This is a genomic window from Clostridium sp., from assembly GCF_036660475.1.
In the GTDB taxonomy this organism is placed as follows: domain Bacteria; phylum Bacillota; class Clostridia; order Clostridiales; family Clostridiaceae; genus Clostridium_J.
This window is the reverse complement of sequence record NZ_JAVXAO010000007.1, coordinates 173,014-219,126: the sequence shown is the minus strand read 5'-3', so window position 1 is coordinate 219,126 and position 46,113 is coordinate 173,014. Positions and strand designations below refer to the sequence as shown.

Annotated in this window: 48 protein-coding genes and 4 tRNA genes (1 of these 52 only partly in view); 7 read left to right on the top strand and 45 right to left on the bottom strand. The window is 31.5% G+C overall.

Translation table 11 applies throughout. The annotated features are described in order from the left end of the window. Window positions 1-88 precede the first annotated feature (88 nt). The 23 genes from RSA29_RS11605 to RSA29_RS11495 all read right to left on the bottom strand — a co-directional run bounded on the left by RSA29_RS11605 (window position 89) and on the right by RSA29_RS11495 (window position 20,170). Window positions 89-165 (bottom strand) — tRNA-Met (locus RSA29_RS11605). Between the two features lie 3 nt (window positions 166-168). Continuing rightward, window positions 169-244 (bottom strand) — tRNA-Met (locus RSA29_RS11600). Window positions 245-249: 5 nt separating this feature from the next. After that, window positions 250-338, bottom strand: a tRNA-Leu gene (locus tag RSA29_RS11595). A gap of 192 nt (window positions 339-530) precedes the next feature. Further along, window positions 531-947: a S1 domain-containing RNA-binding protein gene (locus tag RSA29_RS11590; protein ID WP_346933981.1), complete on the bottom strand. Its 417-nt coding sequence runs from the start codon at window positions 945-947 to the stop codon at window positions 531-533. Between the two features lie 86 nt (window positions 948-1,033). Beyond that, on the bottom strand, window positions 1,034-1,300 hold the full coding sequence (locus RSA29_RS11585; RefSeq protein WP_346933980.1) for a septum formation initiator family protein: 267 nt from the start codon (window positions 1,298-1,300) through the stop codon (window positions 1,034-1,036). A gap of 123 nt (window positions 1,301-1,423) precedes the next feature. Then, window positions 1,424-1,804 (bottom strand): spore cortex biosynthesis protein YabQ, encoded by a 381-nt coding sequence (yabQ, locus tag RSA29_RS11580; protein ID WP_346942838.1) that lies wholly within the window; start codon window positions 1,802-1,804, stop codon window positions 1,424-1,426. 19 nt (window positions 1,805-1,823) lie between these two features. Beyond that, entirely contained in the window at window positions 1,824-2,120 is a 297-nt protein-coding gene (yabP, locus tag RSA29_RS11575) for a sporulation protein YabP (RefSeq protein ID WP_346933978.1), read from the bottom strand. Window positions 2,121-2,197: 77 nt separating this feature from the next. Next, on the bottom strand, window positions 2,198-2,458 hold the full coding sequence (locus RSA29_RS11570) for an RNA-binding S4 domain-containing protein (protein ID WP_346942839.1): 261 nt from the start codon (window positions 2,456-2,458) through the stop codon (window positions 2,198-2,200). A gap of 262 nt (window positions 2,459-2,720) precedes the next feature. Next, window positions 2,721-2,996, bottom strand: a complete 276-nt coding sequence (locus RSA29_RS11565; RefSeq protein ID WP_346933976.1) for an HU family DNA-binding protein — start codon at window positions 2,994-2,996, stop codon at window positions 2,721-2,723. 117 nt (window positions 2,997-3,113) lie between these two features. After that, window positions 3,114-4,568 (bottom strand): nucleoside triphosphate pyrophosphohydrolase, encoded by a 1,455-nt coding sequence (gene mazG, locus RSA29_RS11560; protein WP_346942841.1) that lies wholly within the window; start codon window positions 4,566-4,568, stop codon window positions 3,114-3,116. Window positions 4,569-4,584: 16 nt separating this feature from the next. Beyond that, window positions 4,585-6,120 carry a polysaccharide biosynthesis protein gene (locus RSA29_RS11555; RefSeq protein ID WP_346942842.1) on the bottom strand — a complete coding sequence of 512 codons (1,536 nt, stop codon included), beginning with the start codon at window positions 6,118-6,120 and terminating at the stop codon, window positions 4,585-4,587. Between the two features lie 175 nt (window positions 6,121-6,295). Beyond that, entirely contained in the window at window positions 6,296-6,844 is a 549-nt protein-coding gene (gene spoVT, locus RSA29_RS11550) for a stage V sporulation protein T (protein WP_346933973.1), read from the bottom strand. A gap of 159 nt (window positions 6,845-7,003) precedes the next feature. Further along, complete coding sequence (locus tag RSA29_RS11545; protein ID WP_346942843.1) at window positions 7,004-8,008, bottom strand: peptidylprolyl isomerase; 1,005 nt, start codon at window positions 8,006-8,008, stop codon at window positions 7,004-7,006. 84 nt (window positions 8,009-8,092) lie between these two features. Then, the gene (mfd, locus tag RSA29_RS11540; RefSeq protein ID WP_346942844.1) at window positions 8,093-11,608 is read right to left on the bottom strand and encodes a transcription-repair coupling factor; all 3,516 of its coding nucleotides are present in this window, start codon (window positions 11,606-11,608) and stop codon (window positions 8,093-8,095) included. 23 nt (window positions 11,609-11,631) lie between these two features. Continuing rightward, entirely contained in the window at window positions 11,632-12,204 is a 573-nt protein-coding gene (gene pth / locus RSA29_RS11535; RefSeq protein WP_346942845.1) for an aminoacyl-tRNA hydrolase, read from the bottom strand. A gap of 119 nt (window positions 12,205-12,323) precedes the next feature. Next, window positions 12,324-13,469 (bottom strand): S1C family serine protease, encoded by a 1,146-nt coding sequence (locus RSA29_RS11530; protein ID WP_346942846.1) that lies wholly within the window; start codon window positions 13,467-13,469, stop codon window positions 12,324-12,326. A gap of 28 nt (window positions 13,470-13,497) precedes the next feature. Continuing rightward, entirely contained in the window at window positions 13,498-14,919 is a 1,422-nt protein-coding gene (locus RSA29_RS11525) for a HAMP domain-containing sensor histidine kinase (protein ID WP_346942847.1), read from the bottom strand. Continuing rightward, window positions 14,919-15,605, bottom strand: a complete 687-nt coding sequence (locus RSA29_RS11520; RefSeq protein WP_346933967.1) for a response regulator transcription factor — start codon at window positions 15,603-15,605, stop codon at window positions 14,919-14,921. Before RSA29_RS11520 ends, RSA29_RS11525 begins: the two co-directional genes overlap by 1 nt. A gap of 305 nt (window positions 15,606-15,910) precedes the next feature. Continuing rightward, window positions 15,911-16,867: a ribose-phosphate diphosphokinase gene (locus tag RSA29_RS11515; protein ID WP_346933966.1), complete on the bottom strand. Its 957-nt coding sequence runs from the start codon at window positions 16,865-16,867 to the stop codon at window positions 15,911-15,913. 21 nt (window positions 16,868-16,888) lie between these two features. After that, window positions 16,889-18,253: a bifunctional UDP-N-acetylglucosamine diphosphorylase/glucosamine-1-phosphate N-acetyltransferase GlmU gene (gene glmU / locus RSA29_RS11510; protein ID WP_346933982.1), complete on the bottom strand. Its 1,365-nt coding sequence runs from the start codon at window positions 18,251-18,253 to the stop codon at window positions 16,889-16,891. Window positions 18,254-18,506: 253 nt separating this feature from the next. Further along, window positions 18,507-18,791, bottom strand: coding sequence for a septation regulator SpoVG (gene spoVG / locus RSA29_RS11505; protein WP_346933965.1), 285 nt, complete (start codon window positions 18,789-18,791; stop codon window positions 18,507-18,509). Window positions 18,792-18,886: 95 nt separating this feature from the next. Continuing rightward, the gene (purR, locus tag RSA29_RS11500) at window positions 18,887-19,717 is read right to left on the bottom strand and encodes a pur operon repressor (RefSeq protein WP_346933964.1); all 831 of its coding nucleotides are present in this window, start codon (window positions 19,715-19,717) and stop codon (window positions 18,887-18,889) included. 222 nt (window positions 19,718-19,939) lie between these two features. Continuing rightward, window positions 19,940-20,170 (bottom strand): hypothetical protein, encoded by a 231-nt coding sequence (locus RSA29_RS11495; protein WP_346942848.1) that lies wholly within the window; start codon window positions 20,168-20,170, stop codon window positions 19,940-19,942. 178 nt (window positions 20,171-20,348) lie between these two features. On the opposite strand from RSA29_RS11495, the gene hutG reads away from it, so the two are divergent. After that, on the top strand, window positions 20,349-21,371 hold the full coding sequence (gene hutG, locus RSA29_RS11490; RefSeq protein ID WP_346933962.1) for a formimidoylglutamase: 1,023 nt from the start codon (window positions 20,349-20,351) through the stop codon (window positions 21,369-21,371). An 80-nt stretch (window positions 21,372-21,451) separates the two neighbouring features. On the opposite strand, the gene RSA29_RS11485 is transcribed toward hutG, so the two are convergent. Then, window positions 21,452-21,592, bottom strand: a complete 141-nt coding sequence (locus RSA29_RS11485) for a hypothetical protein (RefSeq protein ID WP_346933961.1) — start codon at window positions 21,590-21,592, stop codon at window positions 21,452-21,454. Window positions 21,593-22,108: 516 nt separating this feature from the next. Here RSA29_RS11485 and murC point away from each other — a divergent pair. Continuing rightward, window positions 22,109-23,485, top strand: a complete 1,377-nt coding sequence (gene murC, locus RSA29_RS11480; RefSeq protein ID WP_346942849.1) for a UDP-N-acetylmuramate--L-alanine ligase — start codon at window positions 22,109-22,111, stop codon at window positions 23,483-23,485. A 169-nt stretch (window positions 23,486-23,654) separates the two neighbouring features. Next, window positions 23,655-24,572 carry a PhzF family phenazine biosynthesis protein gene (locus RSA29_RS11475; RefSeq protein WP_346942850.1) on the top strand — a complete coding sequence of 306 codons (918 nt, stop codon included), beginning with the start codon at window positions 23,655-23,657 and terminating at the stop codon, window positions 24,570-24,572. Window positions 24,573-24,825: 253 nt separating this feature from the next. On the opposite strand, the gene RSA29_RS11470 is transcribed toward RSA29_RS11475, so the two are convergent. Beyond that, complete coding sequence (locus RSA29_RS11470; protein ID WP_346942851.1) at window positions 24,826-26,070, bottom strand: family 10 glycosylhydrolase; 1,245 nt, start codon at window positions 26,068-26,070, stop codon at window positions 24,826-24,828. A 175-nt stretch (window positions 26,071-26,245) separates the two neighbouring features. Next, on the bottom strand, window positions 26,246-27,616 hold the full coding sequence (locus RSA29_RS11465; RefSeq protein WP_346942852.1) for an aldehyde dehydrogenase: 1,371 nt from the start codon (window positions 27,614-27,616) through the stop codon (window positions 26,246-26,248). Between the two features lie 389 nt (window positions 27,617-28,005). On the opposite strand from RSA29_RS11465, the gene RSA29_RS11460 reads away from it, so the two are divergent. Next, window positions 28,006-28,081, top strand: a tRNA-Pro gene (locus tag RSA29_RS11460). Between the two features lie 194 nt (window positions 28,082-28,275). On the opposite strand, the gene RSA29_RS11455 is transcribed toward RSA29_RS11460, so the two are convergent. After that, window positions 28,276-28,689 (bottom strand): hypothetical protein, encoded by a 414-nt coding sequence (locus RSA29_RS11455; protein ID WP_346942853.1) that lies wholly within the window; start codon window positions 28,687-28,689, stop codon window positions 28,276-28,278. 122 nt (window positions 28,690-28,811) lie between these two features. On the opposite strand from RSA29_RS11455, the gene RSA29_RS11450 reads away from it, so the two are divergent. Continuing rightward, entirely contained in the window at window positions 28,812-29,465 is a 654-nt protein-coding gene (locus tag RSA29_RS11450) for an HAD family phosphatase (protein WP_346942854.1), read from the top strand. A gap of 124 nt (window positions 29,466-29,589) precedes the next feature. Here RSA29_RS11450 and ybaK read toward each other — a convergent pair whose 3' ends face one another. Beyond that, window positions 29,590-30,066, bottom strand: coding sequence for a Cys-tRNA(Pro) deacylase (gene ybaK, locus RSA29_RS11445; RefSeq protein ID WP_346942855.1), 477 nt, complete (start codon window positions 30,064-30,066; stop codon window positions 29,590-29,592). A 109-nt stretch (window positions 30,067-30,175) separates the two neighbouring features. Between ybaK and RSA29_RS11440 the strand changes: the two genes are divergently transcribed. Beyond that, on the top strand, window positions 30,176-30,628 hold the full coding sequence (locus RSA29_RS11440) for a hypothetical protein (protein ID WP_346933953.1): 453 nt from the start codon (window positions 30,176-30,178) through the stop codon (window positions 30,626-30,628). A 115-nt stretch (window positions 30,629-30,743) separates the two neighbouring features. On the opposite strand, the gene RSA29_RS11435 is transcribed toward RSA29_RS11440, so the two are convergent. The 9 genes from RSA29_RS11435 to RSA29_RS11395 form a co-directional block, all read right to left on the bottom strand. Further along, the gene (locus RSA29_RS11435; RefSeq protein ID WP_346942856.1) at window positions 30,744-31,133 is read right to left on the bottom strand and encodes a hypothetical protein; all 390 of its coding nucleotides are present in this window, start codon (window positions 31,131-31,133) and stop codon (window positions 30,744-30,746) included. Between the two features lie 83 nt (window positions 31,134-31,216). Further along, complete coding sequence (locus RSA29_RS11430; RefSeq protein WP_346942857.1) at window positions 31,217-32,833, bottom strand: GNAT family N-acetyltransferase; 1,617 nt, start codon at window positions 32,831-32,833, stop codon at window positions 31,217-31,219. A 57-nt stretch (window positions 32,834-32,890) separates the two neighbouring features. Continuing rightward, complete coding sequence (locus RSA29_RS11425) at window positions 32,891-33,373, bottom strand: NUDIX domain-containing protein (RefSeq protein WP_346942858.1); 483 nt, start codon at window positions 33,371-33,373, stop codon at window positions 32,891-32,893. Between the two features lie 144 nt (window positions 33,374-33,517). Then, window positions 33,518-34,066, bottom strand: coding sequence for a GNAT family N-acetyltransferase (locus tag RSA29_RS11420; RefSeq protein WP_346942859.1), 549 nt, complete (start codon window positions 34,064-34,066; stop codon window positions 33,518-33,520). A 247-nt stretch (window positions 34,067-34,313) separates the two neighbouring features. Continuing rightward, window positions 34,314-35,522, bottom strand: coding sequence for a M20 family metallopeptidase (locus RSA29_RS11415; protein WP_346942860.1), 1,209 nt, complete (start codon window positions 35,520-35,522; stop codon window positions 34,314-34,316). 22 nt (window positions 35,523-35,544) lie between these two features. Beyond that, on the bottom strand, window positions 35,545-36,963 hold the full coding sequence (locus tag RSA29_RS11410) for a Na+/H+ antiporter NhaC family protein (protein ID WP_346942861.1): 1,419 nt from the start codon (window positions 36,961-36,963) through the stop codon (window positions 35,545-35,547). Window positions 36,964-37,010: 47 nt separating this feature from the next. Beyond that, window positions 37,011-38,156 (bottom strand): amidohydrolase, encoded by a 1,146-nt coding sequence (locus RSA29_RS11405; protein WP_346942862.1) that lies wholly within the window; start codon window positions 38,154-38,156, stop codon window positions 37,011-37,013. Between the two features lie 65 nt (window positions 38,157-38,221). Beyond that, window positions 38,222-39,532: a betaine reductase selenoprotein B gene (gene grdH / locus RSA29_RS11400; RefSeq protein WP_346942863.1), complete on the bottom strand. Its 1,311-nt coding sequence runs from the start codon at window positions 39,530-39,532 to the stop codon at window positions 38,222-38,224. Between the two features lie 12 nt (window positions 39,533-39,544). After that, window positions 39,545-40,870 carry a glycine/sarcosine/betaine reductase component B subunit gene (locus RSA29_RS11395; protein WP_346942864.1) on the bottom strand — a complete coding sequence of 442 codons (1,326 nt, stop codon included), beginning with the start codon at window positions 40,868-40,870 and terminating at the stop codon, window positions 39,545-39,547. 480 nt (window positions 40,871-41,350) lie between these two features. Between RSA29_RS11395 and RSA29_RS11390 the strand changes: the two genes are divergently transcribed. Further along, window positions 41,351-42,007: a TetR/AcrR family transcriptional regulator gene (locus tag RSA29_RS11390; protein ID WP_346942865.1), complete on the top strand. Its 657-nt coding sequence runs from the start codon at window positions 41,351-41,353 to the stop codon at window positions 42,005-42,007. Window positions 42,008-42,219: 212 nt separating this feature from the next. Here RSA29_RS11390 and RSA29_RS11385 read toward each other — a convergent pair whose 3' ends face one another. The 8 genes from RSA29_RS11385 to RSA29_RS11350 all read right to left on the bottom strand — a co-directional run. Then, window positions 42,220-42,624, bottom strand: a complete 405-nt coding sequence (locus RSA29_RS11385) for a hypothetical protein (RefSeq protein ID WP_346942866.1) — start codon at window positions 42,622-42,624, stop codon at window positions 42,220-42,222. A gap of 263 nt (window positions 42,625-42,887) precedes the next feature. Further along, on the bottom strand, window positions 42,888-43,310 hold the full coding sequence (locus RSA29_RS11380) for a hypothetical protein (RefSeq protein WP_346942867.1): 423 nt from the start codon (window positions 43,308-43,310) through the stop codon (window positions 42,888-42,890). 22 nt (window positions 43,311-43,332) lie between these two features. Then, entirely contained in the window at window positions 43,333-43,998 is a 666-nt protein-coding gene (locus tag RSA29_RS11375) for a Type 1 glutamine amidotransferase-like domain-containing protein (RefSeq protein WP_346942868.1), read from the bottom strand. A 1-nt stretch (window position 43,999) separates the two neighbouring features. Next, entirely contained in the window at window positions 44,000-44,155 is a 156-nt protein-coding gene (locus tag RSA29_RS11370; RefSeq protein WP_346944430.1) for a hypothetical protein, read from the bottom strand. Then, the gene (locus RSA29_RS11365; protein ID WP_346942869.1) at window positions 44,136-44,657 is read right to left on the bottom strand and encodes a DUF6886 family protein; all 522 of its coding nucleotides are present in this window, start codon (window positions 44,655-44,657) and stop codon (window positions 44,136-44,138) included. Before RSA29_RS11365 ends, RSA29_RS11370 begins: the two co-directional genes overlap by 20 nt. 34 nt (window positions 44,658-44,691) lie before the next feature. Beyond that, window positions 44,692-45,189: a GNAT family N-acetyltransferase gene (locus tag RSA29_RS11360; protein WP_346942998.1), complete on the bottom strand. Its 498-nt coding sequence runs from the start codon at window positions 45,187-45,189 to the stop codon at window positions 44,692-44,694. A gap of 55 nt (window positions 45,190-45,244) precedes the next feature. Then, window positions 45,245-45,637: a hypothetical protein gene (locus tag RSA29_RS11355; RefSeq protein ID WP_346934539.1), complete on the bottom strand. Its 393-nt coding sequence runs from the start codon at window positions 45,635-45,637 to the stop codon at window positions 45,245-45,247. A 149-nt stretch (window positions 45,638-45,786) separates the two neighbouring features. Then, a protein-coding gene (locus tag RSA29_RS11350) for a Type 1 glutamine amidotransferase-like domain-containing protein (protein ID WP_346942870.1) crosses the window boundary here: on the bottom strand, window positions 45,787-46,113 show its 3' portion. 228 nt of this gene lie beyond the right edge of the window; only the last 327 of its 555 coding nucleotides appear in the window; its start codon lies beyond the right edge, outside the window; it ends in the stop codon at window positions 45,787-45,789.

Below are 46,113 nucleotides of genomic sequence, written 5' to 3'. Positions count from 1 at the left end.
TTTAACCACCGCAGGATTTTAAGTCCTGTGCGTCTGCCAGTTCCGCCACTCCAGCTTATTAATTGGCATTTTAATTTATTCAAGAATATGGTAGCGGAAATAGGACTTGAACCTACGACCCTTCGGGTATGAACCGAATGCTCTAGCCAGCTGAGCTATTCCGCCACATGGTTGCGGGGGCAGGACTTGAACCTACGACCTTCGGGTTATGAGCCCGACGAGCTGCCAACTGCTCCATCCCGCGATATTTGGTGCTGAAGACCGGAATCGAACCGGTACGGTGTTTAACCACCGCAGGATTTTAAGTCCTGTGCGTCTGCCAGTTCCGCCACTCCAGCTAATAGTCTGTCACATCTCAGCGACAATATTTATTATATGTTATATTCATTATTATGTCAACAGTATTTATGAACTTTTTTATTTATATTTCCCTAAGTCTACTTTTCATTTTCATCTAGCATCCTATTGATGTCAATTACAATTAAATAAGAGTGCTTAAATAAGCACTCTTTAACCTTTTGGTATAAACCTTAGTTAGCACCTTTCTTACTATATCCTCTGCCTTTTCCGCCATCTTGATGTCTCTTAAGATCTTGAAATCTTTCTTCACTATCCTTTAAGAATTTTGACATCCTGTCTTCAAAGCTCCCTGCTGTTGTTGTCTTAACTTTTTCTTTTTGCCAATCTACATCTACAGGTTTAAAAGATTTTTTAGGTACACCTGCTTGTTTTATGGATAAACTCATTTTACCATTATCATCCACAGATATGACTTTAACTTTTACTACGTCATTCTCTTTTAAATGATCATGTACATTCTTAACGAACACATCAGAAACTTCTGATATATGCACTAATCCTGTTTTTCCCTCCACTTCAACAAATGCACCAAAATTTGTGATATTAACTACTTTACCTTCGATAATGCTTCCAGCCTTTAAGGTCATATTAAAAAGACCCTCCTTAAATTCATAATTTAAATTTATATTATACCATATTTAATATAGAATTAAAATATAGTAACTTTCGAATTTCATTTGTTGTTTATTACAGGTGATTCGCCCTCTTTAACTAGGCCCAATCTTTCCCTTGCTAACTTTTCTATATATTTATTATCCTTTGATAGCTTAATCTCGTCTTGCAATTTTTGATTTTTTTCTTGTGCCTCTTCAAAATCAGAAGTATATTTTTCAATATCTCTATGCTGTCTAAACATAATAATTTGTTGATTTATAAAAACAAATCCTACATAGAAAGCTATCCCTAAAAGAATTATCTTTTTAAAGCTGAATTTCTTCATATTGAATTTTCCTTTCCAATCTTAAGTTGATGCTTATATACATCTTATTGCCCACACTTAATTAACTACATAAATATATTGTAAATTGTATTTTTACTTTCTTCAAGTATTAATCTCATTATTTTATATATTTTTTTTATTTTTATGAAAAATTATCCTTATAGGATAAGATAACCTATAGAATATTATTCTTACCGCAGCTAAAAAAAATTTCAAAATCTTCTCATAGCTAAATATGAACACCTTGCTAAATATTTTAGAATAAAAAAATAATCCAATCCCATTATATATAAATACATTAAAATTCATATATGCATAATTAGTGTACATCATAAAAATGAAAACTACAATACCAGTAAGTATCCAAAATAAGATATCCTGTATCACAGTCACAATCTTCCCTGGTTCTTCTAGTCCTCTTATAACTCTATACAAATCGTAAACAACACCAATTAGCATACCACTAAATAAGGAAAATATAAATAGTGTCACTTGTCTACTCATATCGAATACCATAATTTAATTACCTAAATATCCTTGCAATAATTCCATTTTGCTTTTTAGGACGTTTTTCTTCACTTGTATATGCTACATAGGATATTTTCCCGGTTATCACTACATCTCCATTTTGAACGTCCAATTTAGTCATCTTTAGTTCTTCACCTCTAATATCCATATCTCCTAATACTGTTACTATAATTATTTGATCTTCATTAAAGCTTATTATTTCTAGAACTCCATCTAGAGTCATTTTTTTTCTATTTTCTAACGTAAAGAAACTTTTTTTATTTTCTAATGTTATATCTTTATTTTGTTCCATAATATCCCCCTTATAACTAAAAAACATATTAACTTTCTATAAAGGTATATTCATTAGAACATATTTTATGCTTTTATTTATTCTTTATCTTCTACGCCACTTATTATCTCATACATACTCTTTGCTTGCTCTTTATTGACATGAGCTGCAATGTTTATAATCTTAGCTTTCATTAGCTGATTAGCAAACTGAATTTCTATAATATCATCTTCTTTAACCACGCTACTTGGTTTTGCTACCTTACCATTAATAGAAACCCTTCCATTTTCGCACACTTCTTTTGCAACTGTTCTTCTCTTAATTATTCTTGAAATCTTTAAATATTTATCTAATCTCATCTTTTACCCCCAAACTATAGATTCTTGCATCTCTATTAAATCTATACTTATACTTCCATTTTTATTACAACCTATTTTATATAACCTACTACTCTTGAACCCTTTGCTCGTATTAGCCTTGATTAATAATATTATCCTCACTTATCAGTATACAAAGCCTTTTTAACTTCATCTTATTTTAGAATTTACTTCACAACCATTATTTATTATCGTCTGCTATAGAAGAAAAAACCCAGAATATATCTAGGCTTTTTCAAAACAACTATTTATTTACGATATCTTTAAATTCTTTTCCAACTTTAAAAACTGGAACCTTAGATGCTGGTATTTGTATCTCTTCTTTTGTTCTTGGGTTTCTTCCAACTCTAGCAGCTCTTTCTCTAGTTTCGAAAGTTCCAAATCCAACTAATTGAACCTTTTCTCCACCTTCAAGAGTTTCTTCAACGCTTTCTATAAACGCTTTTAAAACTGCTTCGTTATCTTTTTTTGTTAATCCTGATTTCTCTGCCATTTTTGCTATTAATTCTGATTTGTTCATAATAGTGCCTCCTTAATGTTAAATCCATACAATTTATATTTTAACTGCATGAAACAATACTTACAATATTCTTGTAAATTATCTAGAATCCTTCTTTTTTTTTAGAAAATTTATCTTTTATAGTAAATCGTACTTTTTAGCCTCACTCCATAGATTTTCCATTTCCTCTAGCGACATTGATTTTATATCAATCCCTCTTTTAGTTCCAGATTCTTCAATAAATTCAAAGCGTCTTATAAATTTATCTATAGTATAATTTACTGCAAATTCTGGGTCAATGTCAAGAAGTCTAGCAATATTTACTGTTGCAAAGATTAAATCTCCTACTTCTTCCTGTATTTTTGACACATCAGAGCTTTTATATACATCTTTTATCTCTTGTAGCTCCTCTAAAACTTTTTCCATTGCTGGCTCTACATCTTTCCAATCAAACCCAACCTTACCAGCTTTCCTTTGCACTTTATCCGCTCTTATAAGTCCAGGCAGGCATTTTGGTATATGTTTTAATGTATCTGTATAACTATTAAATTTCTTTTCTTCGCTTTTAATAGTGTCCCAATTATCTAAAATTTCTGTAGTATCATTTACTTTCACATTAGAAAAAATATGAGGATGACGATTTATCATTTTATTTGTTATTGATGATATTATGTCATTTATATTAAAATACCCATCTTCTTTACCTATTTGAGCATGGAATATAACTTGTAAAAGTACATCTCCAAGTTCCTCAACAATTTTCTCATCATCTTGCTCATCTATAGCTTCGATAACTTCATAGCATTCTTCTATCAAATATCTTTTCAACGATTCATGAGTTTGTTCTAAATCCCACATACATCCATCTTCGCTTCTAAGCTTTGACATAACATTAATTAAATCTTGAAAATCCTTAGTTTCTTGAATCTTTTTAGGAATATAAATAGATGTTAAGTAATCTATATCTTCTTGTCTATCTAAATCATATAGCTTAATTTTTCTTATGCTTTCCTCACCTTCAACACCTGCTGCTCTAACAAAATATATTTCAGTATCATCCTTATAATATTCACATAGAGCCAACTTAGTTTCAGATGCAATAAATTTATTATATACCTGAGTTATTATAACCCCTAACCGTTTATCCATAACTTGTTCTTTTATATCAAAAGCATCTATTATCTTTATCCCTTCTATTGGATCTAATCTTAAACTTTCAATAACAGCATCTACAAAGCTCACTGATGGCATCAGCTTAGTTTCTATACCCTTTTCCTTACATAGGTCTAGCAATAACATTACTGATCTTTCTGCCACTAATGGATGCCCTGGTACTGCATATACTAAATCTCCAGATTCAGCATGCAATTTTATAAGATCTTCTGCAATAGCCTTATATATCTCATCAAAGTTGTTATATTTTTCATAAAACTTATCGCAGGTATTAAATTTCACTCCAATGGATTTTAAATAATCTACATTTGGATGTTTTTCTGTTCTAAAATAGATATTTTCACTACCCTTTAGGATTTCTAGTACCCCTATAGTTAATGCATCCTTCGACCCAGGCCCCAGACCAACTATTGTAATCATTTGAATCTACTCCCCTTTATTTTCCTGTAAATTTTCCTCTTATATCTTCAAAAGTAAACACTCTAAACACCATTGCTAATATACCATATATTGTAACACCAATGGCGATAGCAACTAAACAAGATATTCCGTTACTTATTGTATAATTATAGACATTATTATATATAAAGACAACAGCTATTATCATAATTAGCGAGATAAATAACGGTTTTATAAATACTTCATAAAACCCAATTTTCACTCTAAGCAGACGTTTAACTTCTATTATATTTAATATACTAGTAACCCCATATCCAACTATACTTCCAATCACTGCCCCATATATGTTCATTCCGGGCATCCCAACTAGTACGTAAGTTATTATCACCTTAAATATGCACCCTACCCCCAAGTAGTATACAGGCATCATATATCTCCCACAACTTTGCAGTAGCGAGGTCGTTGTTTGTGTAATAATGATTAATGGAATTGTTAATGATAATAACTTTAATATTTCATATCCCGCTATATCTCCCATAAACACTAATCCCATTATAGGTTTAGCCATGAAAAATAGCCCTAAACAACTTGGTATTCCAATTACAAACGATAGCTTAAATACCATATCTATTCGTCTGCTTAGCTCTCTCTGATTTCTCATAGAATACAGTTCTGAAACTATAGGTACTAATGCAGCACATAGTGCTATCGATAATGCTAGAGGTATATTCTGAAGTGTCATAGCCTTTCCCGAGAATTGACCATACAAGCCTGCACTCTCTTCAATGGTGTATCCTGCCACCAAAAGTCTCTGTGGAACTATTACTGAGTCTATAAGCGCCATAATTGTACCTACAGCAGCACCTACTGATATTGGTAGTGCCGCTTGCGTTAATGTTCCAAGAATCTCACTATCCTTCTTAGTTTTAATTCCACGCCCCCTTCCTTTAACCTTGAAATATTTAATTCCAAGATATACACTTCCAAACACTCCACCAATCACTGTTCCAAATACTGCTCCCGCAGCTGCATATTCAATTCCCCTTGGTAACAGTATGTACGCAAATAGCACTCCAAATATCACTCTTCCAAGCTGCTCTACAACTTGCGACACCGCTGTACTGTTCATATTTTGTAACCCTTGGAAATATCCCTTGAATGTGCACATAATGCACACGAATACCGGCCCACAAGAAATTACCATAAATGAATTATATGACTTTGGATCCCATTTTAAAAAACTTACGATACTTTTACCAAAATACATCATTAGGAACGATGCAATAAACCCTAAGGGAATCATTATTTTTAATGTTTGCTTTAAAACCTGTTCAATTGAATTTATATCATTTTTAGCATTAAATTCTGATATTAGCTTTGACATTGCAATAGGAACACCAGATGCTATTGCAACAAACGTCATATATATAGGGTAAGACATTTGATAATATCCCATACCTTGATCTCCTATTAGATTTTGTATCGGTATTCTAAAAAATAGACCTAAAAATCGCGCAAAAATTGTTGCTACTCCTAAAATTATAGTTCCTTTTAAAAGTGATTGTTTTCTCATACTTCCTCCTTAAATACTTTATATATTTAATAGGTATTTTAAAGAGGAACCTTTTATTACTTTATTACATATATTATGTTCATCACAATTTTATCATGCTGTAATATCACATGGTTAAAACAAAATAAAAACAGCGTTCAAATCTGCCGCTGTTTTTGTTCAATATTCATACTAACTATTGTTCCATTTGCTTACCCAAGAAAGATGCCGCAGCTTCAGCTAGTTTTGCCTCTACCTCACTAAATTTAACATTATCTTTTGATGCTATAATTACAGTTCCTACAGTATCACCTTCTGCTATTATAGGTACTATAACTTGAGCTGCATATTCTTCCGAACCTTCACCATCACATATCGGTATTAGATTTTGTGCGGTCTTGTCTAAACTCGTTGATTTACGTTCTTCCATTATTTTATCAACTTCATTACTAATTTTTTTATCTAAAAAATCCTTCTTGGTTCCTCCACTAACCGCTATCACTGAGTCTTTATCACATATTATTACTATGTTTCCTATCGTCTGATGTAGTGCTTCACAATACTCTTTCGCAAATTCGCTAAGCTCCTCAATTGGAGAATATTTTTTCAAAATTACTCCACCATCTCTATCTGTAAAAATTTCAAGTGGATCTCCTTCCCTAATCCTTAAAGTTCTTCTTATCTCTTTCGGTATTACAACACGACCTAAATCATCTATTCTTCTTACTATTCCAGTAGCTTTCATTAAATTTCATCCTCCTTGTTAACACTAAGTATATATTTAATGTTATTATTATCCTTCTTAACTCAAATTTTATACACTATAGAAATTTTTTCATAAAAAAAACTAACACCCATTTCAAAGTGTTAGTCATTCTAATGTTTAATTCAATTAAGTATTTCTCTATTGAGCTAATTTATCTTCATACAGTTTTATTCCAGCAGCATCTTGCCACTCTTTTACTGTTTTTACCCAAGTATTATATTGGTTTTCTTCTAATAATGAAGTTTTTATTTCTTCTTTAACATCATCTAAAGGTTTAACTGGATATTCTTCTTTATCTAAGCACTTTATAACATGGAAGCCAAACTTTGTAGCTATAGGGTTCTTAGTATATTCTCCTTTATTTACACTAATAGCAGCCATTAAAAATGTCTTATCATATTTATTACTAGTATACTCAATCCATCCTAAGTCTCCACCCACATCTTTAGTTCCATCAGTTCCTTTTTCAGCTGCAAGTGCTGCAAAGTCTTCACCTGCATCTAGTCTTTTTATTATATCTTTAGCTTCTTCCTCTGTTTTAACTAAGATATGTGCTGGTTGAACCTTATTTGGTTTTTCAGTAAATAAATTTTGATTACTATCATAGTAAGCTTTTGCTTCTTCATCTGTTACAGTAACATCTTTAATTGCTTCATCATAAACAATGTTCGATACTACTGCTGGTCTCAACTCTTGCAAGAATTCCTCTTCAGTAATCCCTGTTGCTTTAAGTGCTTCCGCATAAGCTTCTGGAGTATCGTATGAACTTTTAATCTCCTCAAGCTTTTCAGCTGCTAAAGTTTTCACTTCTTCATCTGAAGGAATTATTCCTTGCTCACTTCCATGTTTTCTTATTATAATATCATTTACTAGAGTGTCAAGAACTTGAAGACGTTGCTCTTTAAGATATTGCATCGCTTCTTCATTTTCCTTATAGTTCTCACCGTATTGAGCTTTGACTTTAGTAATTATCATTCCTAATCTACTATCAACATCACCCAACGTGATTTTTTCGTCATAAACTTTAGCCACCACGGTTTTATTTATTCCTTTTTCGGTTTTTTCCACCATACTACACCCTACAGCTGAGAGCATTAGGGTTGTTGCCATAATCCCTGCTAGAATTTTCTTTAATTTTATCACTTTATAATCCTCCATTCAGTTTTATTAAGTTAAAACGCATTTTAATTTTACCATAAAAAAACAATTAATTAAACACTCGTAAAATTATTTACTTATTGTTGATAAATCCTTAATAATTTCGATTAATTTATCAAGTAATTCCTTCTTATTAACATCCTTAATTTTATATATAAGCACAGGTGCATCCCCCATATTGAAAATGATTTGCTTTCTATAGTTCTCAAGAATATGCTTAACCATATTTGATGTTAAATAATCTTTATTTTGGAATGTTAACCTAGCTTGAACTCCAGTATCTTTTATCTCAAGAATTCCAATATCTCTGGCTATAGCCTTTAAGTATGCAATATTCATTAAATTATATACACTGTCTGGTATATTTGAATATCTATCTTCAATCTCTTCAATTACATCTAACATATGGTCATATGATTCTATAGCTGCAATTTTTTTATACACTTGTATCTTTTGAGTCTCATCCTTTATATAGTTACCAGGTATATATGCATCTATTTTCATATCTACAGTAGTTTCAATAGGTTCCTTATCTATGTCGCCTCTTACAATGCTTACTGCCTCTTCCAACATCCTACAATATAAATCATACCCTACTGAAGACATGTGACCACATTGAGATGCTCCCATTATATTCCCTGCGCCTCTTATTTCTAAATCCCGCATAGCAACCTTAAGCCCTGACCCTAGCTCTGTAAAATCCTTTATAGCCTTTAACCTTTTTTCTGCTACCTCTGTAAGTACCTTATCTTTAGTGTAAGTAAAATATGAATATGCAATTCTATTAGTTCTTCCTACTCTGCCCCTTAATTGATAGAGTTGTGATAACCCCATCTTATCTGCATCTGCTATAATCATAGTATTTGCATTTTGAATATCTATTCCGGTTTCTATTATTGTAGTTGAAAGTAATATATCATATTTTTTTTCTACAAAATCTAAAATTACCTTTTCTAATTCTCTTTCAGTCATTTGTCCATGCCCCACAGCAATTCGAGCTTCTGGAATCAATTTTTTTAGGTATGTTGCTGTATCATTTATTGTTTCAACTCTATTGTATACAAAAAATACTTGTCCTCCCCTATTCATTTCTCTAATAATCGCATCTCTTACGAGTTGATCATTAAATTCTACAACATAGGTTTGTATTGGGTACCTTTCTTCCGGCGGTGTCTCAATTATGCTTATATCTCTAACTCCCGTTAAAGACATATGCAAAGTCCTCGGTATCGGTGTTGCACTTAAAGTAAGTACATCTATACTCTTCTTCATATCTTTTATCTTTTCTTTATGGGTAACTCCGAATCGTTGTTCCTCATCTATAACCAATAATCCAAGATCTTTAAATATAACATCCTTTTGAAGTAGTTTGTGAGTTCCAACAATAATATCAAGATTTCCCTCTTTTAAAGATTTCAAAGTTCCTTTAATCTGAGCTGCCGTTCTAAATCTACTAATCATATCCACCTTTATTGGGAAATCTGAAAATCTTTTTGTCATATTCTTATAGTGTTGTTCTGCAAGAATCGTAGTAGGTACAAGAATAGCAACTTGTTTCCCATCCATGACACACTTAAATGCAGCCCTTAATGCGACCTCAGTTTTACCATACCCAACATCCCCGCATAGCAGTCTATCCATTGGTTTGTCACTTTCCATATCTCTCTTTATGTCTTCTATAGCCGTTAATTGATCTGGTGTCTCTTCAAATGGAAATTCACCTTCAAATTGACTTTGCCAAGGTGTATCCTCAGAATATCTATGACCTTTAAGTGTTGATCTTATTGCATAAAGCTTAACTAAGTCTTCTGCTATATCCTCTACCGATTTCTTAACCTTACTCCTAGCCTTCGCCCATTCACTTCCACCAAGTTTATTTATCTTTGGAGACTTACCTTCTCCTCCAATATATTTTTGTACTAAATCTAACTGTTCTACAGGGACATACAGCATATCTCCAGAGTTATATTCTAGTACAAGATAATCTTTTTTATTACCTTGTACATCTAATTGATTAATCCCCTTATATACCCCTACTCCATGGTTTACATGTACAACATAGTCACCTAATTTAAGCTCTGTAAAATTCTTAATCTTTCCCGGACCTTTTTTATTAGTCCGCTTTACTGATTTTCGTTTCGATTGTCCAAAAACTTCCGAATCTGATATAACACATATCTTCAACTTAGGATATTCAAACCCTTTAATAGAATTTCCAAAGGTTACTACTACTTGACCTTCTGAAACACTGGAAACTAAATCCTTATAAGTAGCCTCTATCCCTCTATCCCCTAAGGTGTCAATTAATCTTTCACCTCTAGTTCGCGTCCCCGATAAAATTAAAGTTCTATATCCTTTTTTCTTCTTTTCCTGTATATCTTCAATTAGCAAATCAAGTTGTCCATGATAATCATGAGTTGTTATTTGGGATAACACCACAGTTTTTTGAGGTTTTAACACCTTAGTTGATGATGACAAGCTTTGAAGTATTATGCTTCGCCCACCTTCTAGTTGACTCTCAATAACCTCTTTAGATATGAGTAGTTCACCCTGCTTTGGAAGAATATTACCACGACTTAAAAAGTTTTCATAGTTTTCTCCAAATTCAAAATAGATACTTTCAAGCTTACCCATTGACCTATTTACATCATCAATAATAACTACACTATCCTTAAAATAATCCATGAATGTAGTCTGCTTATTATAAAAATAAGGTATAAAACTATCAATAGTTTCAAAACTCCATAGCTCTTCTAAATTCTCAAGATTTGATTTTATAGTTGTCGTAATTCTCTCTAGAGCTTCCTTGTCTTTAGATTTTTTGAATCTAGCTACTGAAGTTTCCAACTCATTCTGTATCTGTGACTTACCTAATTGAATATTATTTTCTGTTAATATTATTTCTTTAGCTGGAAATATATCTATTTTGTCAACCTTATCAATACTTCTCTGAGTATCTTTGTTAAATGTTCTTATAGAATCCACTTCATCATCAAATAATTCAATCCTAAAAGGCATACCACTAATAGGAGGATAAATATCTATTATCCCCCCTCTAACAGAAAACTGCCCAATATTCTCTACAACACTGCATCGTTCATATCCACATTTTATAAGATTTTGGCTTAATTCTTTCACATCTATAACACTACCTACAGCCACTTCAAAAGTAAATTTTTTGAAAAGTTCCACAGGCGCATAAGATGCAGCCAATGATTCTATGGATGTAATAATAATATTTTTATCACCGCTTAAAATCTTATTTAAAACTTTTAACCGCTCCCACCTTAAATCTCCTGAAACGGCTTCTACATTGTAAAACGTTACTTCCCTAGTTGGAAAGTAATACACATCATTGCAATAGAAACTCAAATCCTCATATATATTTTTCGCTTCCATATCATTATGAGTTAATATCAGCATACTTTTATCTATTTCTTCATATACACCATATAGCATATAGCTTTTTCCTGATTCTGAAAGACCTTGAATCTCTATTGGATATTTCCCATCTTCTATAGACCTCTTTACATCATTAAACTCACTGCTTAGTTGCAAAGGTGTCATTATTCCCTTTAATCTCAAATTCTCACCTCTTACATAATCTATTAATCAATACTAGCTTTAAATGAATTAAACTTATTCATAGCATCTCCTGGTCCATTCATAACCATAACCTGAATAGCATCTGCAGCCGCCACGAAGGACCTTTCCATTATATTCCTATCTTCACTAGTAAATCTATCTGTTACAAACTTCACCAAATCATAGGTTGGTTCACCAACTCCTACTTTAATTCTCGGAAACTCATCAGTGCCTATGTGTGCAATAATATTTTTTATTCCATTATGACCACCCGCACTACCTTTAGTTTTAATTCTAAGTCTTCCAACCTCTAAACTAACGTCATCATATATGACTATTATATTTTCCGTTGGTATTTTATAAAAATCAATTATACTTCTAACACTTTCTCCACTTAAATTCATAAATGTTTGCGGTTTCAAAAATATAACCTTTTCACGCCCTATGGTTGTTTCCCCATATATACCTTTAAATTTTACCCTATTTAGAACTAAGTTATACTTATTTTCACATAAATCAACTATATCAAACCCTACATTGTGTCTGGTTTTATCATATCTATCACCTGGGTTCCCAAGTCCTACAACTAAATACATAATTACCTCCAAAGTCGTTTTAACATATTATTATATAATCATATCTTATTTTAAAAATTCTTATCAACTCTTATTATACTAAAAGTTTCATATAAAAACAAAAGTAGCATTTTGAAATGCTACTTTTTATTTTTACCATCTGAAATTTTTATATCTAAATTTACATATACTCCATTCTTAAACACCATACATTTTATTGTATCTCCACTTTTAAACTCGTCCATTATAGAATTTATATCACTTACACTATTCACCTTAACATCGTTAACCTCAACAATTATATCCGTAGGTCTAATGCCGGCTTCATATGCTATGCCATTTCTCGTAACTTCCTTAGCATATACACCTTCAACACCATTTTCTCTTGGCGAAACTGCTTCTTCCCCATATACACCCATATAGTTTAAAAGTGAATCCTGTTTATCCAAAATTCCATTTGTAATATTATACAAATCTTCGACAGCCATATAAAAGCTATTTTTGGAAAACTCACTGTGGTAAGCCATAGCCCTATTATTCACCCCTATTAATTCTCCCTCTAGGTTGAACAGTGCCGCACCAGTATTTATATATTTAGGTTTCACATTAGTTTTTATCATCTTCAATGACTCGCTGGCTTTGGCCTCAGGATTCTTAAATACTATACTCTCTCTAGTATTTATTATCATCCCACCTTCTATACTTTCATTAAACGAATTCCCTATAGGATTTCCTATACTTATAACTTTATCTCCAGTCTTAATCTTGCTCTTATTATCTATAACATTAATAGGCACCAATGTTTGCCCTTCTATTTTTAACATGGCTACATCATATACACTATCAAACCCTACCATATTAACATTATAAACAGCATCATCATATAATTTTATTTTCACACTGCTTGCATCCCTAATACCTGAATAGCTTGTTACTATATATTCGCCATTATCCACCACAATCCCTACCCCAATATTAGATTCCTTTGTACCAGTTCCATCATTAATAATTTTAATTACCGACACAACTGATTCAGATACTTTTTTAACCACTGATTGTATTTGCGTTTTATTTGTATTTGATATGTTTTCATCATCATCCTGAAGATAATATTCTTTACTTAAGTCAGCTTTCATCATAACTAATGCAGCTGCTACACCACTTGATGAGGCTATAAATAAACAAACTATAGTAATTAAAATAATTTTACCACTACGTCTTTTTTTAATTTTGTTAAATGTTATTCTCGCTCTAGCATCCTTATAATCATCATTAAAATTGCTCATAATAGCCTCCTTCCTACCTACCTAGGTATTACAGCTTCTTTGCAAGGGATAATGTAAACATAAACTCAACACCACCACTCTTGTTACTCACATATATTTCTTCATCGTGTAGATTTATAATCTTTTTCACTATAGAAAGTCCAAGCCCAGTACTTACTTTCTGAGTTCTCGACTTGTCACCCTTATAAAATCTATCCCATATATATTTTATATCTTCTTCAAGTATACCTGGTCCCTCATTAAAAATTGATATATGAACTTTGCGACCCTTAGCCTGGCAAGCTATCTTTATAAGCCCACCCTCATTTCCATATTTTATGGCATTGTCTAGAAGATTGGTTAACACCTGTATTATCTTATCCTCATCCCCTAGTACAAGCAATTCACTTTCATGGAAAAATACTTGTACATTAAAATTCTTATTTTTTATTCTACTCTCATTTCTTAAAATACATATACGCACAATTTCACTTATATCTATAGCCCTTTTCTCTAATTTATAAGTTCCTGATTCTACAGCTGACAAATCTAGCAAGTCATTAATTAATCTCGCAAGACGTTGAACTTCCTCATAAGCTATGTTTAGATAATATTTATGCTTCTCTTCAGGTATCACACCATCTAATATCCCACCTATAAAGCCTTTTATAGATGTCATCGGCGACCTTAATTCGTGTGATACATTTGATATAAATTCTTTTCTATTTTGCTCTACAGTTTCTAAAGAATCAGCCATAATATTAAAAGCATTAGCAAACTCTTCTATTTCATCATCTGAATGAATTTCAACACGCTTCTCAACATCTCCCTGAGCTATTTTTCTAGCAACTGCACTCATCTGAAGTAATGGATTAACTATAATCTTTTGAGAAAAATAGTATATTACAATACAAGATGCAATAACTGCAAAAACTGCTGATAACCATATAATTTGATATACATTGGATAATGACTTATCCAAGCTATCAGTAGCGATACTTATTAGTGCTGCGCCACTAAACTTTCCATCTTTACCCATTAATTGTTCAACCATAACATAAACCTTTTCATCTGCATAAATACCATAATCATTTACAGATTTTGAGTATTTATCATTTTTAAGATCATCTAAACCGTCATGAATTACTTGTTTTCCTATAAGTTGTATATATTTTATCGATGTAACAGAATAAACATATCCATTACTATCTACCAAAACTATATCATCACCAATATATGATGATATAAATTTCATAGATTCATTCAATTCTTCATAAGCGACTTCACCTTCAAGATACTCATTTACAACACTCTCAATTATTTCCACCTGGCTTGTAAGTTGTTCTTGCCTTGTTTTAATAAAATAATCTTGAAACCAAAATGAAAGAAAAGCTGCTAGAATAGTAAAGCTAACGGTAATTATGATTGTGTACGTTACAACCATTTTTGAAAATAAGCTATTCTTTACCATTATTTCACCTCAAATTTATACCCTACTCCCCAAACTGTCTCAAGTTGCCATGTTTCTCCGCCGGCCACCTTTTCTCTTAACCTTTTAACATGCACATCCACGGTTCTTGAATCTCCCGGATAATCATATCCCCATACTTCACAAAGTAATTGCTCTCTTGTAAATACCCTGTTTTTATTGCTTGATAAAAAATGTAGTAATTCAAATTCTTTAGGTGGCATTTTTACTTCCTGACCTTTGTATGTTACATTATATGAATTTATGTCTATAACCAAATTATCGAAAGTTAATGTTTCTTTACTATCACCATCTGATGTATATCTTCTTAGTACAGCCTTTACCCTAGCCATAAGCTCCTTAGGTTCAAAAGGCTTAACAATATAATCATCAGCTCCTAGCTCTAAACCTAAAACTTTATCAAAAGTCTCCCCCTTCGCTGTTATCATTATAACAGGCACTTCACTATCTCTTCTTATCCATTTAAGTACATCTATCCCATCCATGTAAGGTAGCATTACATCTAAAAGCACTAGATCCGGCTTATAATTTGAGAATGCTTCTTGAGCTTCTCTTCCATCATTTGCAACCTTAACACTGTATCCCGAATTCTCCAAATACATTTTAATAACTTCACATATATTTTTATCATCATCAACGACTAAAACTTTCCCTAAATTACCTTCCATTATTACCCCTCCAATATTTATTATCCAACTAAGTTTAATACTCTTTATTAGTATTATATAACAACAAGTAAATTTCTAAGCGTTTTCACATCAAAATTAATATTCTTAACAAATTATTTATAAAATAATTCGCAAGGTACTATATTATTCCACTATTCAAGGATTTGAACACTAAAAAATAGAATGAAGGAAAGAATTATTTTCTATCCCCCATTCTATTAATTATATTTTATTAAAAAATAAATTATTTTTATACCATTACCATACACTTATTTAAATCTATGCAATGACTATATGATTAAATCTTAATCAAAAAGCTTACTTACAGATACTTCTTCATATATTCTCTTTATTGCTTCTGCAAATAAAGGTGCTATAGATAATATTTTTATCTTATCTATCATTTTTTCTTCCGGTAAGTGAATGCTATCTAACATAACTAATTCTTTTATCGCTGATGCTTCTAATCTCTCTATTGCAGGTCCTGAAAGCACTGCATGTGAACAACAAGCATAAACCTCTGTAGCGCCCATTTCAACTAAAGCATTTGCTCCATTACAAATAGTTCCTGCTGTATCTATCATATCATCTATTAAAATAACTCTCTTGCCTTTTACTTCTCCGATTATATTCATAATCTCAGCAACATTTGCTTTCGGTCTTCTCTTATCTATTATTGCTATTGGAGCATTTAATCTATCTGCAAATTTTCTTGCTCTTGTAACACTTCCAAGGTCTGGAGAAACAACAACAACATCCTTGCAATCCTTAAATCCTTTTTGCACAAAATAATCACTTAGTATAGGTGATCCAATCAAATTATCTACAGGAATATTAAAATACCCTTGTATTTGAGCAGCATGCAAATCCATAGTTAAAACTCTATCTGCTCCAGCTGCTGTAATTAAATCCGCAACTAATTTTGCTGTTATTGGATCTCTAGCCTTAGCCTTTCTATCTTGTCTTGCATAACCATAGTAAGGCATAACTGCAGTTATTCTTCCAGCTGAAGCTCTTTTGAATGCATCAATCATAATTAAAAGCTCCATCAGGTTATTATTAACTGGTGCACTTGTAGGTTGTATAACAAATACATCCAACCCTCTAACCGTCTCTGCAATATTTACAGCAATCTCACCATCACTAAAAGTTGTAACTTCACTTTCTCCGACTTCAAGTCCTAGTCTTGTTGCGATGTCTGTAGCTAATTCAGGATACGAATTCCCCGTGAAAATTTTAATGTTTCTTCCATGGCTTATCATTTATGTAGTCCTCCTAAAACTTTATTTGTTTTTATTATATACCCAGTTCTCTTTGTTTATTTGCCTAGCTCTTGCTATAGCCAAAGATCCCTTTGGTACTTTATCAGTAATTGTTGACCCAGCTGCGATATAAGAATCATCTTCAATTTCAACTGGTGATATTAAGTTCGTGTTACATCCTACAAAAACATTACTACCTATCGTAGTCTTATTTTTCGCTTTACCATCATAATTAACTACAACAGTTCCACATCCAAAGTTACACTTTTCACCTACTTCTGCATCTCCTATATATGTTAAATGAGATACTTTAGTTCCATTTCCTATTGTTGATTTTTTAATTTCTACAAAATCGCCTATTCTAGCATTACTTCCAATTATCGTTTCTGGACGAATATAAGCAAATGGTCCTACCGTAGTACATTCTCCTATTTTACTATTTAGAATAACAGAATTTTCAACCGTTACATCATCCCCAATAACACTATTAGTTATTCTATTGTTTGCATATAACAAACAACCTTCTCCAATAATTGTATTACCTTCGATAACATTTCCTGGATACACTAACGTGTCTTGACCTATAACTACATCACATTGTATATATGTGCTCTTTGGATCCATAATTATAACACCATTATCCATATGAATTTCGTTTATTCTTGCCCTCATTATTTCATTTGCCATAGAAAGTTCAAGTTTTGAGTTAACAGCAGTAATTTCATCAACATTAACAGCTATTGCCCCAACTTTCTTACCTTCTGTTTTTAATATTTCTATTACATCAGTTAAATAATACTCGCCTTGATTATTGTTATTATTAAGCTTGCCTAATGTATTTAATAAAACTTCTATATCAAAGCAATACATTCCTGAATTAATCTCATTAACCTTTATCTCATACTCATTGCAATCTTTAAATTCTACAATTTTTTCAACCTCACCTTGAGTATTTCTAATTATTCTTCCATATTTTAAAGGATCACTCATTACAGATGTTAAAATCGTAGCACTACATCCCTCATTTTCATGAAAATTTATAAGCTTTGTTACTGTATTTTCTGTAATAAGAGGACCATCCCCTACGAATATCGCTACCGAACCCTTTTTATCCTTTAAAAAGTCCTCCGCACACATAACTGCATGGCCAGTTCCTAGTTGTTCTTCCTGAGTTGAGTAAGATATTTTTCTACTTTCAGTGCCCTTCACAACCTTGTCAGCACCCTTCCCAATAACAACATTTACTTCTTGAATTCCAGCACTTCTTATATTATCTATAACATGATTTATCATTTCTTTTCCACAAACATTGTGCAAAACTTTAGGGATATTAGACTTCATTCTCTTCCCTTCACCTGCAGCTAAAATTATAGCACATTTATACATCATATACACCTCTTTACTTAAAATATACTAAATCACTATTAACTTTTATGATTTTAAAATCACTTTATTCCTAACAATTTTGTTATATTCGCCATTTTATTTATTGATAGATTTTAAAATCTATGTAAATCTATATTTTTCTTAATAACTCGCCTCTATACCATTATATTTAAATTAATATTTTTTTTCAACTAAAGTGTTTAATTACCTATTTAACGCAAAACAAAAAGGAGTACCATGCTCCTTTTTACAATTAAACTATTTCGCCTTCTACCTGTTCTTCAGTTTTAACTTTTTCATACTCATCAAGTATAGACTTTTGAATCTTTTCTCTTGTTTCTGTATTTATTGGATGTGCTATATCCTTAAACTCTCCGTCTGGAGTTCTTCTACTAGGCATAGCTATAAAATTACCACTTTGACCTTCAATTATTTTGATATCATGAACAACAAATTCATTATCTAAAGTTATAGATACGATTGCCTTCATTTTTCCCTCTGTAGTAATCTTTCTGATTCTAACGTCTGTAATAATCATGAAATCCCCACCTCCAAGATGTACTTTCATGTATTATTCTACTAATATGTGCTAATTCCTTCTAATTGTCGAAATATTTTTTAATTTATACATAATTATTGTGTTTTTACCGGAGATGGACTAACTATTGCAACTCCATTCTCATCAATTCCGCAGAAATTTACTAAAGAAATGTAGTTATTTACTAACTTTTCTTTCACATCTATATTATCTATTAAAAATCCACTTGCTAATAGTTCACTATCAAACTCGCTTAATAATTCTCTTATTCCCTTTGCAGTTCCTCCACCTCGCATAAAATCATCAACAAATACACACTTACTATTCCTTTTCATGGATTTTGTTGATAAGGACATGGTTTGGAGTCTATTACTAGATCCAGATTCATAGTTTATACTCACAGTAGTTCCCTCTGTGTACTTGGTGTCGTGCCGAACTGTAACTAATTGAATTCCTAATTGCTTTGCAACCTCATACCCAAGTGGTATCCCTTTGGTTTCTATTGTAACTACATAATCTATATCCATATCATTAAATTCGCTAGCTAATATTATTGCAGCACTCTGAATAAGCCCTGGATTATATGCTATATCAGTTATATACAGAAAGTTTCCTGGTACAACTCTTGACTTTTGTCTTAAAGCATCACATAAATCTTCAACAAACTTTTTTTTGTCCTCATTGGATTTTCCATTTATAAATTTAATCCCTCCAGCAGCGCCTGCTACACTCTCTATTCTACCTGCACATAAGCCTTCAATAACATCCCTAACGATTACTATATCCTCACTTATTGTAGATTTAGCGGCATTAAATTTCTCAGTAAATATATTTAAAGTTATAACCTTATTAGGATTCTCAGTTAATATCTTTGTAATCCCAATCACTCTTTGGTTTCTACTGAACTTATCTTTATTTTTTTCCATACGAACCTATATCCTTCCGAACCTTATATTTATTTTTTAAATTAATGTTCATATTTATTTTATATGTTTTTTTAATATATTACAATGGATATTTTTATATTGTAATTATAACTACTTATATGAAAATTATACCCAAATATTCCTTATAAAAAAACTCACAAACAAAAACCAATTGCTTATAGCAATTGGCCTATTTATTTATTTATTTATTTATTTATTTAACTAACTACACATTATAATTTTAGAAGTCAGTGGATTCCTTTTTGTAAATTCATTAGCCTCTTCAATATTTCTCGCTTTAAAGAATAGCCTTCCACCATCTTTATTTAAAACTCCACCACAGAGCATATATTTTCCTGCTTTAACTGTATTATCTTCAATAAAATTTATACCCTCTAATCCTTCCCCATTGGCCTTATATTTTAATTCAATTAATAAATCATTGCTTCTCATTTTATTACCCCCATAGCTTATAGCTTATATTTATATAATACCGAACGTTTGTTCACTTGTCAATGCAATATTTATTTTATTTACAGCTTTACCTTATTATATTGATATACTCTAATTATTGTTTTATACTTGAAATGCGTGTAAATTCTAAATAATCTATTACTTATGGGGGTATTTTATGTTTACTCAAAACTATGAACCTATGAATAAAAATCTATGGCAAGGAAGGATAGACAGCTATGATAATTATGATACTTTTAGGTGGCATCAATGGGTCAAACCTCTTGACTTAAGACGTAATGATTTAATTCCATCTGATAGCCTCTCTTTTGCTTTTATAGGTTTTTGTTGTGATGAAGGTGTGAGAAAAAATAATGGTCGTACCGGAGCTATGAATGGTCCTATCAGCATCAGACATGAGCTTTCTAACATGCCTTGCGTTTTTAATAAGACTGTGCAACTTTTTGATGCCGGAGATATTATTGTAGACACTATTTCACTTACTGAAGGTCAAAATTTATTAAGCCACGGTATTAATAAACTTTTATCTTTGAACATTTTCCCAATAGTCCTTGGCGGCGGTCACGAAACTGCACTCGGTAATTACAATGGTGCACTTTCTCATTTGGAGAGTATATCAAACATTCCCAAAATAGGAATAATAAATTTTGATGCTCACTTTGACCTTAGGCCATATACAAATGAAGGTACTTCCGGAACTATGTTTAGACAAATTTCAGATATATGTAATGTTAAGGATATTGATTTTTCTTATTACTGTATCGGCATTCAGAAACATAGCAATACTGTTGACCTTTTCAAAACTGCAGATAATCTTGGTGTAAAATATACTTTGGCTAAAGATATAGTTTCTAGCGATGGATGGCAACTGTTAAGAGATTTAAATAATTTTATGAAAAACAAAGATTATATACATGTCACAATCTGCTCTGATGTTTTTTCAGCTGCCTTCGCCCCTGGTGTAAGTGCAACTCAAACCTTAGGGCTAAATCCTGAAATTGTTATAACACTACTAAAACATATACTAAAATCTAACCGTGTTATAACCTTTGATATCTGCGAGGTTGCCCCTAGATTTGATAAGGATAATATAACCTCAAATCTAGCCGCAGTGATTATATTTTCTTTAATAACAACCATGTGTAAACTTCAAAGTCTTGAATACAATTCAAATACATAATCTCAGAAAAGAAAGAATCATCAGATTTTAAACCTGATGATTCTTTCTTTTCTAATTACCTTAACTCACAATAACTTAAATTATTGATTAAATTGCCATATTAGATATTCTGAATCCATACCCATAATATCATCCATTTCATAAAACTTAATTGCTATCTCATCTTCATTGCTAATATTAAATTGCCAAGTAAAGTATTCCCCAAGATTTCTTGTTAACATTTTAACACTCTCCTCCAGAAAATTTCCGCTAACAATCTGTTTAGCGGTTCAAATATTACCTACATTAACTTTTAAACATATCTTTCCCCATTTACGTTTGCAACAAACACATTTTTCTTTAGTTATTACTTTTAAATTTATAAATATCAACTTCTTACTTTGTATTAATTTTAACACATATTCTTCACTTTTAAAAGCCTTTTTTAAAATTTTCTGATAATTTTAAAATTAGAGTTCCTGCTTTCTTATATAGGCTCAAATCTCAAGGTTTTTCTTAAATATATGTATTTTTTATATAACTTTTTGTATATAATTTATAATAGATATATAGGTTATAATTATAAATTTATAATTATAGATTAAATATTTAATCTATAATTAATTTTAAGATGTAAATTTAATTATAATATATATATTTTTTTACTAGCACTATTCACTACTATTATTAATAGTATATTATTTACATGTTTAATAGTTACAAAATTTATTATTATTTTTTATAAGGAGTTGTTATAGATGAGTTTTGATTTTTTACAAGACAAAAATAAAAAAGTTCACTTTATAGGTATTGGCGGAGTTAGCATGAGTGGACTTGCTGAAATATTACTTAAAAATGGGTACATGGTATCTGGTTCTGATAGGCAAAATTCTAAAATGGTTGAAAAACTAAAAGAAAAAGGTGCAAAGATTTATATAGGCCACAGCGCTGATAATATAGTTGATGTTGATTTAGTAGTTTATACAGCAGCTATTAGTCAAGATAATCCCGAGCTTAAAAGAGCTTTAGATCTTAATTTGCCTATGATGGATAGAGCCGAATTCCTTGGCAATATAATGCTTGGACATAAATATAATGTAGCTGTATCCGGAACTCATGGTAAAACAACTACCACTTCAATGATGGCTCATATCGTCATTGAAGAGAATGTAGATCCAACTATTTTAGTTGGCGGTGATTTAGATGTTATAAACGGTAATGTTCTTGCTGGAAACAGTGATTATTTTATTACTGAAGCCTGTGAATACAAAGCATCATTTTTAAAGTTTCACCCATACGTAGGAATAATTTTAAATATAGATGCAGATCATCTTGATTATTATAGAGATATAAATCATATAAAAGATACCTTCAATGAATTTATAGATATAATTCCACAAGAAGGCTTCCTAGTATGTAACCTTGATGATAACAATGTTAAAGATATATTAGCTGACCATAAATGTAATATTATGACCTACGGTATACAAAACGGTGAATTTACAGCACGAAATATAAGTTACACCCCTCTTGGATGTGGGGTTTATGATTTATACAGAAACGATGAAATGCTATTCTCTATAGAACTTAGCGTACCTGGCGAGCATAACATTCTTAACTCCCTATCTGCCGCATGTACTGCCTTAGCTCTTAATATATCTAAAGATTCTATTGTGAATGGGCTACTAAACTTCAGAGGAACCCACAGAAGATTTGAGCTTAAGGGTTCTAAAAACAACGTTACTGTAATAGATGATTACGCTCATCATCCTACTGAAATCCTTGCCCATCTTAATGCTTGCAAAAACTATCCTCACAAGGATTTATATGTAGTATTCCAGCCACATACTTACACTAGAACTATAACTTTATTTGAAGAATTTTCAAAAGCCTTCGATGGAGTAAATCATTTAATCTTAGCCGATATCTATGCAGCTCGTGAAGCCGATACAGGCATTGTTAGTTCTACTAAGCTTGGTGATGCCATAAGGGCACGTGGTGTAAATGCAATAAACTATAATGATTTTGATTCTATCGTGAGTCATTTAAAATCTCACACTAAAGAAGGAGATCTCATCCTAACTGTAGGCGCTGGAGATGTATATTTAATCGGTGAGATGTACCTATCCGAATAATTTATTCCTAAATTTTTAACCATTATTAATTATAGGCTATGTTCATAATTGGTGTTGAAATAACTTCAATATCCTACTAAGACATAGCCTAAATATTAAACTATTAACACACAAAAAATGTTGGCCTTATAATGGCTAGATATCAGACAAATTTTAATGAGGTGAAAAAATGAATAGAAAATTCAATAAAAAAGCTTACATAGTTAACGCCTTCACTCATAATGAATTAGGCGGAAACAAAGCCGGAGTTGTTATTGATTGTGAAGATTTATCTTCTCAAGATATGGCTAATATAGCCAAAGATATGAACCTTTCAGAAACTGCCTTTGTGTCAAAGAGCAATAGTAATGAATATGACTATGAGCTTAAGTTCTTTACCCCATCCACTGAAGTTGATTTATGTGGACATGCTACTATAGCTACCTTTTACACACTAGCACATCTAGGACATATAAAACCTAATTCAAATCCAATTAAACTAAAGCAGAAAACTTTAGCTGGGATTCTAGATATAGAAATTTACTATGATAAAAATCAAGTTTCGTCTATTCTTATGACTCAATCTAGCCCTGAGTTTTACTCTTATATTGAAGATATAAACCCACTTTGTAACATTCTAGGGATAAGTGAAATTGAAGCTGGTATTGAAGGCCATCCATCAAAACCAATGATAATATCTACTGGACTTAAGGATATAATGTTCCCAGTTAAATCCTTAGATACATTAAAGAAGATTTCTCCTAACTTTGAAAAACTAAAAGAGTATACGGATAATCTAAACTTAGTTGGACTTCACGCTTTCACTCTAGAGACTGAAAACCCAACTAGCTCTGTTTCCACAAGAAATTTTGGTCCTAGCGTAGGTATCGATGAAGAAAGTGCTACCGGCACCTCTAACGGTGCTCTTTGCGCATATTTAATGAAACATAACATCATAGCCTTTGAAGATAATCTTAATCTTTGGTGCGAACAAGGTTATTACATGGACAACCCAAGTGAAATCATTTGTAAAGGTGAAATAACCTCAAATGACTTTATAATAAAAGTTGGTGGCATTGGTAGTATTGAAACTATAATTGAAATTTAATATGAAAATATAAAAAGCCAGCAATTCTACCTTTGGAATTGCTGGCTTTTCACATTAATATGCATTTAAATGCTAGAATGTACATTCTAGCATTTAAAACTAAACATAAGCTCCTTCAATATTTTAAATCATAAAACATATACATTAAATTACGGCATATACTTTGTGCTATTACTAATTTCTATATCCTCTTTAAAACCCCTTAGATTTAATTATGGTATATATACTTTCACTTATTATATCCTCAGACAACTTAAGGCGTATGTTTGAATACTTCCTTTAGATTATTTACTTCCTGCTCCACTTGATTTTTAACCTCAGCTCCTGGATTAAATAAAGAATCATATCTAAAGAAAAATACACCATCATAATTTTTGAGCTTTTCACTAGCCGCTACCTGCCTTTTCAAAATATCTGTAGTATTTTTCCACTCATCTTTTCCATTTCCCGCCCAGGTATCCTCACTCCCAAGCTTATAAGGTGATAATCCTAAATAAAGCTTAACACTAGGTTCTGTTACCATATCATTAAACTCATTAATAGCCTTAGTAAAATCATTTCCTTGATTTTCAAATCCATAATAAACCTGCGGGCAAATATAATCTATATATCCAGGATTCTGAACCATTTTTTTCACATCAATATACTGATTCTCAAAGTTATTCTTCATAGATCCTTGAGGACTAATTCCAAATACAACCTCAGAATTTATTTCTTTAATAGCTTTATACACCTGTTTCACAACAATATTAACATTCTCCCGTCTCCAATTAGCTAAATCTAAGTTTCCCCCAGATGCTACATACTCATCAAAGACTTTTTTATCTATATTAATATCACTACTGGGATAGAAATAATCATCAAAATGTATTCCATCAACCCTATAATTTTCAACTATCTCCTTAACACCATTTACTACAAGTTCTCTAACTGACTCACTTCCTGGATTATAGTATATTCCTCCATTGATATTTATAATAGAATCACTACCACTATTTATCCACTCACTAGCTGGATTACTTGAATCTATAGCAGTCTTCGTGCTATCATTCCTTACTCTATATGGATTAATCCATGCTTCTAACCTAATTTTTCTACTATGAGCCTCTTCTATCATAATCTTTAATGGGTCATATCCTGGATTCCCACCTTCAGTCCCAGTGCAATATGAAGACCACGGGAAATATTTAGATTTATAAATTGCATCAGAAAAAGGTCTTACCTGTACAATCACAGTATTTAATCCCAATGCTTCTACATTATCTAAGGCTTTTGAAATATTAGATTTAAATTCTTTTTCTGTTTTCCCTTTTAGCATAGGCGACAAATCCAAATAGGATATCCATACAGCTTTAATCTCATCATACTGAAGGACCTTTGAATCTTCAGGTATATTACTCTCATTTTTGATTTTCACATCATCAAAAAATATAATCCAAATGATTCCCATAACAATTAATATAGCTATGCCTACAGTTGCAATATTCATCTTATTCATCAACTACACCCCTCATCTACAGATAATATATAAATATGCACAAACTCCATTTCATAGAAGAAAACATTTCTTAATTTAAACTCTACCTTTCCTATATCCTAAGATAAAAATGAGAGGTAATGTCTATTTACTTAGACTCTACCCCTCAATTTTAATAACTAAAGTTAAATGATTTTTACTTTAATATCTTCTTAATTAAACTTAAACTCTCCTTATACGGTGCATATCTCACAGGAATATCTATTGCAAATCCTTTTCTAACTATAGACTTTTCATGAGTAAAGGTATCAAAACTTGATCTACCATGATATTTTCCCATACCACTCTCGCCTACACCACCAAAAGATAAATGACTTGATGCAACATGCATTATAGTATCATTAATACAAAGGCCTCCTGAGGATGTTTTCGAAATTACCTTATCAATATTTTCTTTATCCTTCGAGAAATAATAAAGTGCCAGTGGCTTTGGTCTAGCATTTATAATATTTATAATTTCATCTAAGCTCTTATAAGTTATCATTGGAAGTATAGGTCCAAATATTTCTTCCTGCATAACCCTATGGTTAAAATCAATATTATCCATTATTGTTGGAGCTATATATCTGTTTTCTCTACTGTGGTCCCCACCAACAACTAAATGTTCCTCATCAATATAGCTAACAAGCCTATCAAAAGCATCTTCATCTATTATTCTTCCATAGTAGCTACAGTTTTTAATATCGTCTCCATAGAACTCCTTAATATACTTTTTAAATCCTTCTATAACCTTATCTTTAACATCTTCATGAACTAAAACATAATCAGGACATACGCAAGTTTGACCAACATTTAAGAATTTACCCCAAATAACACGCTTACAAGTAAGATCTATATTAGTATCCTTATCTATTATACAAGGACTTTTACCACCTAACTCTAAAGTAACCTCTGTAAGATGTTTTGATGCTGTTTCCATAATAACCTTACCAACGCCTACACTCCCTGTGAAAAAGATATAGTCGTATTTTTCTTTTAAAATCTCCCTATTTCCGTATTCAACTCCATTAACAACTTTTACAAGTCTTCCATCAAAGTTTTTATCCATGATTTCCGCAATAACTCTAGAAGTGTTAGCACTCTTCCTTGAAGGCTTAATTACCGCTGTATTTCCACCTGCAATAGCTCCAATAAGTGGTGCTATTGTAAGTTGGAATGGATAATTCCAAGGACTGATTATAAGTGTAACTCCATATGGTTCCCTGTATAGATAATTTTTAGATGGTATATTACCTATTGATGTTTTAACCCTTTTAGGTTTGTTCCACTTACGAAGATTTTTAATTATAAATCCTATCTCCTCTAAAACAATACCTACCTCAGTTAAATACCCTTCAAAGTTACTCTTACCTAAATCTTTATTAAGAGCTTCTAATATTGCTGCCTCATTTTCTTGAATTACTTTTCTTAATTTCATCAAATTTTCTATTCTATCATTAACCTGAAGTGTATGACCTTCATGGAAATATTTCCTTTGATTTTCGATTATATCTTTTATGTTTTCCATCTTTCTTATCCTCCTATTAATTTTATATAATAATTTACATTACACTTGGAATCTTTTTACACACCCTTATATTACTTCTAATTATATCAGTATTTTTTTCTTTTTCATTAGTTCAATGATAAATTTTACAATTTTTATATATTTTTTATTAGACGTATTTCAAATTATACTTAAATATAAATATTTTTTATTATATTTATATGTTTTTTAGTGACATTTTTATATAACTACTTTAAATAACTATGCTTTTTTTATTTTTTACACATTCTATAAATGGCTATATAACTAGCATTCTAGCTATACAACTTAGATGTTTTTTATTTTGCAAAACTTTTTGCACCAAAATTGTTGACAACCTCTCCATAATATCATATAATAAGTTTTGTCAGCGGGGTGTAGCGCAGATGGGAGCGCGCGTGGTTTGGGACCATGAGGTCGCAGGTTCAATCCCTGTCACCCCGACCAAAAGGAACATTTAATAATGTTCCTTTTTTCATGTTTATTTTTATGTCCAAAGTTATTGGTACAAATTATTTCGCAACTCACTATATATGTTCTAATAAAGTTTATCTGATATACAACGTCCGTAACCTACCAACCTTCTTCAATGAAGCCTTGAAAAATAACAAAGTTTACTTAAATACTATTCAGATCTCATTTTAGCCAAAACTCATATGAAGAATCAAAAAAAATATAAGTATCAGAACCATAACAATATGAATTTTCTTGAGTTCCCCATTTTTATCCCTATATATAAATTTATTTATCACTCCAGTTGCAACTATAAACAGTAATGTCATCATAGTTAATAGCCCTAGAAATGAGAATGTGAAACTACCTTCCATTATCATAATATGAATTATGGCTGAAATAAAAGCACCAACTCCAAACACCACGTGATTATCCTGCAAGATATTATTAACATCCATTGTAGTATTAATTAACCCTCTATACTGCTTTTTAGATAACCCTCTAATGAATTTATTATAAAATCCTGTAGCCACTATTCTTAGAGCCGCCGCCACCATAAGTATAATAGAAATAAAAGCCCAAAAATTCCCCAAAAACTTCATATTCTATACCCCCACAATATTTATCATACAATGTATTTATATGTTGTCACTTTCTATTCCATGTATTACCCTTTACATTATAAAACTTATTTGCTATGTTAATATGCAGAGGTGATATTGTAATGTTTAAAGATATAAAAGCTGCAATTTTTGATATGGATGGAACTATAGTTGATTCCATGTGGTTATGGAATGAAATTGACAAAGAATATTTAGCAAAACATGGATTTGATGTGCCATCATGTTTAACTCAAGAAATTGCGCATCTTAGTTTTGATGAAGTTGCAAATTACTTCAAGGATAAATTCAATCTTTCCTATACCGTAGATGAAATTAAAACTCATTGGAATGATATGGCACTTGAAGCTTATAGCAACAAAGTTAAACTAAAACCAGGTGTTATAGAATTTTTCAAAACACTTAAAGATAATGATATAAAGATAGCTCTTGCAACTAGTAATAACGCTTTATTATTAGAAGCTTGTTTAAAAGCAAATGGAATTTATGACTACTTTGACTCAGTAACTCTAACTAGTGAAGTTTCAAGAGGTAAAGATTTCCCAGATGTATATCTGTTATGTGCAGATAAATTAGGCGTTAACCCATCTAATTGTGTAGTATTTGAGGACTTGCTTGCTGCTATACAAGGAGCTAAAAAAGCCGGCATGAAAGTTGTGGGTGTGTATGATGAGCACTCTAAAAAACACCATACAGATATGAAAGCCTTAGCAGATGAATTTATACTAGATTATGTAGATCTTTCTTCTGCTATATAGGGATTTAAAAGCTAAATTAAGGCATCTTAAAATAAATAACAAGTCAAAGATACTGACTTATTTATTTTTTAAGATGCCTTAATTAGAATCTCACTTCTATCTTAATTCAGCTTTCTAATTAATTTCATTCTGCAACACTCTCTACTTGAATGCTCACAACCTTTATTAAATCCTGTGGTGAAACCTCAACTTGAAATCCAATCTTACCCGCACTTACAATTATGGAATCAAAATTTTCACTTGATTTATCAAGAACGGTTTTATACTGCTTCTTCATTCCAATAGGAGAACATCCACCCCTTATATATCCAGTTACCTTATTTATTTCTTCCACCTTTATCATCTCCACTGACTTCTCTCCCACACTTCTTGCCGCCGCTTTTAAATTCAGCCCCTTATTTGCTGGGATTACAAAAACATAAAAATTGTTACTATTACCTTTAGTCACAAGGGTTTTAAATACCTTTTCCACAGGCTCTCCTATTTTTGATGCCACAGTAACTCCATCTAAAGCTTCACCCTTAGTATCATAGCTATGCACCTTATATTCTATTTTTCCTCTATCTAAAGTTCTCATTGCATTAGTTTTAATATTAGCCATCTTCTATTTACTCCCTTATCTTTGATATTCATTAACCATTATTTAAGTATAATACATAAATGCCATGAATACACTTATACTATAAAGCTCTTTTTATGGAGGTACATTTGTGTTAAAAACTTTTTTTATCTATGTTCTATCTTTTGCTGCTGCTGGGGTTGGTGTGTTATATTATCTTCTAATCGATAAATGTAACAAACAAAATCTTCAATTAAGAATACTTACAAAGCAAAACCATAATATAACTGCCCAATTAAATTCTATAAATAAACCAACAGATAATTTAAAGATATACTCAAAACCTGTACCATTTAGCACCGGACAAACCTTAAATCGATGCTCCCTATATATATCCCCACTAAGTAACAGTCCTATTCTTAGGTCCATACCAAGTAGTACTAGAGTGGAAATCTTAGATTTAGTAGAAGCCTTTGAACTATCCTGGTATGAAGTAAAAGTGATAATGTCTGAAGATGTAAACATCAAAGGATTTATAAGACAAGAGCTTGTAAAAGAACTACAAGTAGTTCAAACAACTGTACTCAGCAATTATCGTCGCTAATTACCACTCTATTATTCATTAAAATTAGTCTATAAAAATATAAAAGTCCACATTTTTGTGTTAAATAAGTATAGCCACAAGATACATTTTAAATATCTTGTGGCTTTTATATGGTCTAATTCTCTTTCTTTTTTAACAAAGTAACCTCTATAAAAGAGATACCAAAAGCAATCCCTACTGCACTAGAAAACACTCTAAATAAATCAATGTTTGAACGTCTAAAAATCCAATCATAAATATAGTGTAAAGCACTGAATAAAATAAACAAAGTAATAAACTTAAACAACCTTTTCCTTATATCAGTCCATTTTAATCTTCTTAAATTTAAAAGAGTAATAATAGGAATATACAAAAGCATAAAGAAAGTCAAAAATACATATCCACTCACCAATTTGAAAGCAAATCTACTGTCTATATCTTTATACACTATCCAAAGTACAACTATAGTCCCAATTGCAAATAGTATAAAAAGAATCTTTGTAAAAATTAATGCTTTATTCTTCAATATATCACCTCTTGTAGGATTAAAATTAATTACTCACCAACTTGTTGTGTGTGTTCCTGTAATAATCATCAAATTACAGTACGTTATTTTAAATTTCTATATTCCTCTTCAAGGATACTCATATTCATCAATGACCAGTACTTACCGTCCATTTTCCTACAATCTCTAAAAGTCCCTTCAAGAATAAATCCTGCTTTTTTATAACAAGCAATTGCTGATTTATTGAAATCAAACACTCCTAAATCAACTCTATGTAGATTTAAATCATTAAAAGCAATGTCCAAAATAGAATTAATCATTAAAAGTCCTATACCTTTATTTCTACTTTTATTCGATACAAGCACTCTACCTATCCTAGCAGACATATTTACTTTGTCTATTCCCAATAATTGAATATGTCCTAAAGTTTCCTTATTAACATCATCTTTAGCACTAAACATCATACTTTTAGGTTCTTCTTCTAATGTCATTTCTATATCTTTTTCTAGTTGCTTTTCCAATAATTCTAAAGTATATGATGGCCCTGCCCATTGAAGTAAGAACTCTTTATCCGGAATCCATGATACTAACTCAGGTATTTCTTCACAAGTAAATTCTTCAAGCTTTAATGTCATAGGAACACTCTCCCTAATATAATAATCATTTAATACCCAACCAATAACTCCACGACTTTTTACCAAGGTTCTTTCCTTGGTTCTTTCTATTATAGACACTACATCACCTTTTCTAGCTCGTACAAAATAGTCCGTGCAATCATAGCATCTCATACCATCTTTAGATTTAAAAATTCTATCATTCCTAATCCATAGCTGATGATTTGAAGATATATGTGTACAAAGACTAAATTCATTTCCCTCTTCTAATACTTCTATAGCATTATCCATCCATGAGATCTGAATAGTATTTAAATTTGCTTCTTGGTCTTTTATTATCTCGCCTTGTGGTAAATCATCCAGTGCATCAAAAGTAATATTCTCGCCATTTATTATTAATGCATTAAGCTGACCTTCTGACTTTATAGAATTTCCACCATCTATACTGATAATTCTTTGCTTCTTATTTATAATTGGATTACAACAGCCCTTTTCTTTCCCATAATTCGCAGTAGGCCAATGCCCTACTATAACATATTTTGAAAAAACTAAACCTTCATCCATAAATGCATCTCTTTTTATTACTTCATCCGCTTTATTTATTTGTAAATCCTCTGAAGTAATACCTGCATGAGCAAATATAAAATTCTGGGTTTCTATAATATGTGGCAGCTCCATGAGCCAATTTAACTCTACGCTAAAATTTAAGTTCAATTGCTCCTTAATATATTTAATATCTGATTCTTCATTAACCTCAATTGAAAGACTTTCACACATTTCATTTAATATACTCTTTTTTCTAAATAACATATACCTTAAAAGATTTTCATCATCTATTTCATTCTTTACATCCTCCCACAAGGTATCGCAATTTCCAGTGACTATGTAAACTTCTCTCTCCTTTGACAACTCCATGATATATCTTAACGTATTTAAACTTTGATCTCCTTTTTCAATTAAATCTCCAACCAAAAACAAGATATCATCTGCACTATAAGAAACTTTCAATAATAATTTTTTAAAAAGATTTAGATTGCCGTGTATATCACTTATAGCAATTATCCTCTTATTTTTATCTACCATAACTTTTTTAACTACTGCATTCATCCATTTATCCTCCATCGGTAATCAAATTCATTCTAAAGTAAACTAGCTAAATTTAAGCTATATTCTCTCTTCTTTTCCTTTAATCATTAAATATTCATCAACTATATGTTTATGTGTTTCAGCTATATTTACTTCCCTTAGCTCATCATAGCTAAAACAACATAGTTCTAATGATTCTTCGCTACATATTAATTCAGATATACTGTTCACTTTCAATAAGTACACAGCAGTTATTATTCTTAATACATTTCCATCAGGGAATTCAACTATCCGTGATGGATCCGAATAAATTTTCCAAAACACTAAATCCATTTCATCAACAACAAGTCCTGTTTCCTCATTTATCTCCCTAATTAGTCCTTGCTCTAAACTTTCATCAACATTTAATTCCCCACCAATTAAAGCCCATCTATCACTGTCTGCTCTTCTTTCTAGTAACACTCTTCCATCATGTTCAATTACTGCACAAATTCCTATAGAATTTGGTTTATTAGGCTTTGGTGCATTACTGTTTTTATAAAAGAATTTTGCTTGTCCCACATTAAATCCTCCTCGTCCTAAATAATTATTTTAAATATGCAATAAAATATTTGAGCAGCGTTGAATTTTTAAATATTTTTCAACATTGCTTTTGAATATCAATCACTGTATTTGCATCATCTATATTTACCTCAACTAATTCAATCATTTTTTCACCTCCCCAAATTCTATTTTTGTTAAACTATAAAATAGTTCTTCTACACTTTTACCACCTAATGCATTAAGACTCTTGTAGCGACTAAATTCATATTTAAACCCACATTTATTAATTACACTTTTAGACTTAACATTAAAATCATAATGACTAGACCATATTAAATCTAGATCAATACTTTCAAATAAATATTTTATGAGGAATCGTGCTGCTTCTGTGGCATAACCATTCCCCCAATAATCTGGATGTATTGTGTATCCTATATATCGTTGCTTTAAGTTAAGTCTATCTTTATCTGGTGCTACATCATCCATTCCTATAGAACCGATAACTTTATTTATTCCTTTTAAAACTATTGCATAGGATTGATTGTACTTAATAAAGTTTCTTAGACACTCTTTACTTTCTTCAATGTCTTCAATAACCTTTGTTCCAGCACACCTTCCAACTCTTTCATCAGACATAAACTCATAAAAATCTGTATAGTCATTTTCATTCCATCCCCTTAATATGAGTTTATCCGTATTAATAATGTTCATAATACCCCCTATCTTCTCACCATACTACTCTCATTATAGTACATTGTATCATATATGTAATATTGTTACATATATGATATTTAATTTAAGCTATTTAATTGAAACTAATTTTAATTAAATATACAAATAAGTTAGAATTTGAATTTAATATAGTTTATATTTTCTATATACCATGAATTAGCAATAAAAAAACTCCAAAAATTAAGTAGCTATTACACATAAGCTTAATTTTTGAAGTATCTTTTATTTAAATTTTATTATTAAATTCTTCTTTGATAACCTTTAGCAACTCAGTATTAAAATAAATATCTAATGCAGACCCTACCATGGATTTTATAGCTATCTGCATCTTTTCATAGGCTTCTTCTGAATTAGCATGATCTAAGAATTCTTTCTCATGTACATATACCATTGGACTTATATCCAATGACATTTCTCCATACATAGTGGGACACACTTGACTTACATTGCCAATGTCTGTAGATCCAGTTGGCCCTTCTGATGAAACTACAAAATCATTAATACCTAAACTATTCATATTTTCCATCATAATGCTTTGGAGCTTTGTAATATTAATTATATTATCATATGGATTTTCAAAGTTTCGATAATCTAGTTGGGAACCTGTCATAATTGCAGCACCTCTAGCACAGTTTATAACCTTCTCAGTAACCTCTATTAGATATTTTCTTTCATTCGCACGAATATAGAATTTACACTGGCATAAATCAGGAACTATATTTGGTGCCACACCTCCTTGAGTAACTATGCCATGTATTCTAACATCGGATTTTACATGTTGTCTTAAAGCATTTACCCCTGCAAACATAAGCTGCACTGAATCTAATGCATTTACCCCCAAATGAGGATGTGATGCTGCATGTGCTGCTTTTCCCTTAAAGTTAAACTCAATAGAATCCATAGCTAGCGCTTTACAATTTAGATTGTTAAACGCCTCTAAGTGTAATTGGAAAGCTACGTCTATATCCTTAAATGCACCAGATTCTACTAAATTACATTTGCCTCCTGTAGTTTCTTCGGCTGGTGTTCCAATTAATACTATTTTACCTTTAAAATTTAGTTCCTCTTTTACCTGTAGAAGTACCATAGCTGCGCCTACCGTAGTGGCTGAAATCCAGTTATGCCCACATGCATGACCTAATTCTCCATTATCACCATACCCAGGTAAAGCATCATATTCTGCAAGGAAGGCTATTACTGGACCTTCATCATCACCAAATTCAGCTCTAAATGCAGTTTCCAATCCACAATAAGGATATTGTAATTTAAATCCATATCCCTCCATTTTATCTACTATAAATCTAGACGATATAAACTCTTCATTCCCTAGTTCTGGATTTTTAAATATGAAATCACTTATTTCTTCGAATTCTTTTTTAAGATTATCAACTTGTGTAAATGCAAAATCTTTTATGTTTTTTATATCCTTTACCATTATGTCCTCCTACAGGTTAATTTTAAGAAAATCCTATCGCTACTGCAATTACCATCATTATTGTTTGGAGCACAAACATTATTCCAAATAATGGTGCAATAAATTTATACCATTTATTTATTGGTATACCCATAAGCCCACACTCAAAGGCTACAACCGTAGGCCAAAACATATTTGAGAATCCATCCCCAAATTGAAATGCAAGTACTGCTATTTGTTTATTTAGCCCTATAAGTTCAGCTACTGGAGCCATTATAGGCATTGTAATACTAGCTTGGCTAGTTGAACCCGTTATAAAGAAATTAATTACATTCTGAATTGCGAGCATTCCCAATGCCGATGTGTATGTACTTGTTCCTTGTAATAAACTTGCAAAGAAATTTACTATAGTATCAGTAATTTGTGCATCTTTCATTATCATTATAACAGCTCTACTAAATCCACATACTAATATTCCAAAAACCATAGTTTTAGTTGATTCTACAAGGGTATTCGCAATCTCTGTGAATGTGAAACCACCTATTTTACCTACCACAATCATCATCATTAAGAATAATGCTGCAAGTTCACTTATGTACCAACCTAACTTTGTTGTTCCATATAGCAATGCTATTATAGTTATAATAAATGCAACACCACAAAGTTTATGTCTTACTGTTAATCTTTTTTCAATCAATTCTTCTTTATTTGAACTTGGACGTGATTCCATTTCTACGCCATATAATACAGATTTCGTTGGATCAGCTTTTATCTTTATTGCATATCTCCAAGTGTAAAGTATAGACGCTGTCATAAATACTACAAAGCATACTACTCTAAATCCAATACCTGAAAGCATTGGTACACCTGCAATTTGTTGCGCAACTCCTACTGTAAAAGGATTTATAATTGCAGCTGAGAAACCTGTTGATACACCTATGAAAACTATTGCTCCCCCTAGTACTGCATCATAACCAAGCGCCACTGCCATACCTATAAATACTGGTAATAGACCGTAGGCTTCCTCATATAACCCCATAGTAGCACCTAATACACCAAAAGTAAGCATACATACAGGTATCATTAACTGAATTCTGTTCCCTAATTTTCTAATCATTGTTCCTAGAACAGCATCAAAAGTTCCATTTTTTATTAGGGTATATACAAATGCATATGCAAATATTATGAAAAATATTATGTCGGCCGCATCTACAAAACCATTTTGTACCGCCATAAACAAATCAAATATTCCAAATGATTGTCCTTGAATATATTTAAATGTACCCGGTATAACTACCATTTTACCAGATACTACATCTTTTACTCTATCAAATTCTCCTGCTGGAATAATATTAGCCAATACTGCCACTACAATTAATATACAAGATAATAGCACATAGGTATGTGGCATTTTAAACTCGAACTTAGATTTCTTTTTGCTTCCTTTAATTTCTTTAGTCATAATTTAATTCCCCCCAATTTATTGAATTTATGCTTAAATTAAAACCCTTACTTCACAAACACCTCTTTTCCTTCTATAATTACCCTCTCTACACTGGATTGTAAATTCAATGGATGTCCACTCCAAATAGATAAGTCTGCATCCATTTTTTCACTTAATCTCCCCTTGAAATCTTCAATACCAAGTATCTCAGCTGGATTAATAGTAACTGCCTTTAATGCTTCAAATTCATCTAATCCGGCTTTTACACTCATCGCAGCGCACATAATTAAAGATTCTTGAGGTAACACATTGTGATCTGTTGTAATTGATATTTTTATTCCTGCTTCATTTAAAAGTTTAGCCGTTTTAAAGGACTTCTTATTTATTTCAACTTTAGATTTAGATCCAAAGGAAGGTCCTACAATAGCCGGATAATTATGTTTACTTAAATGATCTAATAATAAATGGCCTTCTGTACAGTGATCTAATGTCATCTTCAAATCAAATTCCTTAGCGATTCTTATTGCAGTACATATATCATCTGCCCTATGTACATGACACTTTAATGGCACTTCTCCATTAATAACTGGTAGTAATGCTTCCATATCAAAATCAACTTGAAAGTATTTATCTCCGTCATTCATAGCTTTTTCTTTTTTTAGCTTATAGTTTTTTGCTTGAACTAAGCTCTTTCTTAATAGGTAAGCTATTCCCATTCTCGTCATAGGTGTTTTACCTGATTTACCAAAGCACGCTTTAGGATTCTCACCAAATGCACATTTCATTGCTGCATACTCTTTTATAATCATGTCATCTATAACATCTCCGGCTAACTTAATAATAGCAAATTGACCAGCAATTACATTTGCACTACCTGGACCTGTACATGCAACAGTAACCCCACCACTTAAGGCTTCTTTAAATGCTATATCCATAGGATTTATTGCATCTATTGCCCTTATTGCTGGTGTTGTTGGACTATCACTTTCACATCCATCATCACCTTCCCAACCAATACCTTCCTCCCAGATTCCAATATGTGAGTGCGCTTCAATAAGTCCTGGCATTATGTATTTACCTTCACAATCATAATCACAGGTTCCATCTATAGATCCACTTATCTTTTTTATCTTTCCATGTTCCACCCAAATATCTCTTTTTACAAAGCCTTTTTCTTCAACTAAAAAAATTAAACCATTTTTAATTAACATATTCTCACCCCTATACAAGCTAATTTATAATAGTACTTAGGACCATTATAAATTAGTTTAAATTTTTAAATACCTACTTTAAACACCTTCTGATTTTCGATATCTTCTGTAAGTGAATCTAATGCAACTCCTACTCTGTGATAGCGTAACTTCCACTGTTCTTCCTTGGTTGTAGCCGGATTCCCAAGAGGATATGGTATAGATATCGTTGGAACCATTCTATTACTTCCTACAGTTTTAGCTACTGGTATTAAGTTTGCCATTTGAACTATTGCAAACCCTGCTCTTTCAATTTCTTTAACCATTGTTGCACCGCAACGTGTACAAGTTCCTCATGTAGAAACCATTATAACTCCATCTACATTATCTGATTTAAGATACTCTATTATTTCTATAGCCATCCTAGTGGCTTCCGCCTGGGTAGTTCCAGTTCCTACTGTTGAATAAAAATAATCATGGATGCTCCCAATTTTGCCTTCTTTTTCATAGGCTCTCAATGCATCAACGGGCATTATTACATCCGGATCTTCATCTGCTGCGGCTGGATCAAATCCTGCATGTATAGTCTTATAAACTCCACCTTTAAGATCATCTATTCCAACTATATTGTATCTTCCCCATCTTGTTGCAGATGCTGATTGAATTCTATCCGGATTATCTATTGGTACAATGCCTCCAGTATTTATCAATGCTATTTTGGCTTTAGATAAATCTTTTATTGGTGTCGCAATAGCTACTCTATCTAGTTTTGGTATAGGAAGTTCTGTTATAAAGCCTTCTCCATTCAGCTTTTTAATAATCATATCAACAGCTCTCTCATAAGCTGGTAATTCATCTTCACGCCAAACCTGATGTCTTATTCCTCTTTCATAATATCCTTCTTTTTCTGCCCCTAAAACTTCTTCACCCTGTAGAATCTTATTTCCAAATGTAGCCATAACATTAATATCACTTCTCATTTTAGCTGCACTATGTCCACCCTTAAATACATACATATCCTTTTTAAACATTTCCACTCCAGGATTTTCAATATGCATTGATGTTATAACTGGTACATTAAACCTTTCCTTAACAGCCTTACATATATGTCCACATGCAACTCCATATCTTCCCGCTTGAAAAGCTGGCCCTGCAAAGAATATATCAAACTCTATATTTTCTAATTCCTTTATAATTCGCTCTACAGCAACTTCTTGATTTGTTCCAATAAAGTTATCTCCACATATAATAGTGTGAGTCACTGTTCCATCTAACACCTTGTCCAATTGAAGTGCTGGCCCTACTAATCCCGCTTTTACAACAGGCTCAAAATCAGCTTTTTCTTCTCCACCAATCTGTCCAAAGAACTGGTTTATATACATTACTGCTTTCTTCAATTTATTACCCTCCTAAAATTCCCTCATAGTCTTTGTTGACCAACCTGAAACTTGGTCTCCACAGAACATAGCGTTATTTTCTAGTATTATCGAACCATCTTCTCTTACTGAAGATCCCAAAACCTCATCTCCAGCCCATCCTCCAGATAAACCATCTCTTGCTAAGGATTCAAGTTCACCTAGTACTGTTTCCATGGCTGGTAGCACTATAAGCTCTGAAACATTTCCACAAGATACAATTGCATCTGCCTTAATATCTAATGTTACTAGTGGTTGAGAATTCCCATCTCTTCCTGTACACTCATTTGTTACACCAACTGTTTTTACTCCTGCATCCTCTAGTGCGACCACCGTTGCAATAAAGTCTGCATCCGGATTACCATAACCTTCCTCAGCAACTATTGCTCCATCAGCCCCTATATTTTTAGCAATTTGAGCAACGACTTGTGCCGATCTTTCCTTTTGTTCTAACGCAACGTTTAAGTTTGACATTATTACACCAAGAAAATTAATTGTTTTACCATGTTCTTTATATAATCTCTTAATGGACGGACTGTTTTGGAAGTCATATGTTGACCATTTTGATGAACATGGCATAAAACTTCCAGACACTACTGCTCCATCTAATATTTCATTAGGATTCATTAATGTCGGTAACATATGATTTAGGTCCCATCCATATACTAAATCATTGTATCCATCTTCCTCCATCTGAGATTGTCCTTGCATTACATAAACCACCGATGGTAAGTTTTGTAGTTCAAGAGATCGTTTGCTTAAAGGTTCTAATTCATAAACTTCAGTTTCTTCTGGTATTAAATCCTTTACACAACTAGCAATAAATTCTGCAAGCTTATGTCCCGCTTCTCTTAAGGCCTTGTTTTTCTTCTGTTGCTCTCTTTTCTCAAAATCTTCATTAGTGTCTGCAACCAGCACTATATTATTTAACTTTGAGAAATATGTATATTTTGAACCCTCGCCACTCATATCTATTACACCATCTTGAAAGCCCCCCCAATGCTTACCAACTACAATTACTGCTGAGTTTTTTAGTGCATGAGTAGTTCCATCTCCAGCTTGTGATAATTCTCCGATATATCCCGGAAATATTGAATTACCATTTAACTTGACCCTTGGCTCAATAGCCTCTTTTACTGGTACCATTCTTATCTTATCCCCAGGCCTCGCTATATAAATTTCCGCCTCAGTTATTCTCTCATCTTGTTTTACAAAATTTATTGCTTCCTCTTTATTAATTGTTAAAATTCCATTTTCAAATGATAATTTGTCTCCAAATACAATATCTTTGATATAGAAATTTCCTATATCCAATTTCATCTTGAACCCTCCCTCACATTTTATATAATTGTTAAATTAGTATTATAGAATCCATTCGTATAAAATGTTATAATATAATTAACTCGCTTTCCTAATCATGATTATATCATAATCATGATTAAATATTAAGACTATTTAGTAAATTTAGTTATTTATTTTTTATATAGAATCTATTATTCCCTTGAACAACCTAGTCTACAAGCCATTTTTAGGCTTTAGTAGAGCTTTATTATAAAGTTAAAAGTATGTTCACAAAGCATCTTCGACACCAATTCAACATAATATGAAGGTTAATACTAAAATTTATAAAATCACCATAGTAACTTTTATAGGTATTTTATGTTATAATATGTAACTTTTGCACTGTAATTCGTGTTATAATATAAAATAATGGTATTTTAATCAGTTTATATATTGTGGATAATTAATGCATATTAAGTATTTTTTACTATAAAAGAAATTAAAAATAGAGAGGTTTATATGGATAAAAAAACGCTACAAAAACAAAGAATTATGACCTATTTTATAGATGCAGCTAATAAAATTATAGAGGAAGAAGGCATTGAAGCCATAACCATAAGGAAGGCTGCTACCATAGCAGGATATAATAGTGCCACCTTATATAACTATTTTCAAAACCTAGATCACCTAATTTTATTTGCCTCCATGAAATACCTTAAAGAATACACAGACCTATTACCTAAATATATTTGTAATGCCTCAACTTCACTGGAAAAATATTTTTCTATTTGGGAATGTTTTTGCACATGTTCTTTTAATAGACCTCATATATATAATTTAATATTCTTCTCAACCTTTCGCAGTACCTTAGATAACCTAGTTGAAGAATACTACGAAATTTTTCCCGATGAATTATTAAATGATTCATCACTTGATGTTAAGCATATGCTACTTGAGAATTCTATTTATAAACGTAATTCATTACTCCTACAAGAATGTGTTAATGAGGGATCTATCCCTAATGATCACATTGATGTAATTAATGAAATAGCTATATTTACATATCAAGGAATGCTGAATAATGTGTTAAACCACCTTGTTGATAAAGATGATATCCAAAGTTACATTGAATCATTAGTATCTTATATTAAGTTTATAACATTAAAAAATTCATAGGCCTTCAAAGCTTTTAATGAATTTATAAAGGATGTGTATGTTAACAGTCTCAAAAAACTTAAAGTACCTAACCCATAGCTTTATGAGTTAGGTACTTTAAGTTTTTCTTTTTTGACAAAGTTTTAATTTCATCAAGTCCGGCAAGTACTGCTATAACAGTATACCTCATGTCTTATAATAATAATTCACCTTATAATTCAAACAAGTCAAATTTATCTTCTATTTGGATTTTCTTTATATATCTGTTCTAAGACTTGATTAGATGAATCCCCTTTAATATATTTAATTTTAAGCCAATGCTTAGAACTTTCAGGTATGTTGTCCATTTGTTCTTTTGTGCATTTTACATTTGATTCAATATATTTATTTTCTCCATTATCATAAAAAAAACCCTTTAAATATATATTGTCATTGTCTTCAACTTTATATCCATAATTGTTTTTATTAATTTCAAGTCTTTCAATTCGTTCTGTATTTGAAGCTTCAACAAATGTAAATTCCGTAGTTACCCCACGTGCTGTTTTATTTGTTGTTATATTAAATATGAATAACACTCCTACAGCCAAAACACAGAAAATCAAAAATAATTTTACTCTATCTCTCGTATTTGATTTCATTTATTAACACCCCTTAAATTACTTAATATCCAAATTAGATGTTTATTACCCCAGAAAAACAATCCTATCAAGTAGATTTACGATAATGACAAAATACAAATAACCGACCACCGAACATATATACTCCTCCAATTGCATTGCTTACAATTATGGTTAATATTGTAATTATACTCTATATTTAAACAAATATCTATGAAATTATCAAGATAACCTGGGGTTTTTTGTTACAATTTTCTTAGAATAAATCATACTATAAATATTATTTATTCAATTGGAATCAAGCCTTTACCAAGATTAAATGATACCTGGGATGACGGATGAAGAATCCACAACCATTGGCACTCATTTGAAATTTTAAAGTTTACTGAGGAGTGCATAATGTTATCTACCGCAACGGTAACATTATGAGAATTTTCATCTAGATTTAAATGATAGGAAATATATTTATGCCCAAAGTCACCTAAAACTTTTTCATTCTCACATAACTTGCCATCAACAAAGACTTTTATATTATTCTCTTCTTCATGCTCTGAATAATCCACGTATATAGTAAAATTTGATTTATCATAATCCACTAGTTGTATAATTTCAGGTTCACTAGGCGCATATGTTACCTCTTTATTATCACATCCCACAAATGCAAATAACATAAATCCAGTTAACAATATAATTAAAATCTTTTTCATATTCATAGATACTCCTTATTTATTACTTAATATGATAAGCTTTTGCATTCCCTAATAGTGTAATGTCCCTACCATTAACAATGATTGCACTTTGATGTTCTGTGGTATAAACTACTTTCCCCTTTTCTTTCATATATTTTCTAATGCCTTGGTTTTGTGACTCTGTATTCTTATAATGAACCTCTACCGCAAAATCTTCTATGCCCTTCAATCCATTTTTATACACAAACTCTGGATAGTCTTTATCTGGTGAGATATAGTAATGGTGGCATTGCATCATCGCCCCAGCGCTCCATCCCATTATTATGCCATGATGCTGTTCCACGGTATTAATTAAATCAAACTCTGATAGCCTGTCCATTATTTTATCTGGAAATCCACCCGTCAGGAAGATAATATCACTCCCATTGATTTTTGTTTTAGCAGTCTCAGTACTATCTGTAAAATAATTAATCAATGTAATGTTGTTATCATTTATTCCATAAGTATAAAAAGCAGCTACCGTAGATTTATAATATTGTCCATCTAATTTATTATAAACTTTCTCCCATTCCTCTTCATTTTTTATCCACTCTTCATGAAAAGCAAAAGGAATGACACAAATTTTATGCTCAGATTTAATTATGTTTTTTAATGTTTCAAATGCCCATGGCTCATTGAAATCTAGTTTATCCAATAAAATATTCAAACTAATCCCCCCTAATTAATTTTAATGTGAAGCTAGCTGCTGTAACGCCTCTATCTTCATTAAAACTATCTCTTTCAATAGTCTTATACATATGCTTCAACTGAAGAGTTAGATTCTTCTTCAGTAAAATATTATGTTCATTGCCTAGGCTTTGCATATCTCATTCTGCATATAGACCAATTTAAGGAGGTCTTCTTTATCTCCTCGCCTATATCCCATAGATTATCTACTATCCTTACTTCAATATTTCTAGAAAATAATTCTGAAAACAAATCCTTTAGTACATATTTTGATTTTGGTATTTGAGGCGTTTTCGCAACATAATAACCTGCAACTTCATCCTGTAATTCAAAATCATCGCTATTAAATTCGTATAAATACAAGCTAGTGTTTCTAATTATTTCAAACCACTTATTTTCAATAATAACAACATGTGATATTGAAGAAGATGAAAAATACTTCACCCTATCTTCTTTCGTTGTATTACTTCCAAGATGATATGTAACTCTTGGACAATTTCTTGGAGTTAAGAAATTAGGTAAACACGCTTCGTTAATAGCCCACACTAAACCAATAGATTTATTCAAATCCTCCCTTTCAGGTATCCTTGGATTGAATATAGAAATATCATTTTCTTCACTAACATGAAATAATCTCATATTTTACCCCCTTAAATCACATATTACCTCACTACTATTTTTCCTTTGGATTCCTCAGTAAATAGTTCAATTTATCTTCCCATCTATCACGCATATCATAGAACTGCTCTTCTTTGTTAATAAACCCAAACCCCAGTTTATTAAATATTCTTTGCATTCTTAAATTAGATCCCATTGTATCAGCATATATGTTCCTAATTTTTAAGGTGTTAAATATATACTCAATTATTAGTTCAATAGCTTCTGTGCCATATCCTAACCCTTTATAGTTATCATTAACAATAGCAATACCAAACTCGCATCTGCTTTTTTCATAATCAATCCTTTTAATAGATATTTCACCAATTGGGGTACCATCCTCTAAAAAAACTCCTAATCTTGGGTACCAGGATTCCTTCTCAGTAATATCATCATATTTTTTATCTACACTTTCCTTATTATAAACATAAGTACTTGGATCCATAACTGGATCTGCTACATAGGCTCTCCAATGTTTATGATATTCAGCTCTGCTGAAGGTTCTTAAATAAATATTTTTACCTTAAATACTAATCATAGCTTTATCCTCCAAATAAAATGTTTTATAATTATTCCTCAGTAACCCCACCATTATATTTATCTATACATATAACATCCCTAATGTCCTTTTCTCTGCCTAATTCCACTTTTTGTTTTCTAATGCTCCCTAAACTCCCTACTGGTAACCCATCAATAAATACGATTTCATCTACAAACCAATTTTCTAATATTTCTATGGTATCACTTATCTGCACAATTCTTGAATTATCTTCCTCTACTGTATACTCACATCCCTCTTCCAAAAAATGTTCTATTAACTTTGTTGTACATCCTAAGTCAATGTCATTAGTAGTTTCTTTTACCCCATGAATTACTAATCCTGCACCAGCGGTTATCCAGTACTCATCTAAAGGTAAATCCATATCTTTAAGCATTTTAACTATCTCTTCCTTTTTCATCACAACATTCCTCTCCTTTTATATAATTCTCTTGTTTTTTAGGTAAATGTCCTCGTTCAATAGATTCACCATTACCAAATAGCATTTCAAACCTTCTGGTGAATATTTAGAAGAACTTATCTCTCTCTTTAATTCAAGCCCACAGTTCTTATCTACTCTATAATAACCATCTCATTATCTCTAATTATTATAGCTTGATTGTCAGTTAATTTAATATTAGGACAATTATTTGTTTTAATATATCCACATTCTGAACCTTCTTCAGCATGAACGCTAAGTATACAATTAATATATCCTAGATTTTTAGACAAGTTTTGTGATGCAACAATACTACCAGCACTTACCCCTATATATACTCCCCCCATATCTAAAAACCGCTTCAATGGAGTATCAAATTTAGCTTCATTCATTTTGTTTAATAAGTGTTGTGGATCCCCACCGCAAACATAGATTACATTATAATTGCAAATTTCATCACA

What these genes read in the sequence shown, in the direction of transcription:
- pth (WP_346942845.1), bottom strand. Translation starts at nt 12,204, where the DNA reads ATGTATTTAGTTGTAGGACTTGGGAACCCAGGTGATAGATATGATAAA.
- RSA29_RS11405 (WP_346942862.1), bottom strand. Translation starts at nt 38,156, where the DNA reads ATGTTAATTAAAAATGGTTTAATTTTTTTAGTTGAAGAAAAAGGCTTT.
- RSA29_RS11470 (WP_346942851.1), bottom strand. Translation starts at nt 26,070, where the DNA reads ATGAATAAGATGAATATTGCAACTGTAGGCATAGCTATATTAATTGTT.
- RSA29_RS11570 (WP_346942839.1), bottom strand. Translation starts at nt 2,458, where the DNA reads ATGAGATTAGATAAATATTTAAAGATTTCAAGAATAATTAAGAGAAGA.
- RSA29_RS11585 (WP_346933980.1), bottom strand. Translation starts at nt 1,300, where the DNA reads ATGAAGAAATTCAGCTTTAAAAAGATAATTCTTTTAGGGATAGCTTTC.
- RSA29_RS11410 (WP_346942861.1), bottom strand. Translation starts at nt 36,963, where the DNA reads ATGACTAAAGAAATTAAAGGAAGCAAAAAGAAATCTAAGTTCGAGTTT.
- RSA29_RS11420 (WP_346942859.1), bottom strand. Translation starts at nt 34,066, where the DNA reads ATGAACATTATTAATACGGATAAACTCATATTAAGGGGATGGAATGAA.
- RSA29_RS11495 (WP_346942848.1), bottom strand. Translation starts at nt 20,170, where the DNA reads ATGAGAAGCAATGATTTATTAATTGAATTAAAATATAAGGCCAATGGG.
- RSA29_RS11415 (WP_346942860.1), bottom strand. Translation starts at nt 35,522, where the DNA reads ATGGTAAAGGATATAAAAAACATAAAAGATTTTGCATTTACACAAGTT.
- yabP (WP_346933978.1), bottom strand. Translation starts at nt 2,120, where the DNA reads ATGGAACAAAATAAAGATATAACATTAGAAAATAAAAAAAGTTTCTTT.
- RSA29_RS11395 (WP_346942864.1), bottom strand. Translation starts at nt 40,870, where the DNA reads ATGAAATTGGATATAGGAAATTTCTATATCAAAGATATTGTATTTGGA.
- ybaK (WP_346942855.1), bottom strand. Translation starts at nt 30,066, where the DNA reads ATGGCTAATATTAAAACTAATGCAATGAGAACTTTAGATAGAGGAAAA.
- RSA29_RS11380 (WP_346942867.1), bottom strand. Translation starts at nt 43,310, where the DNA reads ATGAAAAAGATTTTAATTATATTGTTAACTGGATTTATGTTATTTGCA.
- spoVG (WP_346933965.1), bottom strand. Translation starts at nt 18,791, where the DNA reads ATGATTATTACAGACGTTAGAATCAGAAAGATTACTACAGAGGGAAAA.
- RSA29_RS11565 (WP_346933976.1), bottom strand. Translation starts at nt 2,996, where the DNA reads ATGAACAAATCAGAATTAATAGCAAAAATGGCAGAGAAATCAGGATTA.
- RSA29_RS11465 (WP_346942852.1), bottom strand. Translation starts at nt 27,616, where the DNA reads ATGGAAAACATAAAAGATATAATCGAAAATCAAAGGAAATATTTCCAT.
- RSA29_RS11555 (WP_346942842.1), bottom strand. Translation starts at nt 6,120, where the DNA reads ATGAGAAAACAATCACTTTTAAAAGGAACTATAATTTTAGGAGTAGCA.
- yabQ (WP_346942838.1), bottom strand. Translation starts at nt 1,804, where the DNA reads ATGAGTAGACAAGTGACACTATTTATATTTTCCTTATTTAGTGGTATG.
- hutG (WP_346933962.1), top strand. Translation starts at nt 20,349, where the DNA reads ATGTTTACTCAAAACTATGAACCTATGAATAAAAATCTATGGCAAGGA.
- RSA29_RS11390 (WP_346942865.1), top strand. Translation starts at nt 41,351, where the DNA reads ATGGATAAAAAAACGCTACAAAAACAAAGAATTATGACCTATTTTATA.
- RSA29_RS11520 (WP_346933967.1), bottom strand. Translation starts at nt 15,605, where the DNA reads ATGGAAGGTAATTTAGGGAAAGTTTTAGTCGTTGATGATGATAAAAAT.
- RSA29_RS11475 (WP_346942850.1), top strand. Translation starts at nt 23,655, where the DNA reads ATGAATAGAAAATTCAATAAAAAAGCTTACATAGTTAACGCCTTCACT.
- RSA29_RS11485 (WP_346933961.1), bottom strand. Translation starts at nt 21,592, where the DNA reads ATGTTAACAAGAAATCTTGGGGAATACTTTACTTGGCAATTTAATATT.
- RSA29_RS11430 (WP_346942857.1), bottom strand. Translation starts at nt 32,833, where the DNA reads ATGAATGCAGTAGTTAAAAAAGTTATGGTAGATAAAAATAAGAGGATA.
- spoVT (WP_346933973.1), bottom strand. Translation starts at nt 6,844, where the DNA reads ATGAAAGCTACTGGAATAGTAAGAAGAATAGATGATTTAGGTCGTGTT.
- RSA29_RS11590 (WP_346933981.1), bottom strand. Translation starts at nt 947, where the DNA reads ATGACCTTAAAGGCTGGAAGCATTATCGAAGGTAAAGTAGTTAATATC.
- RSA29_RS11455 (WP_346942853.1), bottom strand. Translation starts at nt 28,689, where the DNA reads ATGAAGTTTTTGGGGAATTTTTGGGCTTTTATTTCTATTATACTTATG.
- RSA29_RS11365 (WP_346942869.1), bottom strand. Translation starts at nt 44,657, where the DNA reads ATGAGATTATTTCATGTTAGTGAAGAAAATGATATTTCTATATTCAAT.
- murC (WP_346942849.1), top strand. Translation starts at nt 22,109, where the DNA reads ATGAGTTTTGATTTTTTACAAGACAAAAATAAAAAAGTTCACTTTATA.
- RSA29_RS11515 (WP_346933966.1), bottom strand. Translation starts at nt 16,867, where the DNA reads ATGATAAGCCATGGAAGAAACATTAAAATTTTCACGGGGAATTCGTAT.
- RSA29_RS11530 (WP_346942846.1), bottom strand. Translation starts at nt 13,469, where the DNA reads ATGAGCAATTTTAATGATGATTATAAGGATGCTAGAGCGAGAATAACA.
- RSA29_RS11450 (WP_346942854.1), top strand. Translation starts at nt 28,812, where the DNA reads ATGTTTAAAGATATAAAAGCTGCAATTTTTGATATGGATGGAACTATA.
- RSA29_RS11525 (WP_346942847.1), bottom strand. Translation starts at nt 14,919, where the DNA reads ATGGTAAAGAATAGCTTATTTTCAAAAATGGTTGTAACGTACACAATC.
- mazG (WP_346942841.1), bottom strand. Translation starts at nt 4,568, where the DNA reads ATGATTACAATAGTTGGTCTGGGGCCTGGGTCGAAGGATGCATTAACT.
- purR (WP_346933964.1), bottom strand. Translation starts at nt 19,717, where the DNA reads ATGGAAAAAAATAAAGATAAGTTCAGTAGAAACCAAAGAGTGATTGGG.
- RSA29_RS11385 (WP_346942866.1), bottom strand. Translation starts at nt 42,624, where the DNA reads ATGAAATCAAATACGAGAGATAGAGTAAAATTATTTTTGATTTTCTGT.
- glmU (WP_346933982.1), bottom strand. Translation starts at nt 18,253, where the DNA reads ATGTATAAATGTGCTATAATTTTAGCTGCAGGTGAAGGGAAGAGAATG.
- RSA29_RS11370 (WP_346944430.1), bottom strand. Translation starts at nt 44,155, where the DNA reads ATGCAAAGCCTAGGCAATGAACATAATATTTTACTGAAGAAGAATCTA.